We start from the raw sequence: 57,671 nt of genomic DNA, 5'->3' as shown, positions 1-57,671 counted from the left end.
TTCTGGATTAATCTGTTAATAAAAGACTTATTAGGTTTTAATATTGAAGGTATTTGCTATTATTCATTAAGCTGTTTTAAAACTAATTTAAGGGCAGTGAAATCAGTGAACCCAAAATTTAAAGAAGAACTTTTTTCATGGATTAAAGCTATAGTAGTTGCGTTGCTAATTGTTCTAATTAGTCGGCAGTTTTTTATAACTCCTTCTATTGTTAAAGGGGAATCAATGATGCCGAATCTTCATGATGGGGACCGAATCATTCTTAGTAAAATGACTAGGATTGATCGTTTTGATGAAATCGCCTTTCATGCTCCTGATTCAGATGATAATTATGTAAAAAGAGTGATTGGGATACCAGGTGATTCAATTGTTATGAAGGAAGATAATCTTTATATCAATGGTGTAGTATATGAGGAACCCTATTTAGATAAACAAAGAAGTGATTTACCATCTAACCAAAGCTTAACAGAGGATTTTAATTTAAAACAATTAACAGGCGAGCAGCATGTTCCGGATGGATATCTATTCGTATTAGGAGATAATCGTCTGATTAGTAAGGATAGCCGTTACTTTGGTTTTATATCTGAAGAATCAGTGATAGGTGATGTGAAAATTAGAATTTGGCCGTTAAATACTTTTGGTATTCTAAAATAGGTAATATAATGTTTAAAATAGCCAGACACCTTATCAACTAAGAAAAGTGTCTGGCTATTTTTAGGTTAAATGCTATTTCGGTGTAGTAAAAATTAAACAGTTTTTGATGTTGGTTAAAACAACGCATATAAATCTACTCGGTCTTTAACAGTAACTCACGAGAACTTCATCTATGTGTTTGGTCCAATACCGCGTTCAATCTTAAAATTTGTGTAAATTGGTCATCATATTAGAACCAATTGATAGGTTCTGGTTTTAAATTGTGGAAAATGTGTTTGGTTTCTGTGTATTCTTCTAATCCTGGTTTTCCTAGCTCTCGACCAATTCCAGATTGTTTAAATCCACCCCATGGTGCGTGTGGGAAATAAAGGTTGAAGTCATTAATCCAAACAGTGCCCATGCGCATCTTAGCTACACAACGCTCTGCTTTAACAATATCACTCGTCCATACACCACCGGCGAGTCCATATATAGAGTCGTTGGCTAGTTTAATAGCTTCTTCCTCTGTACGGAATTTCTCAACAGTAATTACTGGAGCGAATGCTTCTTCTTGGACAATACTCATGTCTGTCGTACAGTCAGTAAAAATAGTAGGCATGTAGAAAAATCCTTTTTGAAGTTCAGGTTCTTCCGGACGGTACCCACCTACAGCAACTGTCGCACCTTCTTTTTTCCCTGCTTCTACATAGGCTTCAACTTTTGCCAAGTGTTCAGCAGAAATTAAAGGTCCCATTTGGGTATCATCATCAAAACCACTGCCCAATTTAATCTTCTCAACTCGAGCTACTATTGCTTTGACGAATTCATCATGAAGGCTCTCTTCAACAATAACTCTCGTACCAGCGGAACAAATTTGTCCAGCGTGGAAAAACACTGCATTTAGTGCATGGTCTACTGCTGCTTCAAAGTCAGCATCAGCAAAGATAACATTAGGATTTTTACCACCTAGTTCCAATGCAAGTTTCTTTACATTGACGCTAGCAGTTTGCATAATTTTCTTTCCGGTTTCAATTCCTCCCGTAAAGGAAATAAGGTCAACGTCAGTGTTACTCGAAAGTTCAGATCCAACTGTGGTACCTGGACCTAATACAAGGTTAGCAACACCTGCAGGAACACCTGCTTCTTCAATTAATTCAAATACTTTAACTGTAGTAAGTGGTGTGATTTCACTTGGTTTCATGACCAGTGTGTTACCAGTCACTAGTGCAGGTGCTAATTTCCATGAAGCTTGAAGTAATGGATAATTCCAAGGTGTTATCTGACCGCAAACACCAACTGGTTCTCTAACGACCCTACTAATCGAATTCGGAATTGGTGAATCAATGATTTCTCCACCATCTTTATCAGCTAGCTCTGCATAATAACGGAAGACACCAGCGATGTCGTCCATATCTCCACGACTTTCTATAATCGTTTTACCTGTATCTAGGGATTCGATTTTTGCTAATTCCTCTTTATCTCTTTCAATTAACTCAGCAATTTTACGTACGATGTTTCCACGCTCAGTTGCTGGAGTAGAAGGCCAATCACCTTGATCAAAGGCTTTTCTAGCAGCTGCAATAGCATTTTTAGAATCAGTTTGATCACCTTCTGCGACTGTAGCAATCACTTCTTGATTAAAAGGATTAATGATGTCTCGAGTATTACCTGAATTGGCATTTACCCATTTGCCATCAATGTATTGTTGTTTAAGGGTCAAATTATTCACTCCAATTTATCAAAGTTTGTTAAATAAATATTTAATGTTTTTAACTATTTAAATGTTATCACTTGGCTTTGTACTCTGTCAAAGGATAGCTGCTATCTTTTTCAATTTTATGCTAACCAAGAAGAAGCTTTTTATGTGTCTGACGTTTGAAACGCTTGCACTTCAATTTAAACAGATTTGACAAATTTCTTAAACAAGATAACATTAAGTATATATAGAATATATTTAATGATCTAAACGCTTTTACTACAAAGGGGCGAATATATGGATAAAACTAAGAATGAATTTGCTAAACTGGAAGAAGCAAAACAACACGTTATTGGTGCAATCGCAGAAACAATGGACCTTTACGGTGTTGCGCCATCAGCAGGTAGTCTATATGCAACAATGTATTTTAAGGATAAAATGACTCTTGATGAAATGCGAGAGGAACTTGAAATGAGTAAGCCTAGCATGAGTACCGGGGTACGTAAGCTCCAAGAAATAGAGATGGTTAAAAAGACATTTCCAAAAGGAACACGAAAACATACATATGTGGCTGAGAAAGACTTCTTTCGTTCTTTTATGGTTTTTTACTGCCAGATGTGGGAGCGAGAATCAAAGATGAATATGGAAGCCATTGAAGCAGCTCAAGAAGAGTTTGATCAGATAATAAAAGATCCAACTGTCAGTGAAGAGGTTGTTAATCAAGCTAAGGAACACTATCAGCTAGTTGAAAACTCAAAAGACTACTATCGATGGTTAGAAAGTTTGGCAGATAGTATTCGGAGTGGGAAAATATTTGACTTTTTACCAAAAAAGTAAACGTAAACGTCTATGTTACCTAATGGTATCGCATAGGCGTTTAATTCTATTGAAAAAAGGAGGATTTGTTGTGCGTTTATGGCATGAGGCACTGATTAGTCATCTACCTCGTCAACAGCTACTAGGGCAACATAGAGAATGCTGTGCCTTAAGAGGTAATGGGTGGGGAAAACCGCACTCCACAGTTAATTATGTGTTCTATCATTCACCATTATTATTATTTGCTTATCATCAAGTTATAATGAAGGAGATGATTGCGAGGGGCTACAACGTAAATGAGCGTTGGTTAGATCCTTATCATAGAGGGAAATCATGTGAACCTTATGCAAAAACTCAATTTGCAGAAGAGCCTAGTAACCCGTTAACTCGAGAAAAAATCTATCCTGAACATGATGAGTCATATTTACAAGAGTGTCTAACAAATCTAAAAGAAAAAGGAATTATTGTTAATCTGGATCCGGGTTAATATTCTGTGCTAAGACTTCTACATTCATTTGAGTGTGGAAGTTTTTTTGCGCTCCGGGCAGTCGCTTTCCGCGGGCAACGCTTCAACTTCCTCGGAAGAAACCTACTTCCTGCGGGATTTTCAGCTATTGCTTTTCCCGCAGGAGTCGACAGCCCTCCGCTCCAATCACAGTGTAGTTATCTAATACAACACTATACTAGCGTTGGAAATACACGAAGACTCACAAAAAATTAAAACCTTCGGACGATGAAAATTTCTAATTAATGAGTAGTGATATTTTATGAAATAAACGTTTCTTAGTGTTCTTTACGAACAAGGAGGCTGAAGTGTTCCCCACGCAAAGCGAGTATTTTTCCGTAGCGGCGAGCTAGCACTAATCCAATAAAGACCGTAAGGAAGTGAGATAGTTACGCAGCAGTCTATAGATTTTGTGTCAAAAACAACAATCTTTTATAAAATATCCTTTGTTTTAATAATATAGCTAATTTGAGAAACAATAGTCTAGAAAAAAACTACTCGATAAGCTAGGTGAAAATATGGAATTAAGTAATAGTTATCAACCAGGAGATATTGTTTATGTAATCATTAGAAATCCACATGTACAAGGAGTTGCTAATGTACAGGAGGCAGCTATAGTAAATAATCCTGATCATCCAGGAGAAATGGCGCTTTTTGTTTATGAGACCTATTATCCTTTAACCGACGAGGTAGCTGTATATCAATCACTAGTAGAAGCTGAAGAGGACTTTCAGCAAGCCTTTGGTTCAGCTGATATTGAGGATTATTATGGTTAAACCATTTGTTCCACAACTCGTTTATTTCGAACCTAAGGCTTTAGAATTTCCACTCGGTAAAAAGTTAAAAGAAAAATTTGAAAAAATGGATTTAGAAATAAGAGAAACTACGTCCCATAATCAAGTGCGGAACTTACCTGGTGACAATGATTTCCAAAAATATCGAAATGCAAAATCTACTTTAGTTGTCGGAATCCGAAAAACATTGAAATTTGATACTTCTAAACCGTCTGCAGAATATGCAATCCCTTTTGCCACTGGGTGTATGGGACATTGTCATTATTGTTATTTGCAAACAACGATGGGGAGTAAGCCGTATATCAGGACCTATGTAAACACAGAAGAAATATTTGACCAGGCGGAAAAGTATATGAAAGAAAGATCGCCAGAAATTACACGATTTGAAGCTTCATGTACCTCAGACATCGTAGGGATTGACCATCTAACACATACACTAAAAAGTGCGATTGAATTTTTTGGTAAATCTGAGCATGGTTTGCTCCGATTTGTTACAAAGTTTGCTCATGTTGATCATTTGCTAGATGCAAACCATAATGGGAAGACTCGTTTTCGTTTTAGTATAAATGATGATTATGTGATTAAATTTTTTGAACCAGGAACATCAAGGTTACCAGAGCGCATCGAAGCTGCTGTGAAAGTAGCGGAGGCAGGTTATCCGTTGGGCTTTATTATTGCCCCAATTTACTTACATGAGGGCTGGCAACAAGGTTACCTAGAAATGCTAGAAAAATTGGAATCCTCTCTCCCAGAATTTGCCAAAAGAGATCTAACGTTTGAAATGATTCAGCATAGATTCACTCAACCAGCAAAACGGGTAATACAGAAAAATTACCCGATGTCCAAACTTGAGTTAGATGAATCCAAACGGAAATGGAAGTGGGGGAGATATGGGATTGGTAAATACGTTTATAAGGACCATGAGCAGGAGGAGATGAAGGACACAATAGCTGGGGCTATAAATCGTCTATTCCCAAAGGCAAAGATTGAATATTTCACTTAATACGGGCTGCGGTTAGTTTGACAATAATTGTGTTTAGTGTTTTATTAGAAGGGAATTAAATATAAGAAATCCGCTAGGGGTGCCACTATGGCTGAGATAAGGATTATTCCTTTATCCCTTTGAACCTGAACTGGTTAATACCAGCGTAGGAAAGTGGAGACGGGGATAAGTATAATTATACTTTTTTTAAAAAACAACCGCTCCAATTCCTGGGGCGGTTTTTATATTGTCATAAACGCAGGTTTCCTAGGATTTTTCTATCAAGAGTAGAGATTAGTATTATGATATTTTCAAAATAATTAGGGAGAGAGTTAGAAGGGGAGGTTTATATCGTATGAGTAAAGTTAGAAGTGCATTGACAATTGCAGGTACTGATCCTTCTGGAGGTGCTGGAATTCAGGCAGATTTGAAATCATTTCAGGAACGAGAGGTTTATGGGATGAGTGTAGTAACTTCCGTAGTTGCTCAAAACACATTAGGTGTTACTGACATTCATAATCTACCTGTTTCTTTCATAGAAAAACAGCTCCAATCAGTATTTAGTGATATTGAGCCAAATGCAGTTAAAACTGGAATGATAGCAACAGTTGATATGATGGAAGTAATAGCAGAGATTTTAAAGAAACAATCCGTTCATTATGTGATAGATCCGGTTATGGTTGCTAAAAGTGGCCATAACTTAATGGAGGAGCCTTCAAGAAAAACAATCCGTGATGTATTGATTCCTCTTGCCTCTGTGGTTACGCCTAATGTACCCGAGGCTGAAATATTAGTAGATTTTACTATTACTAATACAGAAGATGCAAAAAGGGCAGCAAAAGTAATTGTTGAGGAATTGGGTGCAAAAGCAGCCGTGGTTAAGGGTGGGCATCTAACAGGGGAAGCGATTGATGTATTGTATGATAAACAAGATTACCACTTTTTTAAATCTGAGCGTACTAACACTAAACATACACATGGGACTGGATGTACATTTTCTGCAGTTATTACTGCAGAGTTAGCAAAAGGAAAGTCGATTGTAGAAGCAGTTGCGATAGCAAAACAATTTATAACTGATGCGATACACTATACACTAGGTATAGGAAAAGGAAATGGTCCAACGAATCACTGGGGTTATCGTTTGAAAAGCCTACCTAACCAAGGAGGAGAGTAAATTGAGTGAAATAGCAACAATGATTAATAAGGTTCGCCATAAACAACCACTTGTCCATAATATTACGAACCAAGTAGTCGTTAACTTTACTGCTAACGGCCTATATGCATTAGGTGCAGCGCCAGTGATGGCTAATGCAGTTGAAGAAGTTGCTGACATGGTGAAAAATGCAGATGCATTATCTCTAAATATTGGGACGCTTACTACCCCGCAAGTTGAGGCAATGATAATTGCTGGGAAGGCAGCGAATGAAAAAGGTATTCCAGTTGTACTTGATCCGGTTGGAGTTGGAGCGACGCCGTTTCGTACAGAAGCTGCCCAAAAAATACTAAAAGAAGTAGACATTTCGATTGTAAGAGGAAATGCTGGCGAAATAAGTCACTTAGCCGGGCTAGATATACCTATGAAGGGTGTCGACACCAACTTGAAGGGTGATAATAGAGAAGTCGCGCTTAAAGTGGTAAAACAACTTGGTTTACCTGTTATTGTGACAGGTAAACAGGATGTAATTACTGATGGAAAGAGATGTTACCTAATTGATAACGGAGTTGAACTATTAACAAAGGTAACTGGTGCGGGATGCTTATTGAGTTCAGTCGTTGCTGCATTCTTAACTACCGGTGATGATTTATTAGAAGCAGCTACTGGGGCAGTTGGATTCTATGGTGTTGCGTCGGAAGTAGCGGCAGAACATATTAGTGGTCCTGGGAGTTTCCAAATAGCACTATTAGACGCAATTTATCAATTAAATAGTGATGTAGTTAAAGATACAATAAAGTTAGATCATATTATTGTTAGTGAAAAGGAAATGTAATGATGAATTTAAAAAGATGTCTGCGTGTCTATTTAATTATGGGTAGTAACAATACGGTAAGGGATCCGTTATCTGTCTTAGAGGAAGCTTTGAAAGGTGGGATTACTCTCTTTCAATATAGAGAAAAGGGTGCCAATGCTAAGGTGGGGCAGGAGAAAAAAGAATTGGCAATGAAAATGAAACGATTATGTCATAAGTACTCCGTTCCTTTTATTGTAAATGATGACGTACTATTGGCATTAGAAATAGGTGCAGATGGTGTGCACGTTGGACAGGATGATGAGATAGTAGCTTCGATTAAGGCGCAGTGCCCGAAAGATTTTATTATTGGTGTTTCCACAACAAATAGTCAGGAAGCAAATCAAGCGGTCAAGGATGGTGCAGACTATATTGGTGTTGGGCCAATTTATGCTACTGATACGAAAGAAGATGTAAAATTACCAATCGGTCTAGAAGGTGTTGCTGAAATTAGATCTACTGTTGGTGACCTTCCAATCGTTGCTATTGGCGGTATTAAAACTAGTCATGTAGCGGGAATTATTCAAGCTGGTGCAGATGGTGTGTCAGTTATCTCTGCTATTAGCCAAGCAAAGTCACCAAAAATTGCAGCTAGGCAACTGGCATCATTAATCAATCCTTCATAAGATGAATGGAAACAACGCGTGTCTTAGTTGCGAGCTAAATGTTCTAACAAATAATAAATCTTTGTTAAACTAGTAGTATGAATTTAAGGAGGCGGTCAGATGCGTTTACAAAATAAAAAGGTGATTGCTTTAGTGGAAGATGATTTCGAAGATCTTGAACTTTGGTATCCGGTGCTTAGGCTTAGAGAAGAAGGTGCAGAGGTTCACTTGGTAGGTAAAGAAGCAAATAAAGTATATGTAGGTAAGTATGGTGTTCCTGCGGAGTCAGATAAGGCTTTTACTGATGTGGAAGTTAAGGACTATGATGCAATTTTAGTACCTGGGGGATGGGCTCCTGATAAATTGAGGCGCTATCCAGAAGTATTAGACTTCGTTCGTCATATGGATGATAATAAAAAACCAATTGGTCAGATTTGTCATGCTGGTTGGGTGCTTATTTCCGCGGATATTCTTAAAGGGAAAAAAGTGACGAGTACACCAGGTATTAAAGATGATATGACTAATGCCGGTTCGACCTGGTTTGATGAAGCAGTAGTTGTCGATGGGCATATTATATCTAGTCGTCGCCCACCGGATTTACCACCTTATGTTAAAGCATTTGCTGATAAACTAGCTTCAGAGTAATAGAAGTAAGTCCCTTCTTAGATAATAGGTGGGGACTTATTTTTGTTATTTGTTATAATTGTATAGATATGGAAGCAGGTGAAGCAATGAAGGTTTCTATTACATACATAATTTCAAAGTTTGCTGCTGCAGGAATTACATTCTCACTGTTCTATCTAGTAAGTCTCATGATATCTAATTGGGATTTTGCAAGTAGCAATGATCTTTTGAAAAATCCATACATCTGGCTTTGTTTTTTTGGATATGCTGTTATTAGTTCCATTTTGATTGATTATTTGTTAAAAAGAAATGGTAAAACCTCGTGGTTTTATAGCTTTATTTATTACACTATTGCTAGTGTCGTAATTTGGTTGCTACTCTTTTTGCCATCCATCTCTGATTTTTTCTACTATCTAGCTATGGTTTTATACGCTGGCTTTATAACGGTTTGGTGCTCATGGGCATATTTGGTTGTATATCGCCTGATAAAAAGAAGAAGTGGATTATCAATTGGTTTGATGGTGGTAAGTTTATTGTTTTTACTAGCTATATTATTTTTCCAACCTTCTATACAAAATGGATGGCAACAATCTACCACTGAAAACTCTTATCATGCAAGCTTCGATTTGTTTAGTGGAGAAGAAAAGATAGAAGTGGATTTAGAAGGAGAGCGGATCTATCAGATTACACTTAATTGGAGCATTTCTGAAGGTGGCCATGGTTGGAAGGTAAGAGGAAAAGATGATTACGTAAAGCTAGAGGAAACAGATACGGCTACACAATATCTGTTACATACTACATATGCAGGTCCGTACTATTTTTTCGTTAGTGGTAATAAGGCAAAAGGGAATGTTGATGTATCTTGGGTAGAGGTTATCCGGTAATTTAGCTTGAAAAAAGAAGGATTGGAGTGTTATAGATGGATGTTTTTATATGGATACTTATTTTAGCATGTTTTGTTCTTAGTTTTTTTGGAATAATATTTCCGCTTATTCCGTCTCCGTTGGTTTTATGGATTGGTTTTTTATTGCACTTTTTCTTTATAGAAGGGAATTTAACCTTAATATTCTGGGGCGCGATGATTATTCTTACAATCGTTTTGATTGTTTCGGATATTATTGCTAACAGTTATTTTGTGAAAAAATATGGCGGGAGTAAATGGGGAGAACGAATTGCGGCAGTTGGCGTAATTGTTGGTTCATTTATTTTTCCTCCATTTGGGATAATTCTAGTCCCATTTATTGCTGTACTGGCAGTAGAATTATCACAAAAGAGGTCTACAAAGGAATCTTTTCAAGCAGCTATAGGATCCTTACTCGGATTTCTCGGTGGTGCCTTTGCTAAGGTTGTTATACAGGTTATTATGATCATTTGGTTTTTTATAGCTATTTAAATAATAGGTTATCAGCTTAGGGATGATTTTTGTAGACGGATATCCAATAGGTAATTTCCGAAAGGGATAAACGCTACTAATACCGAGCTAAAAATCCATTTCCACGACCATCTAATCCTAAAAGTTACGTATGCAATTACAACAATATAAATACAGAAAAAGGCTCCATGTATGGATCCGACAACTGTAACTACTTCCGGGAGACCGGCTAGGTACTTCAATGGCATTGCAATAAAAAGAAGAAGAATAAGAGAAGTCCCTTCTATAAAACCTGATATTCTAAACATGCTAATTGGTGATGTAAACAATTTAATACCTCCATTATGAAAGGATATACCTTTCATAGTATAAAACACGGAGAGTAATCAGAGCAATAATTAAAAAAATCTGTCACCTGCTATTTTAAAAAAATCTGCCTCTGTTGAACAAAAAAGGAAGGATGCAATTTCATGTCAATAAAAAGAGTGTTATCCATTGCTGGTTCAGCGGCTCAAGGTAGTGCGGGGATTCAAGCAGACCTGAAAACTTTTCAGGAAAGAGATGTTTATGGTATGGCTGCGATAACTGCTATTGTTGCGAATAATTCTATTACAGAAAAAGGTGTTTTCATTCACTCTAGTCAAGAAATAGAAGCGCAATATTATGCAGCTATTGAGCATGTCGGAGTGGATGCTATTAAAACAGGCATGCTATTTTCGGAGGAGATAATTGAACTTGTTTCAGACCTATTAAGAAATGCTCCAACGAAGAACATAGTGGTTGATCCAGTAATGATAGGGAAAATGGGATCGCAACTACTTAAGGATGATGCAATAGAAGTTATGAAAGAAAAGCTATTTCCTATCGCAACAGTAATTACACCAAACTTACATGAAGCTGCCCGTATTTTAAACCAAGAATCTTTAATATCAATTGCAGAGATGAAGCGAGCTGCACAAGAATTGTATGAATTAGGCCCAAAATATGTGTTGATAAAGGGTGGGGCAACGCTTAATGCGACCGATGTATTATATGATGGGAAAAGTTGTCTAGAACTGCATGCGGACCTAGTAGATACCATCCATACTAGTGGAGCTGGGTGCAGTTACTCGGCAGCTATTACAGCTGAATTGGCAAAGGGGAAATCAATTCATGAATCGGTTGAAATTGGAAAGAAGTTCGTAACGATGGCAATTAAATATTCATTATCCTTTGATAGGGGAATAGGCTCCACTTACCATGCCGCATTAGGCAAGTTCGGCGGTGAACGGCAAAAAAAGTAGCGATTGCTTAAGCAATCGCCAAATAGAAATAGGTGGGAAACACTATTAAACAACTGCTAAAGGAAGTTGCCCTCCGTTAACAGGAGTTTACGCTTATTAATAACTCTTTGTCACCAAGTCCAAATTGCATTTGTGTTAGTTTCTTTGACGTATTAAGTTATATTTATTATCATAAATCGTATTGTCAGAAAACTCAAGTTTTTTAATCAATACTTTGATATTTAGTTATAAACTTTGCTTATTATCCGCCCTGAAATTTTCTCTGGCGTAAGTCCATGCTTATCTAATAAACTTTCGTTCTTCCCGCATTCACTATATTCATTCTGAACACCGATTCGAATTACAGTTGTTGGATATTCCTCAGATAAGAGCTCCGCAACTATGCTGCCTAAACCCCCACGAATATAATGCTCCTCAACTGTAAAGACATAATTTGTTTGTTTTGCAGCTTTGATAATCGCTTCACTATCAATTGGTTTCAAAGTTGGTAGATGGAGCACGTACAGGGATAGTCCTTTATTCTTAAGAATTTTTACAGCTTTAATAACCTGATAAGTCATACTTCCAGTAGTGATAATTGCCACATCAGTTCCTTCTTCAAGAACCTTACCTTGACCAATGGTAAAGGATTGATCGGTTGTGAAATTCGGAATATCCTCGGCACGAGTAAGTCGAATATAAACGGGACCATTATAATTATACATGGCTTCCATCGCAGCGCGCGTTTCATTTGCGTCTCCTGGGGCTATTACGGTCATATTGGGTAACATCGTCATTAATCCAATGTCATCTAAAGAGTGGTGGGTTTTGCCGGTGTTACTAGTTAACAAGCCACTATAAGCACCGCATAATTTCACGTTTGCCATGGTTTGATCGATACTGACAACTAGTTGATCATAAGTGCGTTTCGTTAAAAAGGTGGCAAAGCTACAAACCCAAGGCTGAAGCCCAACACTCGCCATCCCAGCTGCTACACAAATCATGTTTTGTTCAGCAATTCCCATTTGATAAAATGCCTCTGGTACTTCTTTTTCAATCGTTGCTAGTCGGGTAGAATTGCCTAAATCACCATCGAGGGTAACTACCATCGAATCAGACTGTGTGATTTCCGCTAGTTTCTTACCAAAAACAGAACGCATACTTTCTACTTTCCCAATGGTAGTGGTCATGATGGCTTCACCTCGATTGATGTATTTTGACGTTGTTTACTTTTAAAGGAGAGTAAGATGCTATTTAGTTCATCCATTGCCTGTTCATATTCTTTGTTTGTAGGTGATTTGGAATGCCATTCATACTGATTCTCCATGAAACTAACACCCTTGCCTTTAACAGTATGGGCAATAATCATTTTAGGAAGCCCATTCTTGTCCGTTCTTGCTGATTGCAAGGCGGATAATAGCTGATTGAAATTATGACCATCTACCTCAAAGGTCTGCCAGCCAAAGCCTTGCCATTTCTCTAGAGCTCGCTGCTCTGGAGCGCGTCGTACACGTTTATCCTCGCTTTGTTCCTCATCGCTTACTGTCCATCCAAATTGCTGCAGTCCGTTGAGATCTAGTATTCCAATAAGGTTATCTAGGTTATATTTTTGTGCGATATTTACTGCCTCCCATATTTGACCTTCTTGACTTTCACCATCACCAATTACGACATAGGTATAGAAGTTTTTGTCTAAACGTTTGGCGGCTATAGCCATTCCGACACCAGCGGACAAGCCTTGTCCTAGTGAACCTGTAGAGAAATCTAAGCATGGGAGTTTTGTCATATCGGGATGAGCTTGCAAACGTGTTCCTAAATCGTCAAAGGTTAATAGCTCCTCTTCGGGAAAATAGCCCTTTTTTGCTAAGGTAACATATTGAGCAATTCCGGAATGTCCCTTGGATAAAATGAAACGGTCGCGCTCTTCCCATCCTGGATTCTTTGGATCTACCTTCATTTCGTGAAAGTATAAAGCCGTTAAAATATCTGTGACCGATAGAGGTCCACCCAAGTGACCTTGCTGTTTTCTGTACACTGTTTCAACAATTCCCTTGCGAATCTCGGTTGCAATCGTGATTAATTGTTTTGACATCTTTGATTCCTCCTTGATTCTCGATTTATTCCATCTGGTGAATTTCTTGTTGTCCTACTTTTATTGATAAAAAGAAGATGGAGAAAATCTGACGATACAGATTTTCTCCGTTTTGAATCCTCAGGAGTTAGACATATTAAATTCGATGCTTTATTCGATGTGTTAATTCAAGCGAATTATTAGTAAACATGTTATAAATAAATGGTTCCAAGTCTAAGAATCGTAGCCATACGAGAATGCTATTTTACTAGTTAAAGAGATCTACGATCAAACCAATAATAATACCAATCACTCCAAAATCAGAGTCTCCGAACGTAGTGCTTTGGAAACCTAAATTTCCAAGTACGGGTAATAGGAACGCAGGTAAGAAACTGATCAAGACCCCGTTTACAAATCCACCGATTGCAGCTCCTTTTCGACCGCCTGTAGCGTTACCGAATACACCAGCACCGGCACCTGTGAAGAAGTGAGGTACAAGACCTGGAATGATTAGAGCTAAGGAGAAAATCCCTAGTAAAGCCATACTGATTAAGCCACCAACAAAACTAGCGATAAATCCAATTAGTACAGCTGTTGGGGCAAAAGGGAAGACAACCGGCACATCAAGAGCTGGCTTTGCACCAGGTACAAGCTTTTCAGCAATACCACGGAAGGCTGGGACAATTTCATTAAGAATCATACGTACACCGGCAAGGATAATACTTACACCAGCAGCAAATGTAATACCTTGCATGATGGCGAACATTACGTAGTTTTGATCACCTGCATAGGTTGCAACAACTTCTGGCCCCGCAACTAAGACTAAGAACCCAAAGATAACAATCATCGTTAGTGCAGTCGCAACTAAAGAGTCACGTAGGAAAGACCAGCTATCGGAAATCTTAATATCCTCAGTAGATTTTTCTTTGTTACCGAACCACTTACCTACGTAACCAGCAGATACATAGCCAATTGTTCCAAAGTGGCCCATCGCTATGTCGTCTCCGCCTGTTACTTGACGCATAAAGGGTTGAGCGATTGCTGGCATTAAAACCATGACGAAACCTAGAATTAATGAGCCGATTAAGACAACCATAAATCCATTTAGGCCACTAGTTCCTAATACAGCTGAAAGTAGAGCTGCCATGTAGAAGGTATGATGCCCAGTTAAGAAGATATACTTCATTGGTGTAAACCGAGCGAATAAAATATTAGCTATGAAGCCAAAACCCATAATAAGTGCTGTTTCCTGGCCTAAAGTTTGCTGCGCTAAAGCAACTATTGCTTCATTATTAGGTACAACACCTTGAATATTGAAGGCATCCATAATAATGCCGCCTAAGGAATCAAGAGAGCCAATTAAAACATTCGCACCAGCACCTAAAATAATGAAACCGATGATGGACTTGAGTGTACCTGAGAATATTTTTGAAATGTTAGATTTAAGAGCTAGTAGCCCAATTAAAACCATTAAACCAACGAGGATCGATGGTATACTTAAAATCTCAGTCATTAAAAACTCGAAAAATGCCATTTATTTGACCTCCTTTTTTATTCTCCCAAGACTTCAGCTAAAGCCTCTGCAACTTCTTTTTCACTAGCAATGTTCTTAATAGCTACAACTTTTGCTTTTGTTCCTTGAAGCTCCTTTACAAACTCATGATTTGTGACAATTAAGTCAGCATTTGCACTAGCGGCAGAGCCAATATCAATTGCTTCCACTTCCCCTTTTATTCCTTTTGCCTGTAGAACGCGTTCAACAGTCATTTTTAGCATGAGACTTGTGCCAAGTCCCATTCCACATACGGTGATAATTTTCATTTTTCTTCTCCCTTTCAATTATTGATTTTATTGAAGCATCATTTTGAGAAGTAGTTTAGCAATTCTTCTGTTGTTGTTGCTTGAAGCATAAGTGCTAACGATGCTTCATCCCTTATCACCTCCGCAATCTGTTTTAGCAAATCTAAATGAGAAGAATTATCTAATGCAGCTAAACAAATAACGAGTTGAGCTAGTTGTTCTCCTCTTTCACCAAATACAACGGGTTCCTTCAATAACAAAAGACTAATTCCTGTTTTCAAGACTCCGTCCTGAGGTCGGGCATGGGGCATGGCAACTTTAGGCGCAATAACCATATAAGGTCCAAGCTTTATTACATTATCAATCATTGCTTCAACATATCGCTGCTCGACCATTCCGGACTTAACTAAGAGCTCTCCTCCTTGTTGAATTGCTTCCTGCCAGGTATTCACAACAATCCCAACTTTTAATAATTCAGGCTCTAACATCAGATAACACTCCTTGGTAACCAAGCATGTAAATTGAAATAAAACGCTTCCAAATCTTAAATCTTAGAACTAGCTTTAGCTTGTTTCTTTATTCCTGTTATATGTTTCCAAGCTTTCGTTTATGCTTATTGAAGCACCAAATGGAATGTATTAATAAAGAAAAGGAGGTTTGTGTGAATACAGCATCACTAGATATCATGACATCATAAATTTGTTTATATTATTTTATGAAAACCTTTCCGGATCATTGTGATATAATTAAGTACATATAGGTAAGTGTGTAAAAAATATATAAAAAATTAATGATAGATAGATAAACTAATGGTGGTGATCAGTAATGGGTGAGGAAAAAGAAAAGGATAAACCAACGTTTAGTCGAGGAAGAATCACAGTTTATGTAATAGTAGTGGCGATCGCAATCTATTATATAGTGTCAGCGATAGTAATGTAGTAAATTAAAAAGCTAGGGGAATAAAATCCCCTAGCTTTTTTTGATTAAGTGTACAAGGTAACTTGATAGAATTAGTCGAAGGATAAACAGAAGCATTGCAAACTATTAACAACGATATTTTTCTATAGTTTATAAAGATCTGGTCTACGATCTGAAAAAATAGGGATGGTATTCCTAACTTTATCAACCTGTTCAACATCAATCTCGCCATAAAGTATGGTTTCCGTGTCTTGTGCTTCTGAAATCATTTCACCCCATGGACCGATAATCATAGAATTTCCACCAAATTCATTATTTGGGTCTGAACCTACTCGGTTGCAGCCAATCACGAAGCACTGATTTTCAATAGCTCGGCTTATTAATAGTGCTTTCCAATGGTCAATTCGCGGCTTGGGCCATTCGGCTACTACAAACAGTAACTTAGTATCGTTGAGCATATGGGTGCGGATCCATTCAGGAAAACGAATATCATAACAAATGACACCTGCACTACGATGGTTCTCAAGTTGAAAAATCCCATCGTCATCTCCCTCTACTAAATGCTTTTCTTCATTCATAAGCCGAAATAGGTGAGCTTTACTATACTCTTTTATTAGCTCACCCTTCCTATTTATAACAATCATTGTATTGGTAATCTGATTTCCAGTCTTCTTTGCAATTGAACCAGCAATGATATTAACATGGTATTTTTTGGCTAAATTTGATATAAATTGAATCGATTCCGTTCCGTCTTCATCAGCAATTTCATCTAATCGTGTTAAATCATACCCAGTTGTCCATAATTCGGGTAGTACTACTAAATCAACCTTATCTTTAGTTATATTTTTAAAGTGTTGTACTATTCGATCCTGATTAAGTTTTGGATTTCCATAGGATATATCCATTTGCATTAAAGCAATTTTCATAATGTTAGCTCTCCTAGTTATTAAAAGATTAACCGATAGTTGTCTCTACAAATTCAATCGCTTCCCGTACTTGTTCCTTTTTAGAGATATTCATAAAGTGAATAGATTCACCTGGTTGGACCGCTTTTTCTGAAATTGTTTCGATGGCGAGACTCTGGTTATGTATTACCCCTAACTCAGCAAGACTACTCGGAAGCTTCATTTTTTTGTAGTGAGGGAGAAGGTAGTTTATTTCATCAGCTCTTTTCTCTAAGGCTAACTGAACCAATACCCCATAGGCAACCTTATCACCGTGTAAATGGTCGTGTGTTTCAGGAACATGAGTTAATGCGTTGTGAATGGAGTGTGCTCCGGAGATTCTACCATACTTGTCTCCATAGCCCCCTACCATTCCGGCTGCTAATATAATCGTTTCTAATGTGTGAATAAAATCTGAAGAGATCTGCCCTTTTTGTAATGAATCAATCGCTGAATTCCCTTTTTCTAACAATACATTTCGGCATAATTTGGCTGCATGTAAAGCAACTTCTAATGGGATAGGTTTATCAGGTAAATTCCTTGTTAAAACATCCGCTTCATACCATTTAGCAATTGTATCACCAATCCCTGCTCTAAGAAAAGGTACTGGTGAGTTGATAATAATATTTGGTTCTACTAATACCATAAAAGTACTTTTTGGAAAGATAGTATATTCAACAAAGTTACCAGCTTGATCATAGAAAACACTAAGAGGTGTCCATGCAGCGCAGTTTGATGCCAGCGTCGGTATCAATACAACAGGTAGATTTAAAGCGTGTCCATTAGCTTTGGCGATGTCTAGTATTTTTCCACCTCCAACACCAATAATCACATCAGCTTTTTCTTGTTTTATAATAGTGTTGATCCGGCTGACTTCCTCATGAGTACACTCGCCTGAGTATTTGATAGTAGTTGTCGGGATATTAAGGTTTTTTACATATTTTTTAGCAGCATTCCAGGATTTTTCACCATGAATAATAACGCTCTGTTTAAAATTTTGCTCAGACAATTTTTTTGGTAATTTCTCAAGCACACCCTGGTAACATTGATAGATCGTTGGTGCCCCTTGTACTTGAATCGGCTCCATTTTTTCACCTCGCAATAAGTTTTTTTGAAACGATATTCTATAATCGAATTTAATGAACCGGTAACAAATAGCTATGGGTTGCCAGATTAAGGGACTTGTTTAAATACTCCCGGATAATGGTGTTGTTTTATATATCAGAATATTGTTATAATTTGAGGATATTATGACACCCGACTACCCTACTGTCAAACAGTTTGAAAATGAATACATACTAGATTAATACTAAATCGAGTTAACAACTATGCAGAATAGAAGCAGGAGAGTGAAAGCAATGCAACGATTTGAACAATCTGATACCTTAAAACGATTACCTGAACAATTTTTTGCAAGCCTTGTTAAAAAAGTACATAAATTAACCAGTGAAGGTTATGACGTAATAAATTTAGGTCAAGGGAATCCAGATTTACCAACACCTTCCCATATCGTAGAGGAACTAAAGAAAGCAGCAGACAATCCCATTTATCATAAATATTCGCCATTTAGAGGGCAATCATTTTTAAAAGAGGCAATTGTTACTTATTACAAAAGGGAATATGGTGTTGATCTTGACCCTGAAACAGAAGTGGCCATTTTATTTGGAACTAAAACAGGCTTGGTTGAAATTAGCCAATGTTTGCTTAATCCAGGGGATTTGGCATTGTTGCCAGATCCGGGTTACCCAGATTATATGTCGGGAATTGCGCTAGCCAATGCAGAGACAGAACTGATGCCATTGTTAAGAGAAAACAGTTATTTACCGGATTATTCGACTATAAATCAATCCGCTTTAGATAAAGCAAAACTTATGTTTTTGAATTATCCGAACAACCCAACATCGGCCACAGCAACAAAAGATTTTTTTGATCAGACAATCGATGTAGCTAAAAAACATAATATTTGTATTGTTCATGATTTTGCATATAGTGCATTAGGGTTTAATGGAAAAAAACCTCAAAGCTTCTTACAATCAGAAGGTGCTAAAGAAACTGGTGTGGAAATGTACACCTTATCTAAGACCTATAATATGGCTGGATGGAGAGTGGGCTTTGTGGTTGGGAACGCTTCTGTAGTTGAAAGTATCAATTTAATTCAAGATCATCTGTATGTGAGTTTATTTGGTGCTGTCCAACAGGCTGCAGAACAGGCCTTATTAGGTGATCAAAGTGAAGTGATGAAACTTGTTCAAATATATGAAAGAAGAAGAGATACTTTTATAGCAAAGCTCAACAAAATAGGTTGGAAGGTAGAGCCGCCAAAAGGGACCTTTTTTGCATGGTTACCTGTTCCAGATGGTTATAGTTCGGAGAAATTTGCCAATTTGTTATTAGAAGAAGCTCATGTTGTGGTTGCCCCTGGAAATGGATTTGGTGAAAAAGGTGAGGGGTATGTAAGAGTTGGATTGTTAGACAGTGAAGAACGTCTAGAAGAAGCTGCAAATAGAATCGGTAAATTAGATTTGTTTAAATGAAGTTTATTTTAGTAGGTGTTGGATTTAATAAGTAAAATTAAAGGGGAGAATTGGGCTTTATTCAATGTATCGGTTTCCGCTACCTAATAATAACTTGTGAATTACGGCACTTAAATTAACGGGTGGCAATAATTTAACAAAGGTCGTCGATTACGACGATCCTACTTTTGTATTTAAGAACTACTGGAATTTTTATGTTAAAGTAGTTTGTACTAACTCATCAACACTTTGAACATATAACAGTGGAACTATATGGCGCATATCCTATTTTAATAACATTCGCGTTTGGTCTAATTCAAATTTCAATTTCTGCTCACTATATTATTTATTTCACTCAGAAAAATTTGTATCCTATATTATTCAATTTACATAATCTATACGCTCGCCCACATCATTACTATAATACAAACCCCTGCAGATGGTGGAGAAATTGAGGGTTTTGCAATTAATATCGGATCAATTACTAATTCAGTGGTTTTATTTACACTTGTTTTTATTGCTTATTACTTTTCAAGTATCCTTTCACAGAAGCTGTTTATTGGGAAAGATATTACATAAACCTAAAGTATTATCGAACAAAAATTTATCAAAATTGTTATTCAACACAAGCCCTAATATGGTATCTTAAAGTATGATTAGATTTGTTTATTGAGAGGAAGATTTCATGACTAAAGCGACAGTCGGAATTATTTTTGGTGGTAAATCTGCAGAACATGAAGTTTCATTACAGTCTGCTAAAAATATCGTAGATGCAATTGATAAAAGTAAATATGATGTTGTCTTAATTGGGATAGATAAAGAAGGAAAATGGCATTTAAATGATCAGTCCTCCTACCTTTTAAATGAAGAGAACCCTAAGCTTATTCAGTTAAACAAAACGAATAAAAGTATTGCAGTCGTACCTGGAGAGAGTAGCAATCAATTAGTAGCTCTGTCTGATTCCCAGGGACTGGACCAATTGGATGTTGTATTTCCAATTCTGCACGGAACTCTCGGTGAGGACGGTAGTATTCAAGGAATGCTCCGAATCGCAAACCTACCTTTTGTAGGTACTGGTGTTTTAGGGTCTGCAGTGAGTATGGATAAGGATATTGCTAAAAGGTTATTAAAAGAAGCGGGTATTCAAGTAGCTAAGTCTGTAACGTACACAAAAAATAAATTGAGTTCAGTTAACTATGAAGAAGTAAAAGAGAAGCTGGATTTGCCAATGTTTATCAAGCCGGCTAACCAAGGGTCTTCTGTCGGTGTAAGTAAAGTGAGAAATGAACAAGAATTTTACCAAGGGCTAAAAGAAGCATTTCAATATGACCATAAAGTACTTATTGAAGAGACTATTGTTGGGCGTGAGGTTGAAGTTGCAGTTCTAGGGAATGAGGATCCAATTGCTTCGTTACCAGGTGAAATTTTGCCTCAAACCGATTTTTATTCGTATGAATCCAAGTACATTGATGAAAAAGGTGCAGATCTAGCTATCCCAGCTGAATTGTCCGATGAGATTACTGAAAAGGTGCAAAAAGCAGCTATCGAAGTATTTCAGTCATTAAACTGCGAAGGTTTAGCGAGGGTAGACTTCTTCCTTAAAGAAGATGGTGAGTTGGTTGTAAATGAAGTTAACACTCTTCCGGGCTTTACAAGAATCAGTATGTATCCAAAACTTTGGGAAATAAGTGGGATTTCATATCCAGAATTAATTAATAAATTAATTGAGTTAGCTATCGAACGTTATCAGCGAGATGAACAATTAAAAAATGCTGTCTGGGAAGATTAATATAAGAAATAAGACCAAGGTAGGAAAATTCCAAACCTTGGTTTTTTTAGTTACTTCCTAAAGTTAACAGGAGTACATGTCTTGGTTTAACACATGATAATTGTTGAATAGTTAAAAAGCTATTCAATATCCCACAGGGAGTGATCGGTTATGGCAGATAATAATAATAAATTGTTAGTGCCAGGTGCTGAAAATGCGATGAACAATATGAAAGAAGAAATCGCAAATGAGTTTGGAGTTAAGCTAGGTGCTGACACGACAGCTCGAGCAAACGGATCCGTGGGTGGCGAGATGGTCAAAAGAATGATTCAGATTGCCGAACAAAGTATGGAGAACAAGTAGGATTAAACAAGAGGGAACTCATAACGAGTTCCCTCTTTGTTATTCTTTCTTTTTATTTTTCTTACGTACAATTCTAAAGGCAACTAATCCGGCTGCGGCTATTATTAATAAAACAGGAAGATTCCCGGCAATGAAAACAAATAGTCCAGAAACTGCAGAAAGTAAGAAATTAATACTTTCATTAAACTGTTGCTTTGTTTTCTCCCACGTGTTTAGTCCCTCTTCGTTTATATTAGGTATATTCACTCTGTTCTCATAAATGTGAATAGTCACCGTTGCTAAGTCAGATTTATTTTGTAAATAATTCATTCGACCTGTAATTTGTTCAATTTCCTCTTGGACCTTTGATAGATCGTTTGAAATTTTCAAAAGGTCCTCGGTCTTTTCAGCATCTTCCATAAAGGAAAGAAGTCTCTCTTCTACAACCCTTTTCGATTTTATACGAGACTGTAAATCAACAAATTCTTCGGTTACATCTTGACCTGAAACGGATTTTTCTACTACCTTCATATTACCGTCTTCCACTACTTTAATAAATTGTTGGAAATTCTCTTGAGGAATACGAGCGGTGATTGAACCTTCTTGAAGTCCATCTTCAGATCCACCATAACTGCTTGATTCAACAATAAAGCCACCAGTATCTTCTACTTGTGATTCGAGTTCATTGATAGCCTCGTTATAGTTTTTTACCTCGACACGAAGATTTCCGTTATAAATAATTTTTCTATCTATGGTGTTGGCTGAATTGGTTTCTACTTGATTCGGTTGTTCGGCAGCTTCGTTTGCTGTATCTTGGTCATACTCAGCATCAGCCGAATCTGAATCACTGGTGGCCATTTCCATCTCACGCGAGCTTTCCTCTGTATTCATAGCCTCGCCTTCTGCAGAACCAGCATCATCAGCAGATTCATCATTACCAGCACATGCTCCTAAAATGAAAATAATACTAATGATAAAAATAGGCATTAACCATTTTCTCATTTTGTCACACCCCTTTTTTATTTCTTTTTCAATTAGTCGTTGTATATTACAATAATGTTACAAAAATCAGATTATTTCTAGTGAAAGATGTGTGAATTGTTATTTTAACAACAAAAATAGACCCTATCTAAAATGGTTTCTACCATAGCAGAACGTATTCTACTCCCTAGTGAAATTATAAAGGGAACCAAATCGTATATGAGTGAATAGAGTGTTCGTATCCCTACTGCATGAATTTTCTCATTTGTGTGGTTTTTTCAATTGTTTAAACATATCTAATATGCCTGTTTGATCCATGGTTTTATATTGATAAAACTTTTTTAAAAAAATTTGTAGTTTATGGTTGAATTAATATACTATATAGTGCATAATAATTCATACAAACTCAAAACAGGAAAATATTATTTAATAATATATATTAAGGGGAGATAACATATGGGTAAAGAAAAAATCGTATTAGCATATTCTGGAGGTCTTGATACTTCCGTTGCAATTAAATGGTTACAAGATAAGTATAATTATGACGTTATTGCAGTAGGACTTGATGTTGGTGAAGGAAAAGACCTTGAATTCGTTAAAAACAAAGCAATTGATGTTGGAGCAATTAAATCATATACAGTTGATGCCAAAGCATTATTTGCAGAAGAATATGTCTTGCCAGCTTTGAAAGCAAATCTTCTATATGAAGGAAAATATCCTTTAGTATCTGCACTATCTCGTCCTTTGATTGCTAAGGTTCTTGTTGATATTGCAGAAAAAGAAGGTGCAGTAGCTGTAGGACATGGTTGTACTGGTAAAGGAAACGATCAGGTGAGATTTGATGTTGCTTTTACTGCATTAAATCCAGAGTTAAAGATTGTTGCTCCAGTTCGTGAATGGAAGATGACTAGAGATGAAGAGATAAAGTATGCACAGGAAAACGGAATTCCAGTTCCAGTTGATGTCGATAATCCATATAGTGTTGACCAAAATCTATGGGGACGTAGCAATGAGTGTGGAGTATTAGAAGATCCTTGGGTAGAGGCTCCAAAAGAAGCTTTTGACCTAACGGTTGATCCGTTGGATGCACCAGATAAGCCTCAAACAGTTCAGATTACATTTGAACAAGGGAAGCCAGTTTCTATTGATGGAAAGTCACTTCCGTTAGCTGATTTGATTCTTGAGTTGAATAGTATTGCAGGAAAACATGGGGTTGGAAGAATTGACCATGTAGAGAATAGATTAGTCGGTATTAAATCACGTGAGATCTATGAGTGCCCAGCAGCAATAACATTAATAGCAGCACACCAGGAGCTTGAGGCTCTAACTCTTACTAGAGAGGTTGCTCAATTTAAACCAATAATAGAACAAAAGCTAGCTCAAACTATATATGATGGTCTATGGTATTCACCACTAACAGAAGCATTGAAAGCATTTATTGAACAAACACAAGAATATGTTTCGGGAACAGTAAAAGTTAAATTGTATAAAGGGCATGCACAGGTTATTGGTCGTGAATCTGCTCATTCACTATACGATTTTGATCTTGCAACATACAACAAAGGTGATGCATTCGACCATGAAGCAGCACTTGGTTTTATCAAATTATGGGGACTACCAACTGAAGTTCATTCATCTGTGACGAAATCACTAAAAAAGAAGGATGCTTCAATTGAGAAGGCGTTAGTAGATGTAAAGGAAGCAGTCAAACAATGAAACTATGGGGCGGACGTTTTACTAAACCAACCAATGAACTAGTTGATGAATATACGGCATCGATCCGTTTTGATCAAAAACTGGCAAAATACGATATTCAGGGAAGTCTGGCCCATGTAAATATGCTCGCAAAATGTGAAATCATTTCTAAGGAAGACGCCGAAATCATTGCTGAGGGATTACAAGCCGTCGCCAAAAAGATTGAGGCTGGTGAAGCAGAATTAACTGAAGTGAACGAAGATATTCACATGAATATTGAAAAGCTTCTAATAGATGAGGTAGGCGCTGTCGGTGGTAAATTGCACACTGGCAGAAGCCGTAATGATCAGGTCGCTTTAGATATGCGTCTTTACCTACGTGATGCACTGGTTGCGCTTAGTCAACAATTGCTTGATGTTCAACAAGCGCTTTACAAACAGGCAACAGAAAACTTAGATACGATATTACCAGGATATACGCATTTGCAACGTGCCCAACCGGTATTGTTTGCTCACCATATGATGGCTTACGTATTCATGTTTCAACGTGATTTGGATCGATTGGCAGATAGCTTCAAACGAGTGAACCAGTCTCCGCTCGGAGCTGGAGCACTTGCTGGTACTTCTTTCCCAATTGACCGTCATTACGTTGCTGAACAATTGAATTTTGATGGCATTTGTGACAACAGCCTAGATGCAGTAAGTGACCGTGACTTTGTTGTAGAATTTCTATCAAATGCTTCACTGGTTTCTGTTCATCTATCACGACTATGTGAAGAACTAGTCCAATGGTCAAGCGCTGAATTCAATTTTGTTGAATTAGATGATGCGTTTTGTACTGGAAGTAGTATGATGCCGCAAAAGAAGAATCCGGATGTTGCAGAATTAGTTCGAGGCAAAACTGGTCGTGTTTACGGCCACTTGATGGGAATGCTAACAACACTAAAAGGATTGCCGCTAGCATATAACAAGGATATGCAAGAGGATAAAGAAGGTATGTTTGATACAGTAGAAACTCTACAAGGAGCATTAGCACTTTTCGCTCCAATGATAGAAACGATGGATATCAAAAAAGATAACATGTATCAAGCTGTTGCCAAAGACTATTCCAACGCCACTGACTTGGCAGATTACCTTGTTGGCAAGGATTTACCTTTTAGAGAAGCACATGCAGTAGTTGGTCAGGTAGTCCTAGATTGTATAAACCAAAATAAATATTTACTGGATTTATCAATAGAAGAGTTCCAAAATTTTTCACCAGTAATTGAAAAAGATATATACGATGTTCTTTCTCCAGAGGCTGTCGTCAATGCGCGTAATGTAGCTGGGGGAACAGCTAAAAATCGTGTCGAAGAGCAAATAGTAACAGCAGAGGCGTTGTTTAGTAAGAGTGAAAGCTGGATTATAAAACGTAAAGAGCAAATTGCTCGGATAATTGAAAAATAACTTGAATTAAAATTTTCAGAACTAAGTCCTCGCCTATGGACGGCTTAGTTCTTATTTTTAAATAAAAATGTATAATTATTAGTAAACAAGCATAATTATTTATTTTGACTGTTAGGGGAGGAGTGGAATCATGGTTGAACAAATAGGTTATCTTAATTTAAGTACTGGTGATTCATTAGAAGGAAAGTGGTTAGGTTCTTCGGTTTCAGTTGAGGGGGAAATGGTTTTTAATACTGCAATGACAGGATATCAAGAAGTAATGACTGATCCTTCTTATGCAGATCAAATTGTGACAATGACTTACCCACTCATAGGCAACTATGGGTTTAACGATATTGATTATGAGAGTGTGAAACCTTCTTTGTCTGGCCTTATAATATCTAGTCCTTGTCACACACCTGAACACTACCAATCCAATTCTTCCATACTTGATGTGGTTAAGAAATATAAAATACCGACTCTATATGACATCGATACAAGAGCGCTTACTAGGATTATCCGCGAACATGGAGAAGTCTATGGTAAGATTACGACTAACAAAAATGATACTCCAGTTAAAAATACTGTTGATCCGGATGTTGTAAGAAAAGTATCTGTAACAAAGAGTGTTCATTTTAAATCTAATGTACAGCATGTAAACTTCCCGTCACATGTTGTGGTGATGGATTTTGGATATAAACATTCCATTACACATTCATTGAGAGATTTAGGGTGTGACGTTACTGTTGTTCCGTTTGATACAACCTTAATAGAAATACAGAAACTAAATCCAGATGGTGTTGTGTTATCCAATGGACCTGGGGATCCCAAGAATCTTAGCTATTTGAAAAACAACATAAAGGAGATAACAGAATATTTTCCGACGCTGGGTATATGTCTTGGGCATCAATTAGTTGCATTAGCATATGATGCACAAACTAAGCGTTTACCGTATGGACATAGAGGTAGTAATCACCCAGTCAAGGATATGATTACAGGGAAAGTATCGATTACATCACAAAATCACGGATATGTCGTGGATATGAATACTGTCAATGGTAGCGACTGGAACATCTCTCATATTAATGTGAATGATAAGTCAGTTGAAGGGTTAATACATCGTACTAAGCCGGTAATGACTGTTCAATTTCATCCGGAAGCACATCCTGGTCCTATTGACACACACGCAATTTTTGATAATTTTATCAACCAGATAATCAGCAAGGGAGAGAAACAGCATGCCTAAGCTAGATCATATAAAAAAAGTACTTGTAATTGGGTCAGGGCCAATTGTAATTGGGCAGGCTGCTGAATTCGATTATGCAGGGACTCAGGCTTGCCTAGCTTTAAAAGAAGAAGGTATCGAAGTCATCCTTGTCAATAACAATCCAGCCACGATTATGACAGACGAGAACATTGCAGATAAAGTATATTTAGAGCCTTTAACCTGTGACTCCGTAGCCAAAATTATTGAAAAAGAGAAGCCGGACGGATTATTGCCGACACTTGGTGGACAGACGGGATTAAACCTCGCTGTTTCTCTAACAGAAGCTGGAGTATTAAAAAAATATAACGTAGAGTTACTAGGAACCCAATTGGATACAATTCAAAAAGGGGAAGATCGTGAAATATTTAAATCATTAATGAAAACGATGGGCGAACCGGTTCCAGAAAGTAAATCGACTAGTTCGATAGCTGAAGCGGTTCGCTTTGCTTCGTTCGTTGGCTATCCACTGATTATTCGTCCCGCATATACACTTGGTGGTGCTGGTGGTGGAATTGCAGATAATGAGCAGCAACTTAGAACAATAGTTAAAAATGGTATTCACGCTAGTCCAAATAGCCAGGTATTAATCGAACAAAGTGTAAAAGGTTGGAAGGAAATTGAGTATGAAGTAATGCGTGATGCAAATGACACGTGCATTATAGTTTGTAATATGGAGAACTTTGACCCTGTTGGTGTTCACACTGGTGATAGTATCGTTGTAGCCCCATCGCAAACGTTAAATGATAGACAATATCAAATGCTCCGTACCACGTCATGCAAAGTAATTCGAGAACTTGGGGTGGTTGGGGGCTGTAATATTCAATTCGCTTTAAACCCAGACAGCAATGAATACGTAATTATCGAGGTAAATCCTCGAGTTAGCCGATCAAGTGCGTTAGCTTCAAAAGCAACAGGTTATCCGATTGCAAGAATTGCTGCCAAATTAGCGCTTGGATATCATTTGGATGAGGTGTTAAATCCTATCACCGGTGACACATATGCTAGTTTTGAACCAGCGATTGATTATGTTGCTGTGAAGATACCACGTTGGCCGTTTGATAAATTTTCATCCGCAAACAGACTACTTGGAACACAGATGAAAGCTACTGGAGAAGTAATGGCACTTGCAAGGAACTTTCCGGCTGCATTAAATAAAGCAGTTCGATCATTAGAAGTTGGCTTAGAACGTCTGTATTTACCCTCGTTAGTTCAACTAACTAACCAACAGCTAGAACAAGAGTTGATAGAGCCAACAGATGAACGGTTATTTGTTGTAGGTGAGGCATTAAGAAGAAATTATACAATTGATGAAATTCATCAATTAACTGCTATAAATAAATATTTCTTAAATGAAGTTGCCCTTATTATTAATGTGGAATTGGACCTCTTGCAAAAAGGTTGGGAAAACCTTAGTTACTCGGATCTAAAAAAAGCAAAAATACTAGGCTTCTCCAATAAAGCAATATCTGATTTATTAAATATCGATTATAATGCGGTTCAAGAAAAACTAGACGAATTTGCAATTATACCATCATACAAAATGGTTGATACATGTGCAGCAGAATTTTCAGCTGACACACCTTATTATTACAGTTCTTGGAATGAATTTGATGAAGTGGAACCTTTAAAAGACAAAAAGCGGGTTGTGGTTTTAGGTTCTGGACCAATTAGAATTGGTCAAGGTGTAGAGTTTGATTATTGTTCTGTTCATGCTGCTATGTCCCTAAAAGATCAAGATATTGCAGCTATTGTGGTTAATAATAACCCTGAGACTGTAAGTACAGATTTTAGCACAGCAGACCACTTATATTTTGAACCATTAACTACTGACGATGTCCTAAATGTAATTCGTAAAGAGTCTGCAGATAGTGTACTTGTCCAATTTGGAGGACAAACAGCTATCAATCTAGCGGATGAACTAGAAAAAGCAGGTGTGCAAATTGCTGGGACATCCTTGGCTTCTATCGAGACTACTGAAGACCGAGATAAATTTTATCAGCTTCTAAAAAAAATAGATATCCCACATATACCTGGGGAAACGGTAATGGACATAGAAGATTCAAAGGCTATTGCTGAAAAAATTGGCTACCCTGTATTAATTCGACCATCTTATGTTATTGGTGGAAGAGGAATGGTTGTAGTTAATAATGAATCACAATTAGAAACTTATTTAAAAGGTGTTGAGAAAAGCACTCCAAACTCAAGAATTTTTCCGCTATTAATTGACCAATTTATTTCTGGTTATGAGGTGGAAGTAGATGCTGTATGCGATGGCGAAGATGTAGTGATTCCAGGAATATTTCAGCATGTTGAGCGTGCAGGAATCCATTCTGGTGATAGTATTGCTGTCTTTCCAGCACCAGACTTATCAGATTCCTTAAAGAAAAGGATAGAGGATTACACTAAAAGAATTTCTTCGGCACTTAATGTTAAGGGAATTATGAACATCCAATTTGTAATTAGTGAAGATCGAAAAGATATATATGTATTGGAAGTAAATCCGCGGGCTTCTAGAACTGTTCCGATAGCTAGTAAAGTCACTGGTGTACCTATGGTAGATATGGCTACACGCATCCAGATGGGTGAACCGTTAAATCAACAAGAATGGAAACTAGGCCTTCATGAAGACATTCCGTTTTTTGCTGTAAAAATGCCAGTGTTTTCTACTAACAAATTACTTGGTGTTGACCCGGTTCTTTCCCCAGAAATGAAATCGACTGGGGAAGCTATTGGGCTAGGGTTAACTGTTGGTGCTGCAATGGCTAAGGCCTTTGGCTGGAAAGAAAGAAACTTAATAAATCTACTAAACTCTGATGCTGTCTTCTTATCAATGAAACAAAAAGAGTTAGACAGTCAACAAGAACTAGTAGACATTTTGGCTAAAGATGACTTTAAATTGGTAACAGATATGGAAACAGCACAGATTCTGCAATCAAAAGGTGTTTCAGTAAACCAAACGATTAGTCTTCAAGAAGCGCAGGATATTTGCTTAGAAGATGGTTTTAAATTAATTTGTGATACACATCAAAGTAACGGATATGATGATCACTTTAAATTAAGGGAGGATGCGTTGAAATCAGATACCATTTGTTTAACATCAGCGGATACCCTTTTAGCTTATTTAAAGGCATCAGTAGCAGTACAAGAAGAGGTTCCTCTAGCAATAAATGAATATAAAAAAGATGGAAATACAATCAATAAGAAGGAGCGTGTGTTACGGTGACGGCGAGTATAAAATCTGTTAACTATCATCATCAGCTCAGCGGACGTGATTTTTTAACATTAGCTGATTATACGACGGATGAAATTAACTATCTGTTGGAGTTGGCTAGTTATCTAAAAAAACAACACAAAAGTGGGAAATCAGAACAGCCACTTAAAGGCAAAACACTTGGAATGATTTTTGAAAAGTCGTCGACAAGAACGCGTGTCTCCTTTGAGGTTGGTATTTATCAATTAGGTGGAACAGGACTCTTTTTAAGTTCAGATGACATTCAAATAGGTAGAGGAGAGCCAATTTCGGATACCGCAAAAGTACTATCGAGTTACCTAGATGGAATTATGATTCGTACGTATTCACAAGCAGTAGTCGAGGAATTAGCTGCCAATGCAAGCATTCCTGTTATTAACGGATTAACTGACATGTATCACCCTTGTCAGGTATTAGCTGATATGCAAACAATACTTGAGGAGAAAGGGACGCTTAAAGGTGTAAATGTTGCCTATATTGGTGATGGGAATAACATGGCACATTCATTAATGATGGGTTCTGCTAAAATGGGTATGAACATAAGCATTGCTGCTCCTAAAGGGTATCAGCCAGATCCAGCAATCACTGAAAGATCACGCTCTTTTGCTCAAGGAAATAAAATTGTGGTCACAGAAGATCCGGCGGAAGCAGCGAAAAATGCAGATGTAATTTATACAGATGTTTGGGCTAGTATGGGTCAGGAAACTGAACAAGAAAAACGAGTTAAAGCATTCAAAGAGTACCAGGTGAATAATGAATTGTTAGGCTATGCAAAGAAAGATGTAACCTTTATGCATTGTCTCCCTGCACATAGAGGAGAAGAAGTAGCAGCTGACGTGATTGATGGTAAGCATTCGGTTGTTTTTCAACAGGCGGAAAACCGTCTTCATGCACAAAAAGCATTAATGACAGCACTGATGGGATAATGGTAAAAAGCCAACCAGAGGTGTAAACAATATTATTAGGGATAGGCCTTAACGTAATCTACGTAGGGTTTATCCCTTTTTTGCTGTTTTCTAAAAGATTGTTGTTTTTGACACAAAATCTATAGACTGCTGCATAACTACTGTTGATTTCTTCCACTCTCTTTTAGAATAAGCTGCTATGTTGATTTTCGCTCCGGGCAGTCGCTTTCCGCGGGCAACGCTTCAACTTCCTCGGAAGAAAACCACTTCCTGCGGGATTTTCAGCCGTCGCTTTTCCCGCTGGAGTCGACTGCCCTCCGCTCCAATCAACCACCAAATAAGATTAAATAGCTATGTTATTGAGGTTATAAACACTCTACTAGTGTATTAATAACATGAAAATTCTATTTTGTGCATATGTTGGAGTTCATCTCAGCTTGAACAGAAATCTATTCAAAGCTTCGGAAAAATGCGACACTCCTATGGGAAAGGAACAGTCTGAAGACCCCGCAACGAGCGTTTTTGGGACTGCGATTACTCGCCCCACCGAAAACATTTTCTCGTGAGGAGGCTGAGGCGTTCCCCATGGAAAGGGAGTGTTTTTCCGAAGCGATGGATGATCACTTATCCTATAAAGGATGGGTGAAGTCACGACAAAGTTACGTCGCAGTTTATATCAAGTTCGAAGATTAAAAAAAAACTAAGGTATGAGCTTTTAATTTTGAAAAAATGTGTATTCAGATATTTTGTGTGATATTATATAAGTGAGTAATCACTCATATTATGCAAAGGGGTGTGATTTTATGGATTCTTTCATAACAATGAATGAAGTTTCTCAGTCATTTAATGGTGAAGATGTTCTAACATCTATCAATCTCGAAATTAACGAAGGAGAGATTTATGGATTACTAGGACCATCTGGTTCTGGAAAAACTACGTTGGTAAAGACAATTGTCGGAACGTTAAAACCATCTAGTGGTACAGTCTATGTTCAAGATGTGGAAATGCCGTCACTAAAGAAATTACAAGACATTGGTTACATGGCCCAAGCAGACGCATTATATAGTGAATTAACAGCAAAAGAAAATCTAGCTTTTTTTGCTAAATTATACGGAATTCCAAGACATAGCATCTCCAATCGAATCGACGAAGTGTTAAGCCAAGTCGATCTATTAGAAAGTAAAAATAAATTAGCCGATAAATTTTCTGGTGGGATGAAAAGACGATTATCTTTAGCGATTGCATTACTACATAAACCAAAAATATTAATTTTAGACGAGCCGACTGTTGGGATAGACCCAATATTACGGAACAAAGTCTGGAATCATTTTTATGAAATGAAACAACAAGGTATTTCTATTATTATCACAACACATGTCATGGATGAAGCTGAGAAGTGTGATCAGCTTGCCTTGCTGCGTGACGGTAAAATTATGGCTAGTGGGTCACCATCAAAGTTAAAAAAACAAACTAACACATCATCGATTGAACAATCATTTTTGTATTATGGAGGTGTTCAAACGTGAAAGTAGGAGCCATTGTAACTAGGATTATACGCCAAATGGTTAGAGACAAACGCTCGTTGGCTCTTTTATTATTTGCTCCTTTATTAATTCTTACATTAACCTGGCTTGTTCTAGACCAAGAGTCAAGTGATCTAAAGATTGCTACGATTGATGTTCCAGACTCTATTATCACTACTCTTAACGATCAACAAATAAATGTAATCGATATAGACAAACCCAAGTCGGCATTAAAGAATTCAGAAATAGATGCAATTATAGAAACGGCGGGTAATAGTCTGAGAATAACGATAGATGATAGCGAACCAACTAATAGTCAGGCTATTATGATGAAAATTCAACAGGCTCTTGTTTCCAAAGCTAACGTCCAGCAGGTGGAGATCAATCACTTGTATGGCTTAGAACTTTCTACAACTTTTGATTATGTCGGACCTGTTTTAATTGGTTACTTTGCATTTTTCTTTGTTTTTTTGGTTGGGGGTATATCCTTCTTAAGGGAAAAGTCACAAGGGACGATGGAGCGCTTATTTGCAACGCCAATAAAGAGCTGGGAAATAGTTGCTGGCTATATTATAGGCTTCGGTTTATTTGCCATTATCCAATCATTTATCGTTGTGCTTTTCGCAGTCTATGCTCTTGGTGTGCCATTAGAAGGATCTTTTTGGAATGTAGTGCTGATCACACTACTTCTAGCATTAGCAGCATTAACATTAGGCACATTGCTTTCGACATTTGCTAAGAATGAATTCCAAATGATGCAATTTATTCCGGTAGTGGTTGTTCCTCAAGCATTCTTCTCTGGATTGTTTAACCTCGAAAATGCTCCCCTATGGGTGGAATGGATTGGCAATTTTATGCCGATGTATTATGGTGCGGAAGCATTAAAAGAAATAATGATTAAAGGGAACAGTATTGATGCCGTTGTATTGGAAATAGCTGCATTGATAGGGTTTTCATTAGTGTTTTTCGTTTTAAATCTTGGTACCTTAGCTGGATATAGAAAATAAACTAAAAAGGCGTGTATGTAGTAATGGATGAAAAATATGTCAAACAGTTATTAGAGATGGAAGGGCAAGAGTTAAAATTAACGGAAAAAAAGGTTAACATCCTTGTTGCTGCAATTGAAATTTTTGCTGAGAAAGGTTATTCAGCAACTTCAACTAGTGAGATAGCAAAACGTGCAGGTGTTGCAGAGGGAACCATTTTTAGGCACTATGATTCTAAAAAGGATTTGCTGTTAGGAATTACGAAACCAGCTATCTTAAAAATGGTAGTTCCCTACTTTGCATCACAAATGGTGGAAGAAGTATTCAAAGATGAAATTACAAGTTTTGATGGTGTATTACGTGCTTTTATAACTAACAGAATAGAATTTGTTAGAAAAAACATACCATTATTTAAAATTGTGCTTCAGGAAATAGCATTTCATAATGAATTGCAAGAGACATTTCAAGAATCATTTTTGAATCAAATTCTACCAAAAATAAGTGAAACAATTTATATTGCTCAGAAGTCTGGACGATTGAAAGACTTCTCAATACCTACTACTCTTCGTTTCATTATGTCTACGGTTATGGGGTTTATTATTACACGTTTTTTGATAATGCCAGAAGCCGAGTGGAATGAAAAAGAGGAGATTGATAATATGGTTGAGTGTATCATGAATGGCATTAGCAAAAATAATTGATGTTACCATTAAGATCAGATTAGGCACATGTGCTTAAAAAGCACATAGATTATAAACAGACAGTAAAACGTTATTGAAGTTAGCCCGATTTTACTGCTATAATTTATCCTGTGGGTTTCAACCCTGTATAATTGTGTTGTTAATCTAAAATAGATTCTCTAACACCCAAAGGAATGATTGAAATGGTTAATTACCATCATGTATATGAACAATTATTATCCATTACATCTAATGAAAATGTGATGGTAGATGAATATCTAAGAAACCATACGTACACTAAATTAGGCGGAAAGGCTGATCTTTTTGTGACGCCTTCCTCTACAGAAGAAGTCCAACAAATTGTTAAATTAGCTAAACGCGAGAATATTCCATTTACGCTACTTGGGAATGGATCTAATTTAATTGTTAGGGATGGCGGAATTCGGGGGATTGTCCTTAGTCCCAAGCGATTTACAACAATTAAAAGAGAAGGTAATAGTATTATCGCTGAAAGCGGTGCAAAGATTATTGATGCATCCCGGCAAGCCTTAAAGGAACAATTGACTGGATTGGAATTTGCCTGTGGTATCCCTGGAACAGTGGGAGGCGCTTTGTTTATGAACGCCGGTGCCTATGGAGGAGAAGTTAAAGATTGTTTACGCGATGCTGTTATTGTAGATAAGGAAGGTCAACTAATTACACTATCAGCAGGTGAGTTGGATTTAGATTACCGAACTAGTAATATCCCCGATAAAGGATATATTGTTTTAGAAGCTCGTTTTGATCTGAAACCTAGTAGCTATGATGAGATAAAAGAAGTCATGGATGACCTTACCTATAAACGTGAATCAAAGCAACCACTAGAGTACCCTTCTTGTGGAAGTGTGTTTAAACGGCCACCAGGTTATTTCGCTGGAAAGCTAATTCAGGATAGTGATCTACAAGGTAAAGGTGTTGGTGGTGCCGAGGTATCTACTAAGCACGCTGGCTTCATTGTAAATAAAGATAACGCCACCGCAACAGATTATATTGCAGTTATTGAAATGGTACAAAAAACTGTCAAAGAAAACTTTGGAGTAGAATTAGAGAGAGAAGTTAAAATTCTTGGAGAAGACTAAAATTTAAGAAATATCTGATGAAAGCTGTGATTCCCCTTTATTCGCAGCCTTTTTATTGAGAATGAAATTCTATTATGAGTAGTAAAAAAAGTTAAATGTGTGAACATGTGATTCAAATTAATGTAATTTAAATTGTGAAGTGATATAATTTAAATAATCGAATATGGATTTCCTTTGGGGCAGGGTGAAATTCCCGACCGGCGGTGTTAAACATTTATGTTTTTAGTCCGTGACCCGGAGCACAATGTGTGAAGGTGGATTTGGTGAAATTCCAAAGCCGACAGTAAAGTCTGGATGAGAAAAGGAAAATCTACGTACATTAGTACGTTTATTTGCTTTTAATTCTAAGCCCCAGAATTTTTCATTCTGGGGCTTTTCTTGTTTCCCCTTCCAATCAAATGGAAAGGGGTGTGATGCGATGACAAAGGAAGAATACATGAACCTAGCACTCTCTGTTGCTGAGGCTACTATCGGCCAAACAAGTCCAAATCCATCCGTTGGTTCTGTAGTTGTAAAAAACGGAAAGATCATAGGAATTGGTAGCCACTTAGAGCCAGGAAAAGAACATGCAGAGGTGCATGCACTAAAACAAGCAGGAATCAATGCTGAAGGTGCAGAAATATATGTTACTCTTGAACCTTGTTCACACCATGGTAAAACGCCACCATGTGCTGACTTGATCATCGAACACAAACTTAAGAAGGTATATGTTGCTTGCTTAGATCCAAATCCGGCAGTTGCTGGTAGAGGAATCGAAAAATTAAGGCAAGCAGGTATAGAGGTTGAGGTAGGCCTCCAGGAAACAAGAGCAGAAGAATTAAATCGTAAATTCTTTCATTTTATTCAATCAAAAAGACCGTATGTAACGTTAAAGGCCGCCATGACTCTTGATGGTAAAACAGCAACTTCTACTGGTGATAGTCAATGGATTACCTCATCAGCGGCAAGGTTAGACGTGCATAAACAACGAGATATTCATGATGCCATTCTTGTTGGAATTAATACGGTTCTTCTAGATAACCCTCAATTAACCACCAGGTTGCCCCAAGGTGGCAAAAATCCCATTCGAATAATTTTAGATACACATTTACGTATTACCCGAAATAGTAACGTGTTGTCAAATGAAGCACCAACATGGATTGTATGTGGTTCAAAGGCAGATATAGATACCTTTTCAGTCGAGTACCCAAATATAAGGCTTTTTCAGTTAACCACGGAGAATATAAAAATAGAAGATGTACTAAATCTGTTAGGTGAACAAAATATTCAGTCGTTATACGTAGAAGGTGGGAGCACGATTCAGGGTGCTTTTGTAGCGAAAGGTTTATTTAACGAATGCCATTGGTATATTGCACCAAAATTACTTGGTGGTAAAAACGCTCTAACGACCGTAGGTGGGGAATCTCCCCATTGGATGAAGGATGCGATAAATCTAGAGATCGAAAAAATAGAAAATATAGGTCCAGATATTAAAATTACTGCTCGACCAAAGAAGGAGGAAGAGTAAGTGTTTACAGGTATTGTAGAAGAAAAAGGGCAAGTTAAAAGTATAAATAAAAATAAAAGCTCTCTAACTCTAATTATTGAAGCGACTACAGTAACATCAGATGTTTCAATTGGAGACAGTATAGCTGTAAATGGAGTTTGTTTAACAGTAACATCATTTGGTAACAATTGGTTTTCCGTTGACGTCATTCCAGAAACTTTTAGAGGGTCTTCATTAGCGACTATTAAGATAGGTTCTCAGATAAATTTAGAAAGAGCGATGAGTGCATCTGGTAGGTTTGGAGGGCATTTTGTTTCAGGTCACGTTGATACTGTAGGTGAAATTAAACGAACATGGACGGAAGATAATGCGCTATATATCTATATTAAACTCTCTGATGAAGGATTGCATTATGTCACTCTAAAAGGATCTATTTGTGTTGATGGAACCTCTCTAACAGTATTTGGCGTTAAGGAAGATGGATTTATTATCTCTCTTATTCCTGAGACTCAAAGAGCAACAGTATTAGGAGAAAAGAGACAGGGAGATATTGTTAATGTTGAGTACGACATGCTAGCCAAGTACATGGAACGATTAATTTCAGCTAAAAAAGAAAATAAAAGTACTAGAGATGAAAGTATCACAATGGAAAAGCTTCAGCAATACGGTTTTTAAGGAGGGAATATTCTTATGTTTCAAACAATCGATAAAGCTATTGAAGAGTTAAAAGAAGGAAAAATGATTATTGTGGTAGATGACGAGGACCGTGAAAATGAAGGTGACTTTGTTCTTTTGGCTGAGCATGCCACACCAGAAGCCATTAATTTTATGGCTAAAGAAGGACGAGGGCTTATATGTACTCCAATGTCGGAGAGCTTTGCTAAGAAGTTTGAATTAGACTCAATGGTAGCCAATAATACGGATGCCCACGGTACTGCTTTTACCGTTAGTGTCGATTATAAAACAACTCATACAGGAATCAGCGCCCAAGAACGTGCATTGACGATTAGAATGTTCTTGGACGAGGAAACGTTGCCTACTGATTTTAAACGTCCAGGTCATATCTTTCCGCTAATAGCAAAAGAAGCGGGTGTTTTAGAAAGGTCCGGACATACTGAAGCTGCTATTGATTTAGCGAGACTTGCTGGATCTGATCCAGTTGGAGTCATCTGTGAAATCATGAATGATGACGGAACAATGGCACGTGTTCCGGAGCTTGAAGAGTTCGCAACTAAACATGATATGTCAATGATTACCATCAAGGATCTTATCTCGTACAAAAAGCTACATGACAAACTGGTAGAAAAAGAAATTGAAATTAATCTCCCGACTGAATTCGGCGACTTCAAGCTTGCTGCCTATACCGAAAAATTTACTGGTAAGGAGCACCTAGCTTTATTTAAAGGTGAATTTCACCCAGATGAAGCTGTGCTAGTAAGGATCCATTCCGAGTGTTTAACTGGTGATGTTTTCGGTTCGCATCGTTGTGATTGTGGCCCTCAATTGGAAAAAGCCTTACTCCAAATCGAGGATGCTGGTAAAGGTGTGCTCGTTTATATGAGACAAGAAGGAAGAGGAATTGGCTTATTAAATAAGCTAAAAGCATATAAGTTACAGGAGCAAGGCTTCGATACCGTAGAAGCAAATCACCAACTTGGTTTTCCGGATGATTTAAGGGACTACGCTGTTAGTGCTCAAATTTTAAAAGACTTAGGATTGAAAAAGATTAGGCTATTAACAAATAATCCAAGAAAGATCTCTGGAATGGGCGATTATGGATTAGAGGTAGTAGAACGGGAAGCAATTCAAATTCCTAGTAATAAAGATAATGAAAAATATTTGGAAACAAAAGCTAAAAAACTAAAACATTTATTAAAATATTAGGGGGAAATTAACATGGGTACTATTTTTGAAGGCAACTTAGTTGGTACAGATTTAAAAATTGGAATTGTTGTAGGGAGATTTAATGAGTTCATTACTAGTAAATTACTAGGCGGTGCAGAAGATACACTAAGAAGGCACGGCGTAAAAGAAGAAGATATATCCATTGCATGGGTTCCAGGTGCATTTGAAATACCGTTAGTAGCAAAGAAGATGGCTACTTCAGGTAAATACGATGCTGTTATCACACTTGGAACGGTTATTAGAGGCTCTACCCCGCATTTTGATTATGTTTGTAGTGAAGTAGCAAAAGGTGTAGCAAATGTCTCAATGCAAGAGAATCTACCAGTTATATTTGGTGTACTAACTACCGAAAATATTGAACAAGCAATTGAGAGGGCTGGTACCAAAGCCGGCAATAAAGGTGCTGAAGCAGCCGTTTCAGCAGTAGAAATGGCTAATCTAATGAGATCACTTGATTAACAAAAATAAATACTAATAAAGAGCGGGAGTAGCTTTCAACTAAGCTGCTCCCGCTCTTTAATTATAAAAGAATATCTATAATTGCTTGTTTTTATCATATCGAAAAAAGGTAAAAGAGAATGACCACAAGGCATCAATCAATAAAAAAACAGACCAAAACATGCTTATGATACTATATTGAGGGTTGGAAAAAAAGAAAAACACGTGTGTTAACAAATAGAGTAATAAATGAATATAAAATTTCTGTCTTTCTATTTTGGCATGGATAAGCCCGGATGCGTTTTCAAGTGGTCTACAATTAATACCCCTACCAGAGTTATTTTTAATCTTAGCAACTTTTCTTAGGATAAATAGATCAAGTTTATACATATCCTTACGCCCACGTGTTATAGCATAAATATATATAAATAATACACTGATTTGGAAGAAGGAAATACGTTGAATATTGTAATAGTCTAAAGCAGCAAGAGGGATATTTAGAAACTGATTTAATATAGATAAGGCAAGGAACAAGTTTTGTGCTTTAGAATCATACAAGTATCGCAATACTAAAAAAATGATAAATGTACACCAAAAAATCACCTCTGACCCTATAAGGATTAACCATCGGTATTCAAAAATAAATTCTATCATAGATAACCCCTAGTTTAAGTGACGTTAAAAGTATCTTATAATAAATATATTGGACAACTCCTAAAACATACTGTTTTGATGAATATATTTTCAAAGATATAACTGGGCAGTTGCGATTTAAAGGATTGTATTTTTGTTAAAAGTAAAAATCACCTCTGAAGAGAAGTGATTTTGTAGATTATAGTAAAGCTTTAATATCCGACTCGATGTTCTCTGGTTTAGTTTTTGGAGCATATCGCTTTTGAACATTACCATTCTTGTCCACTAAGAACTTTGTGAAATTCCATTTTATTTGGTTTGAAACAATCCCTGGTGCTTCTTTCATTAAGTGTTGAAATAGTGGATGTGCATTTTTCCCTTTTACATCAGTTTTACTAAACATCGGAAAATTCACACCGTAATTTATTTTACAAAAATCTTGGATATCATTATCAGATCCTGGTTCCTGATTCATAAATTGGTTACTCGGAAAGCCAAGTATTACTAATCCCTCATCCTTAAAATTATCATAAAGTTTTTGTAATCCTTCAAATTGTGGAGCAAATCCACATTTACTTGCCGTGTTAACGATTAATAAAACCTTCCCTTTATAATCAGCTAATGATTCTTCTTCACCTAATATTGTTTTAACTGTGTAATCATATATAGACATCCGCCATTCTCCTCCCTTGGATTACATGAAACATACCAATTGAACAAAAGAATGTCAAAGTAGAGGTAAATCAAGAAGGATAGAAGAGAAAATCAATGGGTGTTGTTAATAAAAACGAAAAAACAGACGACCGAAACGGTCGTCTGTTAGTTAGGATTGTGTAATCCCATCTTCTTGTTCAATTTTATTCAGTCTAGCATCAATTTCCTCTTGAGATAAGTTGTGCTCCTCAACGTACATGTTTCTAGGAGAAACACGGCATTCGTGAGTGCAACCACGCATATATTTATGCTCATTTTCTTCAGAGCAAAGAATTTGTTTATTACATTCCGGTTTGGCGCAATTTACATATCGTTCACAAGGCTTGCCATCAAAGTAGTCCTTACCGACAATGACATGTTCCTTGCGGTTAATTGGTACATTAATACGTTCATCAAATACATATAGTTGGCCATCCCAAAGCTGACCTTGTACTTCAGAATCTTTTCCATATGTGACAATACCACCATGCAGTTGCCCTACATCCTCATAGCCTTCCTTTACCAACCAGCCCGAGAATTTTTCGCATCGAATACCACCAGTACAATAAGTCAGGATTTTCTTGCCTTCTATTTTATCTTTGTTTTCTCTAACCCATTTAGGTAAATCGCGAAAGGTTTCAATGTCAGGGCGAATTGCTCCTCTAAAATGACCGAGATCATATTCATAATCATTTCTAGCATCTAAAACAACTGTATCTTCATCCTGCATTGCTTCAAAAAACTCTTGAGGACTCAAATACTTACCTGTAGTTTCTTTAGGGTTAACATCATCTTCTAAACGAAGTGTAACAAGTTCAGGGCGTGGTCGCACGTGCATCTTTTTAAATGCATGACCATCTGCTACATCAATTTTAAAGACCATGTCTGAAAATAGAGGATCATTATGCATTGCTTCTATATACTTATTTGTCTGTTCGACTGTACCGGAAACAGTGCCATTAATTCCTTCGTTTGCAACCAAGATTCGTCCTTTTAATTCAAGGTCCTTACAAAACTGCAAATGCTCAGCGGCAAAAGCCTCGGGATCTTCAATGTGAACATAGTTGTAATACAGTAATACTTGATAATTCATTTCCTTTTCCATGTTTAATTACCACCTATCCATTCATATTTGCAAGATATAAACGTGTTTAGGTCGATTTTTATTTACATTGTCTCTTGCAAGAAATATATTATACCAACATTTAGACCATAAAATCAATGTCGAATTTTCGGGTACAGTTTTTGAGTAACTAATCTTGCTTTTTCTGGATAAAAGTAGTAAATTTAAAGAGCAAAAGGAAATTGATTGTTGAATATTTCTTTACGGTCTCTTAACAATAAGTGGTGTAAAGGTAATATCTTGATTCAATTACTTTGTACTTCTAATTGTAAGGAGGTCATTTAAAATGACAGGAAAAGTAAAATGGTTTAATGCAGACAAAGGGTTTGGATTTATCGAAAGAGAAGATGGGGATGACGTATTCGTACATTTCTCAGCTATTCAAACTGATGGTTTCAAGACTCTTGATGAAGGTCAAGAAGTTGAATTTGAAATCGTTGAAGGTAACCGTGGACCACAAGCGGCTAACGTAACTCGTCTGTAATAATTTTATTATACAAGCGAACAAGGGTGTATCTCCTAGGGAGATGCACTCTTTTTAGTTAATAACTCTATGTGAATTTTGTTGTTATATAATTGTCGCAGTTGATGTAAATTGCGACGTAACTGCTATGATGACTCTCACTCCGGGCAGCCGCTTTCCGCGGGCAACGCTTCAACTTCCTCGGAAGAAAACCGCTTCCTCCGGGATTTTCAACCGTCGCTTTTCCCGCTGGAGTCGACTGCCCCCGCTCCAATCACCATTATATAATGTAGTTATCAAATCCAACACTATACTAGCGTTGGAAATACACGAAGACTCATAAAAAAAATAGAAACCTCCACGCAATGAAATATACAAAATAATGAGTAGTAATGTTTAATGAAATAAACGTTTTTTTGAGTTCATCTCATTTGAATAGAAAGCTACTTTAAGCGGAGGAAAAATACGACACTCCTCGAAAATATAAAGCAATTTTCTTCGTGTGTTGCAAATTCACGGATGTCATTTCTGGTCCTATGGGAAAGGAACAGTCTGAAGACCCCGCAGTGAATGTTCTTTACGAGCGAGGAGGCTGAGGCGTTCCCCATGGAAATGGAGTGTTTTTCCTCAGCGGTTAGATAGCACTATTCCCATAAAGACCGTAAGGAAGTCAGATAGTTACTTCGGAGTCTATAGATATTGTGTCAAAAAAACCTAAAACTAAGGAGGGTATGATAATGAGTAATAAAGAACTAGAAGATAAAATAATTGAGCAGTATCAACAGGACGAGAAAATGATGATATTAGTATTTGCACAATGGTGTATAAATAATGACTTGGACCCGTTTGAATTATATTTGGAAGCTTATCCGACACAAGGTAAAAACCCAGCTTTACTGGAGGCAATTGATTTAACAGTAACGAAACAAGAGTCAGAGGACATAGCTGTTGAATCAGTATTAGGGGTGCTACAACTATTTGGTAATGATGACCTAGCTTTTGTTGTCACGCAACAAACAAACAACAATAAAGAAGATTAAAAAATTCACCTAGTTATAGGTGAATTTTTATTTCTGCTTCCTATTTAAACAACTTGATCAATGCTTGTGTCCCACTATCCTCTTCTCCGCTTTCTGCTAACCTTTGGTAGAGAGAAAGTGAAAGTTCTAATCCTGGTGTTGTTAAATTCATTTCTTTTGCAGTTTCAAGTGCTATAGTCATATCTTTAATAAAATGTTTCACATAGAAACCTGGTTCATAATCACCTTTAATCATCCTAGGAGCAAGATTAGTTAGTGACCAACTTCCAGCTGCACCAGTGGTAATGCTTTCTAATACTCGTTCTGGATTTAAGCCTGCCTTCTCAGCATATGTAATTGCCTCACAGACACCGATCATATTAGAAGCAATAGTGATTTGATTACACATTTTTGTATGCTGTCCCGCCCCTGATTCTCCCTGTAGAATTATATTTTCACCCATAACTTGAAAGAGAGGGAGTACAGTTTTAAATGCCTGTTGTTCACCCCCAACCATAATGGTAAGCTTTCCGTTTCTTGCCCCAATGTCACCACCTGACACGGGGGCATCTAACGAGTGAATTCCCTTTTCTTTAGCAATGGAAGCAATTTTTTCAGTGAGTAACGGGCTGGACGTAGTCATGTCAATTATATAAGAACCTGATTTTAAATTATTTAGTACCCCATTTTCACTTAAATAAATTTGTTCGACGTCACTTGGATAACCAACTATCGAGATTACAATGTCTGAATCTGAAGCCAATTCTGCGACAGAATCTTTCCAAGTCGCACCTAGCTCAATTAATTCAACAGCCTTAGATTTTGTTCGTGTATATGTATTTAAGTTATATCCTGCTTGTAATAAGTTTTTCGCCATACTTTTCCCCATGACTCCAGCACCAATAAATCCAATTTTGTATGTCTTTATCTCCAATTTGAATCATCCTTTCATGTTAACTAATTATATTCGATACCTGTTTTAAGACCTCCTTTAATTATACTTATTCGGCTAGGCATAAACTATTAATATATTTTTTATAGGAAAAAATATGCATTGCAAGAAAAGATTGTTTGTGATAAATTCAATATATTGTAACAATTAATAAAATTTAATACTACATCTTGTAGAAATGTAAGTTCAGGTGACTTCTTAGTCTGAAAAGGGAACTTGGTGTAAATCCAAGATTGTCCCCGCAACTGTAATTGTAGACGAACGAGTAAATCCACTGAATTTGATTGCTTTTATGCATCAATTTGGGAAGGAGCTCTAGTAGGGTGAAGCATAAATCAGTAGACCTGCCTGAATTTACTCAGTGTTTCTTATCTTCGGGGGTTGAGACGGAGAAACGATAGAGTTATAGGTACTTTTATACTGGATAAAAAGAAATATCTTAGTATAAAAAACATAGAGTGAATCCGCTATCAGTTATTAGTGGATATTCTAATGCCGATCTTCTGTCGTTTTTTGTCCGCTCATGTCATCGTGAGCGGTTTTTTTGTATTTTTTTGTAAATTATTTTAGTTTTTTTAAAAACACAAGGGAGGAAGATAAAAGTGCTAGAGATGCAAACGAAAACAATCGATTGGAAATCACAGGTATTAGAAAGATTAGTTCAGAAGTTTGAGGAGTTTGATGTGGACCCTTTGCTCCAATATGGGGATACACTACTTCAGCAAAAACCTTGGCTGGACGAAAAAGAATGGGTGTATCAATTAATTCTTGAAGCACTTTCCCTTCTCGACGAAAATGAGCCTAACTGGACATATGTTGCCTCATCACTTTACCTTGAACTACTTTACTATGATGCATCACAACAAAGAAAATACGACTTTACTGAAAAATACGGCCCGTTTTATCAACTAGTACAAACCCTCACTTCCATTGGTATTTATAATACGGCTCTTCTAGAATCGTATAGCCAGGAAGAAATTAATGAATTGGGAAAAACGATCGATCCTAAAAAAGATGAACTGTTTACATATATTGGTTTGCGTACATTAGCTGATCGGTACATTGCAAAAGGTTATCAGAAACAGGTTTATGAGCTTCCTCAAGAGCGTTTTATGATTATTGCAATGTCATTGATGAAAAATGAGACAAAAGATAAGCGTCAAGAACTTGTTAAAGAAGCTTACTGGGCATTAAGCAACTTATATATGACCGTTGCGACACCTACATTATCCAATGCTGGGAAAAGCTATGGACAACTTTCTAGCTGTTTTATTGACACTGTGGATGATAGCCTGCAAGGTATTTTTGACAGCAATACAGATATCGCAAACTTGTCTAAGAATGGTGGAGGAATTGGAGTATATCTAGGGAAAATAAGGAGCAGAGGCAGTTCAATCAAAGGTTTTAGTGGTGCTTCTTCTGGAGTTTTACCTTGGATGAAGCAATTAAATAACACTGCTGTTAGTGTTGACCAACTTGGCCAAAGAAAAGGTGCTATATGTGTATATCTAGATATTTGGCATAAAGATATTTCTTCATTCCTAGATGCTAAGTTAAACAATGGGGATGAACGATATCGCACCCACGACTTGTTTACTGGAATCTGTCTGCCTGATCTATTTATGGAACAGTTAGAGGATAGACAAAGTTGGTTCTTGTTTGATCCACACGAAATAAGAAGTGTTATGGGTTACTCATTAGAGGACTATTATGATGAGACTAAGGGTGATGGAAGCTTTAGAAAAAAATATTGGGAATGTGTTAACCACCCGGATTTATCAAAGGAAGAAGTACCGGCAATTGACATCATGAAACGAATTTTAAAAAGTCAACTAGAAACAGGTGGTCCGTTTATGTTTTATCGCGACCAAGTAAATCGCCATAATCCTAATAGCCACTTAGGGATGATTTACTCAAGTAATTTATGTACTGAAATTACTCAAAATCAAAGTCCGACTTATGTAACAGAACAGTTAACTGTAGATGGAAAAATAGTAATTAATAAGCAACCGGGTGACTTTGTTGTATGTAATTTATCGTCAATTCACTTAGGGAATGCGGTTATGGATGAAGTTTTAGAAAGACTAATACCCATCCAAGTAAGAATGCTGGATAATGTAATCGACTTAAACACAATTCCTGTTCTTCAAGCTCAGATAACCAATCAAAAGTATCGAGCTGTTGGCCTTGGAACGTTTGGATGGCACCATTTGCTCGCACTTAAGAAAATTAGGTGGGAGAGTGATGAAGCGGTTGAATATGCAGATGAACTTTATGAAAAAATTGCTTTCCTAACGATTGAATCAAGTATGAAGCTAGCAAAGGAAAAAGGGTCTTGTGAGGCTTTTGAAGGTTCTGATTGGCAATCGGGTAGTTATTTTGAACAAAAAGGTTATACAACCGGTGAGTCTCAACTACCATGGAATCGATTAAAAGAAGAAGTAGGAACATTTGGAATTAGAAATAGTTACTTAATGGCTGTAGCACCAAATTCATCTACGTCTCTTATCGCCGGAAGCACTGCTAGTATTGATCCGATTTTTCAAAAGTTTTATTCTGAAGAGAAAAAGGACTATAAGATTCCAGTAACTGCTCCAGATTTAAATTCGGAAACAACTTGGTATTATAAATCAGCTTACTTTATCGATCAGCACTGGAGTATTAAACAAAATGCTGCTAGACAAAAGCATATTGATCAAAGTATTTCTTTTAATATGTATGTACCTAATACAGTCCAAGCAAGAGAGTTATTAAATCTTCATTTAGATGCTTGGAAATCCGGGCTGAAAACAACGTATTATTTACGGTCCACCTCTTCTGATTTAATTGATTGTGAATCGTGTTCAAGCTAAAGAAAGGACGGATAAAATGTCAACAACTTTAAACAAGCGGAAGCTGATGGACAAAGATGCCCCAAATAAATCAACCGGAATAATAAATGGGCAGAGCTCAAATGTGTTGAATTGGGATGATGTACGATTTCCTTGGGCTTATCCCAAATATAAAAAGATGTTATCTAATTTCTGGACTCCGTTCGAAATAAATATGTCACAGGATATGAGGCAGTTTCCGGAACTCTCAAAAGATGAGGAAGACGCATTTCTTAAAATTATCGGGTTGCTAGCATTACTCGATAGCGTCCAGACTGATTATGCTGGTAAAGTTGCTGACTATTTAACAGACTCCAGTCTAAATGCATTAATGATTATACTTGCCCAACAAGAAGTCATTCATAACCACTCGTATTCCTATATCTTATCGACTTTAGTTTCAAAACAAAAACAGGATCAGGTATTTGATTTTTGGAGGACAGAACCAATCCTCCAAAAAAGAAATGAGTTTGTTACGGATGGATATGAAGCATTCGGCGATCAACCAACAATTGAAAACTTGTTAAAATCATGTGTCTTTGATGTTATTTTAGAGGGTTTGTTCTTCTATTCTGGTTTTGCTTTCTTCTATCACTTGGCCAGAAATCAAAAAATGGTAGGAACATCAACAATGATTAACTACATTAATCGCGATGAGCAGCTCCATGTGGATCTATTTGTGCGAATTTATAAAGAGGTATTAGCGGAGAACCCAGAATATAATACAGATGAATTAGAAACCTTTGTCTATGATACATTTAAACAAGCTTCAGAGTTAGAAATTGATTGGGCAAGACATATCATCGGTAACAAAATTGATGGTATCCTTTTACAAGATGTCGAAAACTATATAAAGTTCACAGCTAACACACGCTGCAAGCAGTTAGGATATGAAAAGCTTTATCCGGAAATAAACAAAAATCCCTTACGTTGGATCAAGGCTTACGAAGAAGTCGACTTAGGAAAATCAGATTTCTTTGAACAAAAATCAAGACAATATACAAAAGTAAACAACACAGATAACGGATTTGATGATTTGTGAGGAAGAGTAGGGGTGTCTTATCAGATACCCCTACTCTTCAATTTCTAGTATATGTACATGTTCTTCACCTAAATAAGAATGAACCTTGTTATTTTTAAATATTAAGCAAGCTTGGTCATCGATTCCGTAACCAATCTTAATACCTGTTTTAAGCAGTCCTTTTTTTAGGTTTTCAGCATCATTCCATTTGGTGTAGTGTACACTAATCAGTACATTAGAAAGTAGACCTAATCCATTTATTATCATAGCTTTTTCATTGTTTGTATCAATCGGTGATAAGAGAACGGTAGTCGTTGAAAGAAGTGCACCTGCAGAGTTCCCGGCTATCGGTACTCCACTATTATATTTATTTTGGATAAGACTTTTGAATGGTTCACTCGTGTAAATTGCATGATATGTTTCCGTGTGGCCACCACCGATAAAAATACCAGTAGAAGATTGAATAACTTCTTTGGCGTAACTATAATCAATCTTTCCGTTTTGATCGGATATTATAACGTGAATATTTTTATCTTTCACTCCGTCTTCAATCCAATACTTTGTATATCTTGGTAAGTATTCTTGCCACCCATCACGATAAATTAGTAATAATGCTATTTTAGCTTGAGCCCCACCTGCTTTTTTTGCGAAAGCAACCGATGCCTCCTCCTGTGATGGATTTCCGCCAAATAGGAAAAGATAGGAATCTTTGTTCATAAATACCTCCAATTAAAGTTGCTTTTTACAAAATATATCATTTGTTAGCGAAAATCGGTAGGCATATTTATTTATTAAAATAGTCCATTTCCAGTAAGATAAAAGATATTTCAAAAAATGGATTAAGGGTGATCAATGTGGAATGGCAACTGAAAAAATTTAATGAATTAACTACAACTGAGTTATATAAAATAATGAAAGCGAGAGTGGATGTTTTTGTAGTTGAGCAAAACTGTCCCTACCCAGAATTGGACAACCATGACCAAGTGTCTTTACATTTATTTTCAGAAAAAGAAGGAATAATTGTAGCCTATTCTAGGTTAATACCTAAAGAGAATATTTATGATCAAGCTTCGATTGGGCGAGTACTAGTAGATAAACACCATCGTGGTAAAGATTATGCAAAAAAGTTGATGAAAAAATCAATAGAAGTTATTTTGGACGAATGGAAAGAGAATGAAATTAAAATACATGGACAGGAGTATCTTCGTAAATTTTACGGTTCCTTAGGCTTCAAAGAAATTTCAGAAGTGTATTTAGAGGATAACATTCCTCACGTAGATATGATTTTAAAGGTAGAGGAGAAAATATTAGATAAGTGATCGAAACTGTTTCCTAAACTTCCAATAACTAATCCGGTTGTGAAGTAAATTACGGTTATACTATAAATGCCCCACTAAGACACAGTGTCAGGAGGCGATTAGTAGTGATAAATAATCAGCAAGTAAATGAATGCAAACAGGATCTAATGGAGCGGAAGAAGGAAGTAAACAAACACCTAGAGGACCATTTTGGTTTAGACTATGAATTAATAAAAGAATCCATGGGTGAGCTTTCTAATTATGATAATCACCCGGGTGATCACGGTACTGAGCTATATGAGAGAGAAAAGGATATTGCATTAAATGAACATGCAGAACGTGAGTTAAAAGATATTACTGTTGCGCTACAGGCAATTGAAGAGGGAACCTACGGGAAGTGTGAGGAATGTGGTGTGGAGATCTCAGCGGAACGACTTCTCGCAATGCCTACCACAAGACGTTGCATTGACCATGTAGAACATGATATCGATAAGGTTCGTTCGGTAGAAGAAGATGTGATTCATTCAAGTGTAAATGAAATGGAAACCGAAGTAGATGAAGAAGAATCGACTGTTTTTGATGCAGAGGACTCATGGCAACGCGTAGAAAAGTTCGGTTCTTCAGACGGTCCATCAGATTTTTATGATACCGAAAAAGATTATCAGGATATGTTCTTCAATTCGGATGAATTAGTTGGTAGTGCAGAAGAAATTGAAGGCTTCTTATTAGTTGATATGGAAGGTAATTACATTGGTGTCAATGAGAACCATGAAGATTATGAATCCTATCTAGATGAAAATGAAGTGAGTTCAATTTTATACGATCAAAATTTCTAACAAAATTCACATGAGGGTGACTTGCTAAATCGAAGCAGGTCATCCTCATTTTTTCAATCAAACGTGAAGGTCTTTCTTATTATAGAAAATATAAGTAACGGCTAACATTCCAATAATGATTACAAAGGATAATACGATGGAAATTGGATCAATGCCATGCCCATTAAGGATTTTATCTGCAACAACATACTTAAAGGGAGTAAAAAATTTGAGTGCTCCTAGATTTTCATTCATATCCACCCCAATCGACAATAAGAAAGTGAATAAAAGTATCGCGGCAGCTATTGTTGGCGCTGATTTCGGCTGTTTTTTTGATGCAGCAGCAATTCCAGAACCGACTGTCAAAAAAATAAACTGCAATAGCAACAGACCAGATGTTAAAATCACTATATCTTGCAAAATCACATCCATGTCACTATACCTAGCAACAAAAATAATGGAAAAGATTAGTGAAATGATATTTAACACTAGTATTTGGATAATAGATGCAATTAATTTTGAAGTAATAATATAGGTCCGAGTGATTGGTTTAGCAATCAGAAATTCAACTGTTTTGTCTCGTTCTTCCTTAGCAACGATAGTAGCACCTAACATAGCAGCATGAATCGTTAACATAATGACTAAATACAAGTAGAGGACACCATAAAAGCCTAACGGTGTTGTTAAATCTAGGGAACCTGTTCCCATAATCGCCTGCATGATTTTAGGCATATCTCCCATTAATTTATTGATTGACTGCCCAGAGGACTCCATGCCAGCGTATTTGGACATACCGCTTGCAATAATAGCGATAATTCCGAAAGACCAAATAACCAATGATTTTCGATGGGCTTTTAGCTCTCGATTAACAATGTTCAATTTCATCCCTCCTTTAAACAGCGTGAATGTCTTTCCTTACATAAATGATGTAACTGGCTGCAGTTAAAACAGACACTAGTACAATACTCAAAACGACAAAAGTTAGATCATAGGCTTGATTTTGCAAAATATAGGGGGCATCAAAGTATTGAAAAGGTGTAATGTATCGGAACTTTTCATCTCCGATGCTCGATGCAAACATACTGACTATAAAGAAGCCAAATACTGTTCCTAATGAGATAGGGAGAACGGATTTAATTTTAGGCACAAGTACAGACATACTAATGCCAATTGCTAAAAAAACCACTTGGATGAATAGCAAAGTAATTGAAATCATCAAAAGAAGCTTTTGATCAAAACTATTAGGTTCAACGATGGATGCCATAGCTAAGACAGTTATTAAATAACCTATATTAGTACTAACAATAGATGTTAGTGCTGCTAGTAATTTTGACGTCAAAATTTGTTGTCTTGTCACTGGTTTAGTTAATAAAAAATCCGCAGTTTTTTCCCGGACTTCTTTTGATAAGATGCCGATTCCTAATATCATCGCTTGAATTGCACCGCAGAGTAAAATATATAAAAAAATGTAAGAATAGAATCCCAAAATAGAAGTAAAAGTGTCCATATCAAAATTCATTGCCTTAAGCAGTGCATCTGGAAACCCTTCTAACATCTTCCTAAGGCTTTCAGCTTCTTTCGAGAATGTTGGATACATAGACATGAAAAAGATAATTAATAGCGTTATGGATAGTGTCCAAATGATGGTTGACTTGCGAGTCGCTTTTAGTTCATGCCAATACATGTTCATCTGTCCTTATCCTCCTTCTCATAGTAATGCATAAAGATCTCTTCTAAATCCGGTTCTTCTACCCAAAGGTTTGTGATATCTAGCTCAGCAATTTTATCCATAATAGGATTTAAGTCCCCTTTAAACAGAAAACGAATGACATGATCATCTACCTCAATATCCTTAATTCCATCTAGTGCAAAGATTTGTTTGTTAATTTCTGATTTGGTCTCTATTCTAAATTTCTTATAATTACTTTCTTTAAGCGTACTAATCTTTTCTACCTTAATGATTTTACCTTCTTTTATGATAGCTACACGATCACATAACCGTTGCACTTCACTTAAAATATGAGAAGAAAATAAAATCGTGGCACCCTTTTGATTTTCCTCCTTAAGTAATTCAAAAAAGGTTTGCTGCATAAGTGGATCTAGTCCACTAGTTGGTTCATCTAATATAATCAGTTTGGGAGTGTGCAGTAGTCCTTGTACAATCCCTACCTTCTTTTTGTTACCAAAGGACAAATCATCAATTTTTTTGTTTAAATCCAAATCCATACGTTCAGCTAGCTCATTAATCCGGTTACTACAATCCTTTTTGTAAAAACTAGCGGAATACTTTAACAAATCGATTACCTTCATATTATCGTAATAAAAAACTTCTGATGGCAGGTACCCTATTTCTTTTTTGATTTCTGGAGCTTCTTTTATGAAATCTTTTCCGAAAACAGTAGCGCTTCCACTCGTGGGATAGATGAGAGTTAATAAGGTTCGAATTGTTGTGGATTTACCAGCTCCATTAGGCCCAATAAAACCAAAGATTTCACCTTCCTCGACAGTCAGGCTTACATCACTAATTCCCCGTGCCTTTCCGTATTTCTTCGTTAGATTCTTAATTTCAATTACATTCATGTCTTTCCCCTCCGTCATCTATTTTTTCTAACTAGGGCAATGATTCCATCCTATTGATAGAATGCATCACGTAATAACTCAATATAGGGATTCATATCTTCGACAATTTTATCAATATCGTACTCAGTTATATCTAACTCTTTCATGTTTTCTTGTTCTTGTTCTCCAAAGCCTTGGAATGTCCAAATAATTACCTGCAATGCCTTTTGAATATCGACGCCCTCCTTGAAAAGGGAATAATCAATTCCATCAAAGACTTTGTGGTAGGCACTCTCTATTGTTTCTTTTAGTTTTGTTTGTTCTTTAACTGACTCATCCTGAATGGCGTTTGTTATAAAATCAAACATGCTCGGATACTTTTTGAATAGATTTAATTTTAATCTTGTGATTTGAACATACCTCTTTAAGACATCTTTTTCTAAAAGGTCCATTTCTCCGAAAAATTCATCCATCATCATTTCCACAGAGTATTCAAACAAAAAAATGTTCAATTGTTTCTTGTTTTGAAAGTAATGAAAGAGCAATCCTTTAGAGATTCCTGCATTTTTAACAATTTCGTTTGTAGATGCTTTTTCATATCCCTTTTGACCAAATTCCTTAAGGGCTGCATTAACAATGCGTTGCTGTTTTTCTGGTTCTAAACTTAAGAATTTTGAATACAATTAAAGTCCTCCTGATTCATTTAGGGATCCCGCATTGACCGAGTTGGTCAATTTAAGTTTATTATATTCCTATTGACTACTTTGGTCAATCAGAATATTGGAAATATTTAGTTATGCTTTTAAGCTTCGTAACTACTACATCGATTTGCTTTCTTTCGCTCTAGTTAAATCGGTGCTATACTACCGTTTCGGCAGAATACTTCGCTTTCCATGGGCACGACCTCAGCCTCCTCAGAATCAAAGAACGATTCTTCCGGGGTCTTCGGAACGCGCTGTTCCCATAGGAGTCTACGTATTCTGCCTTCACTAGTAGTAGTGTTCTGATTATAGAAGAATAAAACCCATGGCCGCTAGGTTTAATGGGACAATTATCCAATTATCCAATTAAAAGAGAATGTTTACACGCAGCTTAGAGAGGTTTTCTGTTCAAGTGAGATTTAACAACAATAAACGTTTATTTAATTAAATATACTCTCTCTAAGAATAGTGGTTATATTTTTGAAAGGTCTTTGTTTATCTCTTACTTAGTATAATGTTATGTTTAATAACTTCAATAAACCAAAATAGCTGTTTGCACTTATATGCTGTTTGATTGGAGCATAGGGCAGTCGACTCCTGCGGGAAAAGCGACGGCTGAAAATCCCGCAGGAAGTGTTTTTCTTCCGAGGAAGTTGAAGCGTTGCCCGCGGAAAGCGACTGCCCGGAGCGAAAATCATCATAACAGTTACGACGCAGTTTATAGATTTTATGTCATAAACGATAAATTTGGTTAACGCAAAAACACCACCAAAAAGGTGGTGTTTTTAGTTATTTATATAAATTCTCAAATGTATAGAAGGGGAAAGATTTTGAGAATTATTTTAATAACTTTATGAATTACTTAATGTTAATGATGTTGTTAGCTGTTCACCATTTCTGTAATAAGTGATTGTTATCTCTTCACCAATTTCAGTTTCTGAATATAAATACTGTTTCAGTTCCATCATTGTTGTAATATCTTGACCATTAATCTTCGTTATTACATCGTATTGCTCTAGCCCTGCCTGATCTGCTGGAGATCCAGCTTCTCTATTAGCAATAACGATTCCTTTCATCACACTATCATCAAGTTGAAGTGTTTGTTGTTTGTGTACTTCTGGTACAGTACTCAAAGAAACTGCACTAATACCAATAAATGGTCTTGCAACCTGTCCGGTAGTTTCAAGCTGATCAATTATTGGTTTAGCAGAGTCAACTGGAATTGCAAATCCAATTCCTTCAACAGCAGCCTGGGCAATTTTCATCGAGTTTATACCTATAAGCTCACCTCTGTCGTTGATTAATGCTCCGCCACTATTTCCAGGGTTAATTGCCGCGTCTGTTTGGATTACTTCCGTTGTCCAATCTGGCTGGCCATCAGAGTTTAAATCCACTTCTACTGATCTTTCTAAGCCGCTAATAATACCCTTCGTAACCGATCCGGCAAACTCTGTACCTAATGGATTTCCAATAGCGATTGCCGTCTCTCCAACTGTAAGTGAATCAGAACTTCCAAGTGTTGCAACCTGGGTAACTTTGCTACCATCAATTTTTAACACTGCTAAATCAGTTAGTTGGTCTACTCCTAAAACCTCAGCTTCTACATGATCTCCGTTTGTTAATATTACTTCTACCTCATTAGCACCCTCGACAACATGGTTGTTGGTAACTACATAGGCATAACCATTTTCTTTTTTATAGATAACTCCCGATCCGGTTCCCGCTGCATCTGATTGTGACCATAAGTCCGCTTGTCGAATATTAGATACACCTACAACTGCATCAGATACATTAGCAAGAGCTGTATTTAACGATATGCCGTCATCAGTAGCCGAAGCTTGGATAACATTATTCTCTGTACCGTCATCTGTTACTGAGTTTGCAGTTTGAGTTGGTTGGCTGTTATCAGTAGGTAACTCTAAAACCCCAGTGAAAAGTAGGGAAGCTCCTGTAACAGCAACTACAAGTCCTCCGGCTACTCCGCTAACAAACATGGATACTACACCTTTGGATTGTGGTTGTTGGTGACTTCTTTTAACCTGTGTTTGGTTCTCAGGTTCTTTCTCGGGGACAGAATCTTCTTGAAAAAGATTTTGTTGTTCTGGCTCTGGTTGTGTATAACTTTCTTGTTGTTCTATGGAATCTTGATGTGCATCCTCTGATCCTTGGGAGAATGTATATGTTGTTTCCTGATCGTTATTTTCTTCAACATCTTTATAATAATTGTGATTATCATTATCGTAGTTTTTCATATGAAATCACGCCTCTCTTTTAATTTGTTTTTTCTTTACAGTTTTTATTCTAATCTGTAGGTTTGGCAAGTCTTAGGTATAATTGTGGAAAAAGTGTGTAATCAATCAAAATAGGTTCAATTTTTCTTTGAATATGCGAAAATGATGATAAGAAAAGGAGGCAGACTAATGAAAAACAAAATATTCATTGTAGAGGACGATCCTAATATTCGAGATATTGTGTCGGCATATTTGAAAAAAGAGGGTTACGAGATATCTATGGTTGACAATGCAGAAGACGCATGGGAATTGACTCGAGATTCAAGACCTGATATGTGGATATTGGATATAATGCTACCAGGAATGGATGGATATGAACTGTGTAAAAAAATTCGGCAAGAAAGTGAAGTACCCATCATCATTATATCTGCCAAAGACGATGAAGTCGATAAGATTTTAGGCCTAGAGTTAGGAAGCGATGATTATTTAACAAAGCCATTCAGCCCAAGAGAATTGGTTGCAAGAGTGAAAAGAATTTTTAAACGCATAGATTCTTCTGTAACGGGAGGTTTAGAGGAAGAACAGGAATTGCAGTTAGGGGATTTAGTAATTAACACAAATGATCGAAGGGTTTTTTGGCAAGGGAAAGAAGTGGAGGTAACTGCAAAGGAGTTCGACTTGTTAACGATCCTAATTAGTAATCAAAACCGGGCATTTGCACGTGAAGAGTTACTTTCATTAATTTGGGGAGAAGATTATTTTGGTAGTGACCGGGCTGTCGATGATCTAATTAAGCGTCTGCGGAAAAAACTCGAAGATCTACCTATCGAGACGGTATGGGGATACGGGTATAGAATGCGCAGTAAGACAGAGGAGGTAAAATGAAACTACAGTATCAACTAACTGCTGCATTCACTGGCCTTTTAGTAATTATAATGTCGGTAGCCGCTATTACAATTTATTCATTAATACTCAACCTACTCATTCAAGATGAACAGGTTGAATTAGAAGCCAAGGGAAATCTGTTGGTAAATTTGTTAAATGATTACAACTATGAAAATGTGCAAAGACTTAATCTATTATTGCAAGGTCAGGAAATACAACTGTTTCTTTATAATAAAGAAAATAACCAACTACTTTTTACAAATTTACCCGTACCACTAGTGGAAAACTGGATTAATACTTATGACGTAACAAATGATAAAGAAGAAATTTGGAAAGCTGACAATGGAAGCTATGTTGTTTCGAGAGTGGACTCCTATTCTCAGCAATCACAAGATGAATTAATACTAGTAACCCCATTGGAAGATTTACAAGCAGTTCAACAGACTTTTTTCAACCGTTTGCTTGTAGTGTTTTTGGTTGGGATAGTAATTGCTGTTCTACTAAGTTACTTATTAACAAGACGCTTAGTAACGCCGCTCACTAGATTAAAATATCAATTAAAAAAGATTGAAAACAGACAATTTGACGAAGTTGAAGAAATTCATGCAACGGGTGAGATAAAGGAAGTCGAACAAAGTGTACTAGAGATGGCAAACGAACTTAGCCGTTATATACAATCTCAACGACAGTTCTTTCAAAATGCAAGCCACGAGTTAAAAACTCCTTTAATGACGATTCAAGGTTATGCGGAAGGGATACGCGATGGTGTTTTTGTAAAAGAGGAGTCGGATCGTGGGTTAGATGTTATTGTTGCTGAAATAGCACGCTTGAAAAAGATCATTAATGAGATGATTCTCCTAGCTAAATTGGATAGTGAGGAAAATATTTATCGAGAAGAATTAATAAAAGTTAACGATTTACTTAAACTAACAGTAGAAAGAGCGTTGCCACTGGCTAATGATCAACAAGTAACTATTACCCAGAACGCTCCGAGTGATATGACATTGTATGTTGATAAAGAAAAATTACTCCAGGCTATGATGAATATCATTTCAAACGCTATCCGGCATGCATCATCGAACGTTGCTATCCATGCGGA

General features: G+C 36.8%; 60 protein-coding genes and 3 riboswitches (1 of these 63 only partly in view). Of the genes, 38 read left to right on the top strand and 22 right to left on the bottom strand.

Going from position 1 to position 57,671, the window contains the following annotated elements; genetic code table 11:
* Nucleotides 1-105: 105 nt before the first annotated feature.
* Nucleotides 106-654, top strand: a complete 549-nt coding sequence (gene lepB / locus GH741_RS13715) for a signal peptidase I (RefSeq protein WP_338079442.1) — start codon at nucleotides 106-108, stop codon at nucleotides 652-654.
* A gap of 229 nt (nucleotides 655-883) precedes the next feature.
* Here the strand turns inward: lepB and betB are convergent, their stop codons facing one another.
* On the bottom strand, nucleotides 884-2,353 hold the full coding sequence (gene betB, locus GH741_RS13710; protein ID WP_153737347.1) for a betaine-aldehyde dehydrogenase: 1,470 nt from the start codon (nucleotides 2,351-2,353) through the stop codon (nucleotides 884-886).
* Between the two features lie 273 nt (nucleotides 2,354-2,626).
* On the opposite strand from betB, the gene cudC reads away from it, so the two are divergent.
* From cudC to GH741_RS13660, 10 genes are all read left to right on the top strand, one after another.
* Nucleotides 2,627-3,166: a choline uptake/conversion transcriptional regulator CudC gene (cudC, locus tag GH741_RS13705; RefSeq protein ID WP_153737346.1), complete on the top strand. Its 540-nt coding sequence runs from the start codon at nucleotides 2,627-2,629 to the stop codon at nucleotides 3,164-3,166.
* 70 nt (nucleotides 3,167-3,236) lie between these two features.
* Nucleotides 3,237-3,632 (top strand): TIGR02328 family protein, encoded by a 396-nt coding sequence (locus tag GH741_RS13700; protein WP_338079441.1) that lies wholly within the window; start codon nucleotides 3,237-3,239, stop codon nucleotides 3,630-3,632.
* A gap of 536 nt (nucleotides 3,633-4,168) precedes the next feature.
* Complete coding sequence (locus GH741_RS13695) at nucleotides 4,169-4,426, top strand: transcriptional regulator SplA domain-containing protein (protein ID WP_153737345.1); 258 nt, start codon at nucleotides 4,169-4,171, stop codon at nucleotides 4,424-4,426.
* Nucleotides 4,419-5,447 (top strand): spore photoproduct lyase, encoded by a 1,029-nt coding sequence (splB, locus tag GH741_RS13690; protein WP_153737344.1) that lies wholly within the window; start codon nucleotides 4,419-4,421, stop codon nucleotides 5,445-5,447. Before GH741_RS13695 ends, splB begins: the two co-directional genes overlap by 8 nt.
* A 65-nt stretch (nucleotides 5,448-5,512) precedes the next feature.
* Nucleotides 5,513-5,616: riboswitch (TPP riboswitch) on the top strand.
* 165 nt (nucleotides 5,617-5,781) lie between these two features.
* A complete protein-coding gene (thiD, locus tag GH741_RS13685) occupies nucleotides 5,782-6,600 on the top strand; it encodes a bifunctional hydroxymethylpyrimidine kinase/phosphomethylpyrimidine kinase (RefSeq protein WP_153737343.1) in 819 nt (272 codons plus the stop codon).
* 19 nt (nucleotides 6,601-6,619) lie between these two features.
* Nucleotides 6,620-7,414 (top strand): hydroxyethylthiazole kinase, encoded by a 795-nt coding sequence (gene thiM / locus GH741_RS13680; protein WP_153737445.1) that lies wholly within the window; start codon nucleotides 6,620-6,622, stop codon nucleotides 7,412-7,414.
* Complete coding sequence (gene thiE, locus GH741_RS13675; protein WP_153737342.1) at nucleotides 7,414-8,058, top strand: thiamine phosphate synthase; 645 nt, start codon at nucleotides 7,414-7,416, stop codon at nucleotides 8,056-8,058. The genes thiM and thiE overlap by 1 nt, the downstream gene beginning before the upstream one ends.
* 99 nt (nucleotides 8,059-8,157) lie before the next feature.
* Nucleotides 8,158-8,682, top strand: a complete 525-nt coding sequence (locus tag GH741_RS13670) for a type 1 glutamine amidotransferase domain-containing protein (protein ID WP_153737341.1) — start codon at nucleotides 8,158-8,160, stop codon at nucleotides 8,680-8,682.
* 68 nt (nucleotides 8,683-8,750) lie between these two features.
* Entirely contained in the window at nucleotides 8,751-9,545 is a 795-nt protein-coding gene (locus GH741_RS13665) for a hypothetical protein (protein WP_153737340.1), read from the top strand.
* Between the two features lie 35 nt (nucleotides 9,546-9,580).
* Complete coding sequence (locus GH741_RS13660; RefSeq protein ID WP_153737339.1) at nucleotides 9,581-10,054, top strand: DUF456 domain-containing protein; 474 nt, start codon at nucleotides 9,581-9,583, stop codon at nucleotides 10,052-10,054.
* Between the two features lie 11 nt (nucleotides 10,055-10,065).
* Here the strand turns inward: GH741_RS13660 and GH741_RS13655 are convergent, their stop codons facing one another.
* The gene (locus GH741_RS13655; protein WP_338079454.1) at nucleotides 10,066-10,287 is read right to left on the bottom strand and encodes a DUF3817 domain-containing protein; all 222 of its coding nucleotides are present in this window, start codon (nucleotides 10,285-10,287) and stop codon (nucleotides 10,066-10,068) included.
* Between GH741_RS13655 and GH741_RS22300 the strand changes: the two genes are divergently transcribed.
* Nucleotides 10,226-10,381 carry a hypothetical protein gene (locus GH741_RS22300; protein WP_338079458.1) on the top strand — a complete coding sequence of 52 codons (156 nt, stop codon included), beginning with the start codon at nucleotides 10,226-10,228 and terminating at the stop codon, nucleotides 10,379-10,381. The two genes, GH741_RS13655 and GH741_RS22300, sit on opposite strands and share 62 nt — an antisense overlap.
* Before the next feature lie 122 nt (nucleotides 10,382-10,503).
* A complete protein-coding gene (thiD, locus tag GH741_RS13650) occupies nucleotides 10,504-11,316 on the top strand; it encodes a bifunctional hydroxymethylpyrimidine kinase/phosphomethylpyrimidine kinase (RefSeq protein ID WP_153737338.1) in 813 nt (270 codons plus the stop codon).
* Nucleotides 11,317-11,537: 221 nt separating this feature from the next.
* Here the strand turns inward: thiD (GH741_RS13650) and GH741_RS13645 are convergent, their stop codons facing one another.
* The 7 genes from GH741_RS13645 to GH741_RS13615 form a co-directional block, all read right to left on the bottom strand.
* The gene (locus GH741_RS13645; RefSeq protein WP_153737337.1) at nucleotides 11,538-12,485 is read right to left on the bottom strand and encodes a transketolase family protein; all 948 of its coding nucleotides are present in this window, start codon (nucleotides 12,483-12,485) and stop codon (nucleotides 11,538-11,540) included.
* On the bottom strand, nucleotides 12,482-13,387 hold the full coding sequence (locus tag GH741_RS13640) for a transketolase (protein WP_153737336.1): 906 nt from the start codon (nucleotides 13,385-13,387) through the stop codon (nucleotides 12,482-12,484). Before GH741_RS13640 ends, GH741_RS13645 begins: the two co-directional genes overlap by 4 nt.
* A 247-nt stretch (nucleotides 13,388-13,634) precedes the next feature.
* Nucleotides 13,635-14,900, bottom strand: a complete 1,266-nt coding sequence (locus GH741_RS13635; protein WP_153737335.1) for a PTS ascorbate transporter subunit IIC — start codon at nucleotides 14,898-14,900, stop codon at nucleotides 13,635-13,637.
* A gap of 17 nt (nucleotides 14,901-14,917) precedes the next feature.
* Nucleotides 14,918-15,187 (bottom strand): PTS sugar transporter subunit IIB, encoded by a 270-nt coding sequence (locus tag GH741_RS13630; RefSeq protein ID WP_153737334.1) that lies wholly within the window; start codon nucleotides 15,185-15,187, stop codon nucleotides 14,918-14,920.
* Between the two features lie 38 nt (nucleotides 15,188-15,225).
* The gene (locus tag GH741_RS13625; protein WP_153737333.1) at nucleotides 15,226-15,654 is read right to left on the bottom strand and encodes a PTS sugar transporter subunit IIA; all 429 of its coding nucleotides are present in this window, start codon (nucleotides 15,652-15,654) and stop codon (nucleotides 15,226-15,228) included.
* Between the two features lie 573 nt (nucleotides 15,655-16,227).
* Nucleotides 16,228-17,010: a carbon-nitrogen family hydrolase gene (locus GH741_RS13620; protein WP_153737332.1), complete on the bottom strand. Its 783-nt coding sequence runs from the start codon at nucleotides 17,008-17,010 to the stop codon at nucleotides 16,228-16,230.
* Between the two features lie 28 nt (nucleotides 17,011-17,038).
* Nucleotides 17,039-18,115: an iron-containing alcohol dehydrogenase family protein gene (locus GH741_RS13615; RefSeq protein WP_153737331.1), complete on the bottom strand. Its 1,077-nt coding sequence runs from the start codon at nucleotides 18,113-18,115 to the stop codon at nucleotides 17,039-17,041.
* A gap of 271 nt (nucleotides 18,116-18,386) precedes the next feature.
* Between GH741_RS13615 and GH741_RS13610 the strand changes: the two genes are divergently transcribed.
* The 3 genes from GH741_RS13610 (at nucleotide 18,387) to GH741_RS13600 (ending at nucleotide 21,672) form a co-directional block, all read left to right on the top strand.
* Entirely contained in the window at nucleotides 18,387-19,562 is a 1,176-nt protein-coding gene (locus tag GH741_RS13610) for a pyridoxal phosphate-dependent aminotransferase (RefSeq protein WP_153737330.1), read from the top strand.
* Nucleotides 19,563-20,226: 664 nt separating this feature from the next.
* Nucleotides 20,227-21,330 (top strand): D-alanine--D-alanine ligase, encoded by a 1,104-nt coding sequence (ddlA, locus tag GH741_RS13605; protein ID WP_153737329.1) that lies wholly within the window; start codon nucleotides 20,227-20,229, stop codon nucleotides 21,328-21,330.
* Nucleotides 21,331-21,480: 150 nt separating this feature from the next.
* The gene (locus GH741_RS13600; protein ID WP_153737328.1) at nucleotides 21,481-21,672 is read left to right on the top strand and encodes an alpha/beta-type small acid-soluble spore protein; all 192 of its coding nucleotides are present in this window, start codon (nucleotides 21,481-21,483) and stop codon (nucleotides 21,670-21,672) included.
* A gap of 39 nt (nucleotides 21,673-21,711) precedes the next feature.
* Here GH741_RS13600 and GH741_RS13595 read toward each other — a convergent pair whose 3' ends face one another.
* Nucleotides 21,712-22,653: a DUF4349 domain-containing protein gene (locus GH741_RS13595; protein WP_153737327.1), complete on the bottom strand. Its 942-nt coding sequence runs from the start codon at nucleotides 22,651-22,653 to the stop codon at nucleotides 21,712-21,714.
* A gap of 435 nt (nucleotides 22,654-23,088) precedes the next feature.
* Here GH741_RS13595 and GH741_RS13590 point away from each other — a divergent pair, with 435 nt between their 5' ends.
* The 5 genes from GH741_RS13590 (at nucleotide 23,089) to argF (ending at nucleotide 31,194) form a co-directional block, all read left to right on the top strand.
* Nucleotides 23,089-24,348: an argininosuccinate synthase gene (locus GH741_RS13590; RefSeq protein ID WP_153737326.1), complete on the top strand. Its 1,260-nt coding sequence runs from the start codon at nucleotides 23,089-23,091 to the stop codon at nucleotides 24,346-24,348.
* A complete protein-coding gene (argH, locus tag GH741_RS13585) occupies nucleotides 24,345-25,772 on the top strand; it encodes an argininosuccinate lyase (RefSeq protein WP_153737325.1) in 1,428 nt (475 codons plus the stop codon). Before GH741_RS13590 ends, argH begins: the two co-directional genes overlap by 4 nt.
* Before the next feature lie 130 nt (nucleotides 25,773-25,902).
* Nucleotides 25,903-26,997, top strand: coding sequence for a carbamoyl phosphate synthase small subunit (locus GH741_RS13580; RefSeq protein ID WP_153737324.1), 1,095 nt, complete (start codon nucleotides 25,903-25,905; stop codon nucleotides 26,995-26,997).
* Nucleotides 26,990-30,241: a carbamoyl-phosphate synthase (glutamine-hydrolyzing) large subunit gene (gene carB / locus GH741_RS13575; protein ID WP_153737323.1), complete on the top strand. Its 3,252-nt coding sequence runs from the start codon at nucleotides 26,990-26,992 to the stop codon at nucleotides 30,239-30,241. The genes GH741_RS13580 and carB overlap by 8 nt, the downstream gene beginning before the upstream one ends.
* Nucleotides 30,238-31,194: an ornithine carbamoyltransferase gene (argF, locus tag GH741_RS13570; RefSeq protein WP_338079440.1), complete on the top strand. Its 957-nt coding sequence runs from the start codon at nucleotides 30,238-30,240 to the stop codon at nucleotides 31,192-31,194. The genes carB and argF overlap by 4 nt, the downstream gene beginning before the upstream one ends.
* A gap of 163 nt (nucleotides 31,195-31,357) precedes the next feature.
* Here argF and GH741_RS13565 read toward each other — a convergent pair whose 3' ends face one another.
* On the bottom strand, nucleotides 31,358-31,507 hold the full coding sequence (locus GH741_RS13565) for a hypothetical protein (RefSeq protein ID WP_170287632.1): 150 nt from the start codon (nucleotides 31,505-31,507) through the stop codon (nucleotides 31,358-31,360).
* 469 nt (nucleotides 31,508-31,976) lie between these two features.
* Between GH741_RS13565 and GH741_RS13560 the strand changes: the two genes are divergently transcribed.
* From GH741_RS13560 to ribH, 8 genes are all read left to right on the top strand, one after another.
* Complete coding sequence (locus GH741_RS13560) at nucleotides 31,977-32,699, top strand: ABC transporter ATP-binding protein (RefSeq protein WP_153737321.1); 723 nt, start codon at nucleotides 31,977-31,979, stop codon at nucleotides 32,697-32,699.
* Nucleotides 32,696-33,703 (top strand): ABC transporter permease, encoded by a 1,008-nt coding sequence (locus GH741_RS13555; RefSeq protein ID WP_153737320.1) that lies wholly within the window; start codon nucleotides 32,696-32,698, stop codon nucleotides 33,701-33,703. The genes GH741_RS13560 and GH741_RS13555 overlap by 4 nt, the downstream gene beginning before the upstream one ends.
* A gap of 23 nt (nucleotides 33,704-33,726) precedes the next feature.
* Nucleotides 33,727-34,383 (top strand): TetR/AcrR family transcriptional regulator, encoded by a 657-nt coding sequence (locus GH741_RS13550; protein WP_153737319.1) that lies wholly within the window; start codon nucleotides 33,727-33,729, stop codon nucleotides 34,381-34,383.
* Nucleotides 34,384-34,565: 182 nt separating this feature from the next.
* The gene (gene murB, locus GH741_RS13545) at nucleotides 34,566-35,480 is read left to right on the top strand and encodes a UDP-N-acetylmuramate dehydrogenase (protein WP_153737318.1); all 915 of its coding nucleotides are present in this window, start codon (nucleotides 34,566-34,568) and stop codon (nucleotides 35,478-35,480) included.
* A gap of 166 nt (nucleotides 35,481-35,646) precedes the next feature.
* Nucleotides 35,647-35,790, top strand: a riboswitch (FMN riboswitch).
* Between the two features lie 108 nt (nucleotides 35,791-35,898).
* Nucleotides 35,899-36,987 carry a bifunctional diaminohydroxyphosphoribosylaminopyrimidine deaminase/5-amino-6-(5-phosphoribosylamino)uracil reductase RibD gene (gene ribD, locus GH741_RS13540; protein WP_153737317.1) on the top strand — a complete coding sequence of 363 codons (1,089 nt, stop codon included), beginning with the start codon at nucleotides 35,899-35,901 and terminating at the stop codon, nucleotides 36,985-36,987.
* The gene (gene ribE, locus GH741_RS13535; RefSeq protein WP_338079437.1) at nucleotides 36,988-37,641 is read left to right on the top strand and encodes a riboflavin synthase; all 654 of its coding nucleotides are present in this window, start codon (nucleotides 36,988-36,990) and stop codon (nucleotides 37,639-37,641) included.
* A 15-nt stretch (nucleotides 37,642-37,656) separates the two neighbouring features.
* Entirely contained in the window at nucleotides 37,657-38,850 is a 1,194-nt protein-coding gene (locus GH741_RS13530; RefSeq protein ID WP_153737316.1) for a bifunctional 3,4-dihydroxy-2-butanone-4-phosphate synthase/GTP cyclohydrolase II, read from the top strand.
* 12 nt (nucleotides 38,851-38,862) lie between these two features.
* Complete coding sequence (ribH, locus tag GH741_RS13525) at nucleotides 38,863-39,330, top strand: 6,7-dimethyl-8-ribityllumazine synthase (RefSeq protein WP_153737315.1); 468 nt, start codon at nucleotides 38,863-38,865, stop codon at nucleotides 39,328-39,330.
* Nucleotides 39,331-39,405: 75 nt separating this feature from the next.
* On the opposite strand, the gene GH741_RS13520 is transcribed toward ribH, so the two are convergent.
* The 3 genes from GH741_RS13520 to trhO form a co-directional block, all read right to left on the bottom strand.
* Nucleotides 39,406-39,963: a hypothetical protein gene (locus GH741_RS13520; RefSeq protein WP_153737314.1), complete on the bottom strand. Its 558-nt coding sequence runs from the start codon at nucleotides 39,961-39,963 to the stop codon at nucleotides 39,406-39,408.
* Between the two features lie 178 nt (nucleotides 39,964-40,141).
* Nucleotides 40,142-40,615 carry a glutathione peroxidase gene (locus tag GH741_RS13515; RefSeq protein ID WP_153737313.1) on the bottom strand — a complete coding sequence of 158 codons (474 nt, stop codon included), beginning with the start codon at nucleotides 40,613-40,615 and terminating at the stop codon, nucleotides 40,142-40,144.
* A gap of 150 nt (nucleotides 40,616-40,765) precedes the next feature.
* Nucleotides 40,766-41,740 (bottom strand): oxygen-dependent tRNA uridine(34) hydroxylase TrhO, encoded by a 975-nt coding sequence (gene trhO / locus GH741_RS13510; protein WP_153737312.1) that lies wholly within the window; start codon nucleotides 41,738-41,740, stop codon nucleotides 40,766-40,768.
* A 304-nt stretch (nucleotides 41,741-42,044) separates the two neighbouring features.
* Here trhO and GH741_RS13505 point away from each other — a divergent pair, with 304 nt between their 5' ends.
* Nucleotides 42,045-42,242, top strand: coding sequence for a cold shock domain-containing protein (locus GH741_RS13505; protein WP_153737311.1), 198 nt, complete (start codon nucleotides 42,045-42,047; stop codon nucleotides 42,240-42,242).
* 67 nt (nucleotides 42,243-42,309) lie between these two features.
* Here the strand turns inward: GH741_RS13505 and GH741_RS13500 are convergent, their stop codons facing one another.
* Entirely contained in the window at nucleotides 42,310-42,495 is a 186-nt protein-coding gene (locus GH741_RS13500) for a hypothetical protein (protein WP_153737310.1), read from the bottom strand.
* 463 nt (nucleotides 42,496-42,958) lie between these two features.
* On the opposite strand from GH741_RS13500, the gene GH741_RS13495 reads away from it, so the two are divergent.
* Entirely contained in the window at nucleotides 42,959-43,261 is a 303-nt protein-coding gene (locus tag GH741_RS13495; RefSeq protein WP_153737309.1) for a hypothetical protein, read from the top strand.
* Nucleotides 43,262-43,301: 40 nt separating this feature from the next.
* On the opposite strand, the gene GH741_RS13490 is transcribed toward GH741_RS13495, so the two are convergent.
* On the bottom strand, nucleotides 43,302-44,174 hold the full coding sequence (locus tag GH741_RS13490; RefSeq protein WP_276608237.1) for an NAD(P)-dependent oxidoreductase: 873 nt from the start codon (nucleotides 44,172-44,174) through the stop codon (nucleotides 43,302-43,304).
* A gap of 189 nt (nucleotides 44,175-44,363) precedes the next feature.
* A riboswitch (cobalamin riboswitch) is annotated at nucleotides 44,364-44,558 on the top strand.
* Nucleotides 44,559-44,803: 245 nt separating this feature from the next.
* Between GH741_RS13490 and GH741_RS13485 the strand changes: the two genes are divergently transcribed.
* Both GH741_RS13485 and GH741_RS13480 read left to right on the top strand, forming a co-directional pair.
* Complete coding sequence (locus tag GH741_RS13485; RefSeq protein ID WP_153737442.1) at nucleotides 44,804-47,044, top strand: ribonucleoside-diphosphate reductase subunit alpha; 2,241 nt, start codon at nucleotides 44,804-44,806, stop codon at nucleotides 47,042-47,044.
* Nucleotides 47,045-47,060: 16 nt separating this feature from the next.
* Nucleotides 47,061-48,104 carry a ribonucleotide-diphosphate reductase subunit beta gene (locus GH741_RS13480; protein ID WP_153737308.1) on the top strand — a complete coding sequence of 348 codons (1,044 nt, stop codon included), beginning with the start codon at nucleotides 47,061-47,063 and terminating at the stop codon, nucleotides 48,102-48,104.
* 30 nt (nucleotides 48,105-48,134) lie between these two features.
* On the opposite strand, the gene GH741_RS13475 is transcribed toward GH741_RS13480, so the two are convergent.
* Nucleotides 48,135-48,800, bottom strand: a complete 666-nt coding sequence (locus tag GH741_RS13475) for a Type 1 glutamine amidotransferase-like domain-containing protein (protein ID WP_153737307.1) — start codon at nucleotides 48,798-48,800, stop codon at nucleotides 48,135-48,137.
* 137 nt (nucleotides 48,801-48,937) lie between these two features.
* Between GH741_RS13475 and GH741_RS13470 the strand changes: the two genes are divergently transcribed.
* The gene (locus tag GH741_RS13470; protein WP_338079436.1) at nucleotides 48,938-49,402 is read left to right on the top strand and encodes a GNAT family N-acetyltransferase; all 465 of its coding nucleotides are present in this window, start codon (nucleotides 48,938-48,940) and stop codon (nucleotides 49,400-49,402) included.
* A 104-nt stretch (nucleotides 49,403-49,506) separates the two neighbouring features.
* Entirely contained in the window at nucleotides 49,507-50,217 is a 711-nt protein-coding gene (locus GH741_RS13465) for a TraR/DksA C4-type zinc finger protein (protein WP_338079435.1), read from the top strand.
* A gap of 57 nt (nucleotides 50,218-50,274) precedes the next feature.
* Here GH741_RS13465 and GH741_RS13460 read toward each other — a convergent pair whose 3' ends face one another.
* The 4 genes from GH741_RS13460 to GH741_RS13445 are packed head-to-tail and all read right to left on the bottom strand — an operon-like array spanning nucleotide 50,275 to nucleotide 53,438.
* Complete coding sequence (locus GH741_RS13460) at nucleotides 50,275-51,081, bottom strand: ABC transporter permease subunit (RefSeq protein ID WP_240795502.1); 807 nt, start codon at nucleotides 51,079-51,081, stop codon at nucleotides 50,275-50,277.
* Nucleotides 51,082-51,088: 7 nt separating this feature from the next.
* Nucleotides 51,089-51,886 carry an ABC transporter permease subunit gene (locus tag GH741_RS13455; protein WP_153737305.1) on the bottom strand — a complete coding sequence of 266 codons (798 nt, stop codon included), beginning with the start codon at nucleotides 51,884-51,886 and terminating at the stop codon, nucleotides 51,089-51,091.
* Complete coding sequence (locus GH741_RS13450; RefSeq protein WP_153737304.1) at nucleotides 51,883-52,776, bottom strand: ABC transporter ATP-binding protein; 894 nt, start codon at nucleotides 52,774-52,776, stop codon at nucleotides 51,883-51,885. The genes GH741_RS13455 and GH741_RS13450 overlap by 4 nt, the downstream gene beginning before the upstream one ends.
* 50 nt (nucleotides 52,777-52,826) lie before the next feature.
* Nucleotides 52,827-53,438 carry a TetR/AcrR family transcriptional regulator gene (locus GH741_RS13445; RefSeq protein WP_153737303.1) on the bottom strand — a complete coding sequence of 204 codons (612 nt, stop codon included), beginning with the start codon at nucleotides 53,436-53,438 and terminating at the stop codon, nucleotides 52,827-52,829.
* A 581-nt stretch (nucleotides 53,439-54,019) separates the two neighbouring features.
* Between GH741_RS13445 and GH741_RS13440 the strand changes: the two genes are divergently transcribed.
* Entirely contained in the window at nucleotides 54,020-54,211 is a 192-nt protein-coding gene (locus GH741_RS13440; RefSeq protein ID WP_153737302.1) for a hypothetical protein, read from the top strand.
* Between the two features lie 96 nt (nucleotides 54,212-54,307).
* Here GH741_RS13440 and GH741_RS13435 read toward each other — a convergent pair whose 3' ends face one another.
* Nucleotides 54,308-55,708, bottom strand: a complete 1,401-nt coding sequence (locus GH741_RS13435) for a S1C family serine protease (protein WP_153737301.1) — start codon at nucleotides 55,706-55,708, stop codon at nucleotides 54,308-54,310.
* Between the two features lie 168 nt (nucleotides 55,709-55,876).
* On the opposite strand from GH741_RS13435, the gene GH741_RS13430 reads away from it, so the two are divergent.
* Entirely contained in the window at nucleotides 55,877-56,572 is a 696-nt protein-coding gene (locus tag GH741_RS13430) for a response regulator transcription factor (protein WP_153737300.1), read from the top strand.
* Nucleotides 56,569-57,671: the 5' portion of a sensor histidine kinase gene (locus tag GH741_RS13425; RefSeq protein WP_153737299.1), read on the top strand. 217 nt of this gene lie beyond the right edge of the window; 1,103 of the gene's 1,320 nt are visible here — the first part of the coding sequence; the start codon lies at nucleotides 56,569-56,571; the stop codon falls past the right edge of the window. The genes GH741_RS13430 and GH741_RS13425 overlap by 4 nt, the downstream gene beginning before the upstream one ends.

This window comes from Aquibacillus halophilus, assembly GCF_009649745.1.
Classification (GTDB): Bacteria; Bacillota; Bacilli; order Bacillales; family Amphibacillaceae; genus Aquibacillus; species Aquibacillus halophilus.
The sequence above is the reverse complement of the archived record's forward strand: the minus strand, read 5'-3'. Positions and strand labels throughout refer to the sequence as shown.

What these genes read in the sequence shown, in the direction of transcription:
- GH741_RS13460 (WP_240795502.1), bottom strand. Translation starts at nt 51,081, where the DNA reads ATGAAATTGAACATTGTTAATCGAGAGCTAAAAGCCCATCGAAAATCA.
- GH741_RS13455 (WP_153737305.1), bottom strand. Translation starts at nt 51,886, where the DNA reads ATGAACATGTATTGGCATGAACTAAAAGCGACTCGCAAGTCAACCATC.
- ddlA (WP_153737329.1), top strand. Translation starts at nt 20,227, where the DNA reads ATGACTAAAGCGACAGTCGGAATTATTTTTGGTGGTAAATCTGCAGAA.
- cudC (WP_153737346.1), top strand. Translation starts at nt 2,627, where the DNA reads ATGGATAAAACTAAGAATGAATTTGCTAAACTGGAAGAAGCAAAACAA.
- GH741_RS13550 (WP_153737319.1), top strand. Translation starts at nt 33,727, where the DNA reads ATGGATGAAAAATATGTCAAACAGTTATTAGAGATGGAAGGGCAAGAG.
- GH741_RS13635 (WP_153737335.1), bottom strand. Translation starts at nt 14,900, where the DNA reads ATGGCATTTTTCGAGTTTTTAATGACTGAGATTTTAAGTATACCATCG.
- GH741_RS13560 (WP_153737321.1), top strand. Translation starts at nt 31,977, where the DNA reads ATGGATTCTTTCATAACAATGAATGAAGTTTCTCAGTCATTTAATGGT.
- splB (WP_153737344.1), top strand. Translation starts at nt 4,419, where the DNA reads ATGGTTAAACCATTTGTTCCACAACTCGTTTATTTCGAACCTAAGGCT.
- GH741_RS13600 (WP_153737328.1), top strand. Translation starts at nt 21,481, where the DNA reads ATGGCAGATAATAATAATAAATTGTTAGTGCCAGGTGCTGAAAATGCG.
- GH741_RS13505 (WP_153737311.1), top strand. Translation starts at nt 42,045, where the DNA reads ATGACAGGAAAAGTAAAATGGTTTAATGCAGACAAAGGGTTTGGATTT.
- GH741_RS13450 (WP_153737304.1), bottom strand. Translation starts at nt 52,776, where the DNA reads ATGAATGTAATTGAAATTAAGAATCTAACGAAGAAATACGGAAAGGCA.
- ribD (WP_153737317.1), top strand. Translation starts at nt 35,899, where the DNA reads ATGACAAAGGAAGAATACATGAACCTAGCACTCTCTGTTGCTGAGGCT.
- ribH (WP_153737315.1), top strand. Translation starts at nt 38,863, where the DNA reads ATGGGTACTATTTTTGAAGGCAACTTAGTTGGTACAGATTTAAAAATT.
- GH741_RS13515 (WP_153737313.1), bottom strand. Translation starts at nt 40,615, where the DNA reads ATGTCTATATATGATTACACAGTTAAAACAATATTAGGTGAAGAAGAA.
- GH741_RS13595 (WP_153737327.1), bottom strand. Translation starts at nt 22,653, where the DNA reads ATGAGAAAATGGTTAATGCCTATTTTTATCATTAGTATTATTTTCATT.
- GH741_RS13630 (WP_153737334.1), bottom strand. Translation starts at nt 15,187, where the DNA reads ATGAAAATTATCACCGTATGTGGAATGGGACTTGGCACAAGTCTCATG.
- murB (WP_153737318.1), top strand. Translation starts at nt 34,566, where the DNA reads ATGGTTAATTACCATCATGTATATGAACAATTATTATCCATTACATCT.
- GH741_RS13695 (WP_153737345.1), top strand. Translation starts at nt 4,169, where the DNA reads ATGGAATTAAGTAATAGTTATCAACCAGGAGATATTGTTTATGTAATC.
- GH741_RS13625 (WP_153737333.1), bottom strand. Translation starts at nt 15,654, where the DNA reads ATGTTAGAGCCTGAATTATTAAAAGTTGGGATTGTTGTGAATACCTGG.
- argH (WP_153737325.1), top strand. Translation starts at nt 24,345, where the DNA reads ATGAAACTATGGGGCGGACGTTTTACTAAACCAACCAATGAACTAGTT.
- GH741_RS13620 (WP_153737332.1), bottom strand. Translation starts at nt 17,010, where the DNA reads ATGAAAATTGCTTTAATGCAAATGGATATATCCTATGGAAATCCAAAA.
- carB (WP_153737323.1), top strand. Translation starts at nt 26,990, where the DNA reads ATGCCTAAGCTAGATCATATAAAAAAAGTACTTGTAATTGGGTCAGGG.
- thiE (WP_153737342.1), top strand. Translation starts at nt 7,414, where the DNA reads ATGATGAATTTAAAAAGATGTCTGCGTGTCTATTTAATTATGGGTAGT.
- thiD (WP_153737338.1), top strand. Translation starts at nt 10,504, where the DNA reads ATGTCAATAAAAAGAGTGTTATCCATTGCTGGTTCAGCGGCTCAAGGT.
- GH741_RS13495 (WP_153737309.1), top strand. Translation starts at nt 42,959, where the DNA reads ATGAGTAATAAAGAACTAGAAGATAAAATAATTGAGCAGTATCAACAG.
- GH741_RS13520 (WP_153737314.1), bottom strand. Translation starts at nt 39,963, where the DNA reads ATGATAGAATTTATTTTTGAATACCGATGGTTAATCCTTATAGGGTCA.
- trhO (WP_153737312.1), bottom strand. Translation starts at nt 41,740, where the DNA reads ATGGAAAAGGAAATGAATTATCAAGTATTACTGTATTACAACTATGTT.
- GH741_RS13530 (WP_153737316.1), top strand. Translation starts at nt 37,657, where the DNA reads ATGTTTCAAACAATCGATAAAGCTATTGAAGAGTTAAAAGAAGGAAAA.
- GH741_RS13580 (WP_153737324.1), top strand. Translation starts at nt 25,903, where the DNA reads ATGGTTGAACAAATAGGTTATCTTAATTTAAGTACTGGTGATTCATTA.
- GH741_RS13610 (WP_153737330.1), top strand. Translation starts at nt 18,387, where the DNA reads ATGCAACGATTTGAACAATCTGATACCTTAAAACGATTACCTGAACAA.
- GH741_RS13480 (WP_153737308.1), top strand. Translation starts at nt 47,061, where the DNA reads ATGTCAACAACTTTAAACAAGCGGAAGCTGATGGACAAAGATGCCCCA.
- GH741_RS13645 (WP_153737337.1), bottom strand. Translation starts at nt 12,485, where the DNA reads ATGACCACTACCATTGGGAAAGTAGAAAGTATGCGTTCTGTTTTTGGT.
- GH741_RS13615 (WP_153737331.1), bottom strand. Translation starts at nt 18,115, where the DNA reads ATGGAGCCGATTCAAGTACAAGGGGCACCAACGATCTATCAATGTTAC.
- thiM (WP_153737445.1), top strand. Translation starts at nt 6,620, where the DNA reads ATGATTAATAAGGTTCGCCATAAACAACCACTTGTCCATAATATTACG.
- GH741_RS13640 (WP_153737336.1), bottom strand. Translation starts at nt 13,387, where the DNA reads ATGTCAAAACAATTAATCACGATTGCAACCGAGATTCGCAAGGGAATT.
- GH741_RS22300 (WP_338079458.1), top strand. Translation starts at nt 10,226, where the DNA reads ATGGATCCGACAACTGTAACTACTTCCGGGAGACCGGCTAGGTACTTC.
- GH741_RS13665 (WP_153737340.1), top strand. Translation starts at nt 8,751, where the DNA reads ATGGAAGCAGGTGAAGCAATGAAGGTTTCTATTACATACATAATTTCA.
- GH741_RS13475 (WP_153737307.1), bottom strand. Translation starts at nt 48,800, where the DNA reads ATGAACAAAGATTCCTATCTTTTCCTATTTGGCGGAAATCCATCACAG.
- GH741_RS13430 (WP_153737300.1), top strand. Translation starts at nt 55,877, where the DNA reads ATGAAAAACAAAATATTCATTGTAGAGGACGATCCTAATATTCGAGAT.
- GH741_RS13485 (WP_153737442.1), top strand. Translation starts at nt 44,804, where the DNA reads ATGCAAACGAAAACAATCGATTGGAAATCACAGGTATTAGAAAGATTA.
- GH741_RS13660 (WP_153737339.1), top strand. Translation starts at nt 9,581, where the DNA reads ATGGATGTTTTTATATGGATACTTATTTTAGCATGTTTTGTTCTTAGT.
- GH741_RS13440 (WP_153737302.1), top strand. Translation starts at nt 54,020, where the DNA reads ATGCTGTTTGATTGGAGCATAGGGCAGTCGACTCCTGCGGGAAAAGCG.
- GH741_RS13590 (WP_153737326.1), top strand. Translation starts at nt 23,089, where the DNA reads ATGGGTAAAGAAAAAATCGTATTAGCATATTCTGGAGGTCTTGATACT.
- GH741_RS13435 (WP_153737301.1), bottom strand. Translation starts at nt 55,708, where the DNA reads ATGAAAAACTACGATAATGATAATCACAATTATTATAAAGATGTTGAA.
- thiD (WP_153737343.1), top strand. Translation starts at nt 5,782, where the DNA reads ATGAGTAAAGTTAGAAGTGCATTGACAATTGCAGGTACTGATCCTTCT.
- GH741_RS13670 (WP_153737341.1), top strand. Translation starts at nt 8,158, where the DNA reads ATGCGTTTACAAAATAAAAAGGTGATTGCTTTAGTGGAAGATGATTTC.